The sequence below is a fragment of the Streptomyces triticagri genome, from assembly GCF_003429565.1.
Taxonomy (GTDB): domain Bacteria; phylum Actinomycetota; class Actinomycetes; order Streptomycetales; family Streptomycetaceae; genus Streptomyces; species Streptomyces triticagri.
Genome location: NZ_QUAK01000005.1, coordinates 1 through 56,117, shown reverse-complemented (window position 1 = coordinate 56,117; position 56,117 = coordinate 1). Strand labels below are relative to the sequence as shown.

Sequence of the window (56,117 nt, the reverse complement as noted above, 5' to 3'; positions counted from 1 at the left end):
CTTCGCCATGTCGCAGGCGCAGCAGTTCGCCTGGATCAAGGAGCACCGGCCGGAGGTCTACGCGAAGGTCAAGAAGGCCGTCGCCGAGGGGCGGTTCGTACCGGCCGGTGGGATGTGGGTCGAGTCCGACACCAACATGCCCGGATCCGAGGCGATGGCGCGGCAGTTCGTGCACGGGAAGCGGTTCTTCCTGGACGAGTTCGGCATCGAGAACGACGAGGCCTGGCTGCCGGACACCTTCGGCTTCGCGGCGGGTCTTCCGCAGATCATCAAGGCCGCCGGCTCCAAGTGGCTGCTCACCCAGAAGATCTCGTGGTCGCAGACGAACAAGTTCCCGCACCACACCTTCCAGTGGGAGGGCATCGACGGCACCCGGATCTTCACGCACTTCCCGCCCGTCGACACCTACAACTGCTCGATGAAGGGCAGCGAGATCGCCCACGCGGCGAAGAACTTCAAGGACAAGGGCGTCGCCCGGCACTCGCTCGCGCCGACCGGCTGGGGCGACGGCGGTGGCGGCACGACGCGCGAGATGGTCGCCAAGTCCGCCCGGATGCGGGACCTCGAAGGCTCGGCGACCGTCCGGTGGGAGACGCCCGAGGAGTTCTTCACCAAAGCGGAGGCCGAGTACGCCAACCCGCCGGTCTGGGTGGGGGAGCTGTACCTGGAGCTGCACCGGGCCACCCTCACCAGCCAGGCGAAGACCAAGCAGGGCAACCGGCGCAGCGAGCACCTGCTCCGGGAGGCCGAGCTGTGGGCCGCCACCGCTGCCGTGCGGGCCGGATTCCCGTACCCGTACGAGCAGTTGGACCGGATCTGGAAGACCGTCCTGCTGCACCAGTTCCACGACATCCTGCCCGGCTCCTCCATCGCCTGGGTGCACCGCGAGGCGGCTGCGACATACGCCGCCGTCGCCGAGGAGCTGAACGGCATCGTGGACGCGGCGCAGCGGGCGCTCGCGGGCGAGGGCAGCCGGACGATCACCTTCAACTCCGCCCCGCACACCCGCTCCGGAGTCCCGGCGGGCGGCGCCGCACCGGCGGCCGTCACCGGCGAGACCCGGATCACCGACCGCCCGGGCGGCGGGCACGTCCTGGACAACGGTCTCCTGCGCGTCGAGATCGACGCCCGCGGCCTGGTGATCTCCGCCTACGACCTGGAGCAGGAGCGGGAGGCCGTCGCACCCGGCGACGCGGCGAACCTGCTGCAGATCCACCCCGACTTCCCGAACATGTGGGACGCCTGGGACGTGGACGAGTTCTACCGCAACACGGTCACCGACCTCGTCGATCTCGACGAACTCGGTGTGGTGGACGCCGACGGCGCGCCCGCGGTCCGCATCGTGCGCTCCTTCGGCGACTCGCGGGTCACCCAGGTGCTGCAACTGCCGCCCGGCGTCAAGCGGTTGGACATCGACACCGAGGTCGACTGGCACGAGACGGAGAAGTTCCTCAAGGCGGCCTTCCCGCTCGACCTGCACGCCGAACGGTACGCCTCCGAGACCCAGTTCGGTCACTTCTACCGGGCCACCCACACCAACACCAGCTGGGAGGCCGCCAAGTTCGAGGCCTGCAACCACCGCTTCGTCCACCTGGAGGAGCCCGGCTGGGGCGTGGCGCTCGCCAACGACTCGACGTACGGCCACGATGTGACCCGCACCGTGCGGGCCGCCGACCCGGCCGCCGGGGTGCGGCGCGGGACGACCACCACCGTCCGGGTCTCGCTGCTGCGCGCGCCCCGCTTCCCCGACCCGGAGACTGACCAGGGGCTGCACCGCTTCCGGCACGCCCTGGTGCCGGGCGCGACGATCGGGGACGCCGTCCGCGAGGGCTTCCGCACCAATCTGCCCGAGCGGCGGGTCACCGGCGACGCCGCCGTGGCGCCGCTGGTCACCGTCGACGACGACGCGGTGGTGGTCAGTGCGGTGAAGCTCGCGGACGATGCGAGCGGCGACCTCGTGGTGCGGCTCTACGAGTCGGCCGGTGGCCGCGCCCGGGCACGCCTCACCACCGGATTCACGGCCGGCGGTGTGGTGGCGACCGACCTGCTCGAGCGGCCGCTCGCCGATGCCGCGGCGCTCGAACTCGCCGACGGTGTCGTGTCGTTGGACCTGCGCCCGTTCGAGCTGGTGACGCTGCGGCTGACCCGCGCCGCGGACTGACCGCCGGCAGGGGGCGGGCCGCGCGGTCCGCCCCCGATCGATGGCCGACGCGACCGGCGTCGTCCGCCGGCCGCATTGGTGATCGGCAGGCGGCCCGGCGGACGACGTGGGATGGACCGCCGCACTGTACGAGGGGGAGCCGGCGGCCCCGGCCGCCTCTGACGAGGCCGGCGGGTCCGGCCCGAGGGAGCCGGACGGTGGGGGGATTTTCGGGGCATTCCAAGTGAACCGGGCCCGAGGGTGCGAGGGCAGCGCGCGAGCCGCCCGGCCGCGGGCACTCGGTTCACACCCCGTGTGAAGGCGGGGCGAGTAGGCTCCTTGGCGACCAGGCTCCTTGGCACCGAGTCACCGGAGGGCCGCATGCAGCCCAACACCCTGCTCGACGCCATCCTCGACGAGGCCGGTGTCTCGCACGCCGGTCTCGCCGCGCACGTCAACCAGGCGGGCCGGCGCCGCGGCCTGACGCTCCGCTACGAACACACCGCCGTGGCCCGCTGGTTGAAGGGCCAGCGCCCGCGCGGGCAGGTGCCGGACCTGATCTGCGAGGTGCTCGCGGCGCGACTGCACCGGCCGGTCACCCTCGACGACATCGGCCTCGGCGTGCCGGGAGGCCCCGCCGCCCAGTGGGGCGGAGTCGGTGCGAGCCTGTCCGGATTCGTCGAGCGCGCCACCGCCCTGTGGCGGTCCGACGAACAGCAGCGGCCGCACATCCTGGGCGCACCGGCCGTCACCGGCACCCCTGCGGTGATGCCGGTCTGGGAGTGGGAGAACCCGCCGGAGGACGTCGATGTGTCCCGCGGCGGACGCCAGCGGGTCAGCATGTCCGACATCGCGATGCTCCGCTCGGCGCGGGCCCACTACGAGCAGATGTACCGCAAGACCGGCGGGGTGGCGACCCGCGCCCGGATCATCCGCTTCCTGAACGCCGAGACCGCCCCGCTCCTGCGCGGCAGTTACTCGGACGACACGGGCCGGCATCTGCACAGGGCGACGGGCGGCCTGGTCGCGGTCGCCGGCATCTGCGCCTACGACTCCGATGCGCACGGCCTGGCGCAGCGCTACTTCCACCAGGCACTGCGCCTGGCCAAGGCCAGCGGGGACCGCGGCCTCGGGGCGTATGTGATCGCGCTGCTCGTCAACCAGTCCCTGTTCATGCGGGAGTTCCGGCAGGCGGTGGCCTTCGCGGAGGCAGCGCTCAGGGCCGCGGGGCACGACATCACCCCCGCGCTCGCCGCCGATCTGTACGCGATGCAGGCCAAGTCGTACGCCCATCTCGGCGACGGTTCGAGCGCCCTGGCATGCATCGGACGGGCCGAGTCGGCCGCCGAACGCATCCACCGCAGCCGCGAGCCGGACGAGACCGGGTACGTCCAGCCGGGCCTGGTCAATGTGCAGGTGGCGGAGGCGCTCTTCAGCCTCGGCGATCTGATCGCGGCCCGCGAGCACGCGGCGGCCGCCGTGGACACCCCGGCCCACGACCGTGGCCGGGTGCACCGTCTGGCGATGCTCACCCAGATCGAGCTGCGGCAGGGCGAGGCCGATCGGGCCGTGGCCACCGCGGTCGAAATGGCCGAACAGGCACGGGGGATGGAGTCCCAGCGGCTGCGCGACCGGCTGCGTTCGGTGCGTGAGCATCTCGTACGCAACGGCTGCTCGGGCACCGACCAGGCGGCCGCCCTCATCGACGGAGCGCTGCGCGTACCGCTGTGAACCGCTCTCCGGCTGGGATATTGCCCCTATCCCGGCGGAAGGTGGGCAGGACCGTGCAGTGGACGACACGAGACGAACAGACTGTGTACGGGAACCGTTGGTTCCAGGTCAATCTCGCCGATGTGGAGCTGCCCGACGGACGGCATCTCGACCACTTCGTGATACGCCTGCGCCCGGTCGCGGTGGCGACGGTGGTGAATCCGGCGAACGAGGTGCTGCTGCTCTGGCGGCACCGGTTCATCACCGACAGCTGGGGCTGGGAGCTGGCGGCCGGCGTCGTCGAGGACGGCGAGGGCATCGACGTCGCGGCGGCCCGCGAGCTGGAGGAGGAGACCGGCTGGCGACCGGGACCGCTCAGACATCTGATGAGCGTCGAACCCTCCAACGGGCTCACCGACGCACGCCACCACATCTACTGGTCGGAGGAGGGCACCTACATCGGGCACCCCGAGGACGACTTCGAGTCCTCCCGCCGCGAGTGGGTGTCGCTCAAGCTGGTGCCCGACATGATCGCCCGCGGTGAGGTCCCGGCCGCCAACATGGCGGCGGCGCTGCTGCTCCTGCACCATCTGCGGCTCGGTTAGGGGGCGTCTCCCCGAGGGCGAGTTGCCCCTCGCGTTGCCCCGCGTGGGGCCGGCGGTGTGCGGGTCGGGGTGTCAGTGGCCCACGGCCTGCCACACCGCCACCACCAGCGCGCCGAGCGCGGCGAGCACCGCAAGTGCGGGCAGCGGCCAGCGAGTTCGCTCCAGGGCGGCGACCCGGGCGCTCAGTTCCTCCAGATCCTTGGCGCTCCGGTCGTCGCGCTGAGTGAGCAGTGCGAGGTGTCCTTCGACGCGGGTGAGTCCCACATCGAGGCTCCGGCGCAACTCTGCGTGTTCTTCCGGGGCCACGGGATGCTCCGGGTCGGCGGTCACGGGCGTGCTCCTCTCCGGTCGGTGCCGGCTGCCGTGCGCACAGCCGGGTCGCTGGCGCACGCACAGTCAACTCGGCTGGTGGATGCGGCGGAAGTGTGTGCGCGGGGCATATGCGTGTACCGCGGTGCACACACCGTGCGAACCGGGGGAGCCGGGCGCGCGCCCGAGGGCCGCGAGGGCCGTCGGAGGGCGTGTTCCTGGCCGGAACGATACGGAGCGTGGCCGATTCACGCTCCGAGCCTCGCTACCCTGCGTGGCTGAAAACAGCGGGGCGCCCGAGGCTCCCGGTACGCAGAGGGGCCGTCACCCGAAGTCCGGGTGACGGCCCCTGCGTTCGACCGGAGCGAGCCGGCCGGATGCCGTTCGTGCGGGTCAGGAGTACGTGTAGAAGCCCGAGCCGGTCTTCCGGCCGAGCCGTCCGGCGTCCACCATGCGCTGCAGCAGCGGGGGAGCGGCGTACAGCGGCTCCTTGTACTCGGCGTACATCGAGTCGGCGACCGAGTGGACGGTGTCCAGACCGATGAGATCGGCCAGCTTCAGCGGGCCCATCGGGTGGGCGCAGCCCATCTCCATGCCGTTGTCGATGTCCTCGCGGCTCGCGATGCCCGACTCGAACATCCGGATCGCGGAGAGCAGATACGGGATGAGCAGCGCGTTGACCACGAAGCCCGAGCGGTCCTGGGCGCGGATCGCGTGCTTGCCGAGCACCTTCTCGACCACGGCCTCGGCCCGGCTGATGGTGCCCTCCGACGTGGTCAGCGCCGGGATCAGCTCGACGAGCTGCTGCACGGGGGCCGGGTTGAAGAAGTGGATGCCGATGACATGGTCCGGGCGCGAGGTCGCGACGGCCAGCTTCACCAGCGGGATGGACGACGTGTTGGACGCGAGAATCGCGTCCGGGCGGGTCACCACGTGGTCGAGGACCTGGAAGATCTCGGTCTTCACCGCCTCGTTCTCCACCACCGCCTCTATCACCAGATCGCGGTCGGCGAACTCGCCCAGGTCGGTGGTGAAGCTCAGCCGCGACTGCGTGGCCTCCCGCTCCTCCTCGGAGATCTTGCCGCGCTCGGCCGCCTTGGTCAGGGAGCTGAGCAGCCGGGTGCGGCCGAACTCGAGGGCCTCACCGGTGGTTTCGGCGACCTTGACGTCCAGTCCTGCGCGGGCGCAGACCTCCGCGATCCCCGCCCCCATCTGGCCGCATCCGACTACGCCGACGCGTGCAATATCCCCCATGGGGTCCGTCACCTCGTGCCTCTCGCTGGTCTTCGGGCCGACCGGTTGCTCAAGGCTGCGGCGCCCGTCCTGCGGAGCTGGTCTCCCGCCCTCGGTCCGGTCGGGACCGCTTGCTCGGGGTGCGTACGGGACGTCCCTCGCACCCTCGAGCCCACGACGGTACTCCGAGGTTCTGTGCATCCGGTGACTGGGGCGGGCATCCTGTGCGGGACCACTACTGAGCAAAAGTTGCAAGGGGGTGCATTCGGTGCGTATGACGCGCAGGGGCTTCACGGTCGCCGCGGCGGCCGCGCTGACCGGGATCGCGACGGCCGGAGACGCGGCCGCGGGGGCCCGCCGGCCGCAGGTCCCGGGCCCGGCGACCGGCCACTCGGAGTTCCGCGGGATGTGGCTGGCGAGTGTCGACAACCGGGACTGGCCGACGGCGCCGGGGCAGAGCGCCGAACAGCAGCGGGCAGAGCTCACGGGCTTCCTGGACACCGCGGTGGACCGCCGGCTCAACGCGGTGATCCTCCAGGTCCGCCCGACCGCGGACGCCCTGTGGTCCTCGCCGTACGAGCCCTGGTCCGATGTGCTCACCGGCACGCAGGGCCGCGACCCGGGCTGGGACCCGCTCGGCACCGCCGTCGAGGAGGCCCACCGGCGCGGACTCGAACTGCACGCCTGGTTCAACCCGTACCGTGTCGCCCTTCACACCGATCCGGGCAAGCTCGCACCCGACCACCCCGCCCGCGTGCACCCCGACTGGGTGCTGCCGTACGGCGGGAAGCTCTACTACGACCCGGGGATCCCGGCGGTCCGCCGCTTCGTCCAGGACGCGATGCTCGACGCGGTGCGGCGCTACCCGATCGACGCGGTGCATTGGGACGACTACTTCTACCCGTATCCCGTCGAGGGCGAGGTCTTCGACGACGACGCCACGTACCGGCGCTACGGCGCGGGCTTCCCCGACAAGGCCGCCTGGCGCCGGGACAACACGGACCGGCTGGTGTGCGAGATGTCCGAACGGATCCGGCGCGAGCGCCCGGGTGTGCGCTTCGGCATCAGCCCGTTCGGCGTCTGGCGCAACAAGGCCACCGACCCGGAGGGCTCGGACACCACCGCCGGCGTGCAGACCTACGACGACCTGCACGCCGACACCCGCCAGTGGATCCGCAACGGCTGGATCGACTACATCGCGCCCCAGCTGTACTGGAACATCGGCTTCGAGGCGGCCGACTACGCCAAGCTGCTGCCCTGGTGGGCCGAGACCGTACGGGGCACCGGCGTCCAGCTGGTCGTCGGCGAGGCGCTCTACAAGGCCGGCGATCCCGAGCAGCCCGAGCCCTGGCAGGACCCGGCCGAACTGTCCCGGCACCTCACCCTGGCCAAGGACTTCCCCGAAGTGCGCGGGCATGCGTACTTCTCCGGCACGGAGATCGCCCAGGACCCGACGGATGCGATGGCCCGGGTCGTACGGGACCACTACCTCAGGCCGGTGCGCCCGCCGCGCTGACCGGTACCGGCTCGGCCCGGCGGCCCGGACAGCGCCCGGGCCGCCGGGACCGACTGATCCGGCGGGGCTCCTGCCGGAGCTACTCGGGATGCCTGACGACGGTGTCCGGCCCCGGGGACATCACCGATTCATGGCCGTCCTCGAAGCGGACCCGGTACGGGGGAGTGCCGTCGTCGCCGAGCACTTCGACGACCTCGGCGATCCGGTCGTGCTGTCCGACGGTGCGGCCGTGCACCAGGAGCCGGTCGCCCACTGCTGCTTCCATGGGACGTGACCTCCTCGTTCGAACGGGGAGCGGTACGTGCCGCAATTCTACGGCCGGGACGCCCACCGGGACCCGGCGGAACAGGCCCCGAACGGCTCCCCGTACGCCTCCGTCATACCCCTTCGGCGACCCTCAACCGCGCGACCGCTGCGTCACCGCGATGCACACCAGGACGGCGAGTGCGGTCAGCGGAGCCGCGGCGCCCAGGTCCTCACCGAGCAGCAGCACCGACCAGACCAGCGTGAGCAGCGGCTGCGCCAGCTGCAGCTGGCTGGCCCGTGGCACCCCGATCGTCGCCATCCCCCGGTACCAGACGACCAGGCCGAGGAACTGGGAGCCGGCGGCGACCCAGAGCAGCCCGGTCACACTGTGCGCGGTCAGCTGCACCGGCTCGAAGGCGAGTGCCACCACCGCCCCGGGCACCACCAGCGGCAGACAGCCGACCAGCGCCCAGCCGATGACCTGCCACCCCGGCATCACACGCGCCAGGCGCCCGCCCTCCGTGTACCCGGCCGCGCAGATCAGCAGTGCCGCGAACAGATACAGATCCGCCGTGGTGAGTGCACCGCCGCTCTGCCCGACCGTGAAGGCGATCACCACGGCCGCGCCGGCCAGCGCGGCGCCCCAGAAGACCCGCGAGGGCCGGGCGCCGGTCCGCAGCGAGGAGAACACCGCGGTGGTCAGCGGCAGCAGCCCCACCACGACCGCGGCATGGGAGGTCGTCGAGGTCTCCAGGGCCAGGGTGGTCAGCATGGGGAAGCCGAGTACGACGCCGGCCGCGACCACCGCGAGGCCGCCCCAGTGGGCCCGCGAGGGCAGCGGGACGCGCAGGGCGAGCAGACAGGCACCCGCGATCACAGCGGCGAGCACACTGCGCACGGTCACCAGGGACCAGGGACCGAAGCCTTCGAGGCCCCAGGCCGTGGCGGGGAAGGTCAGCGAGAAGGCGGTGACACCGAGTGCGGCCTGGACGGTGGCCGCCCGTGGGGTCGGTCGGCGGGGGTCGGGGCTCAGGGCGGCCGCCACGGGGGGATCGTCCGTCACCGCTATCGACCTGGTCTGGATAGCGCTATCCTCTGCTGTCATGCACGAGAGTAGCAGTGTGGCCCAACTGGCGCAGATCCTGCGGACGGAGGTGAACCGCTACTCACCGGGTGGGAAGCTGCCGTCCAGCAGGGCCCTCGTGGAGACGTATCGGGTCAGTCCGGTCACCGTGTCGCGTGCCCTCGCGCAGCTGGTCGCCGAGGGGCTCGTCGTCACCCGGCCCGGCGCCGGCGCCTTCCGCGCCGAGCCGCGAGCCGCCGCGGATCCGGCCGGGGACACCTCCTGGCAGGAGCTGGCGCTGAGCGCCGACTCCAGCAACGACCTGATGCCGCGGTCCGTCGACGCCACCGGAGTCATGGTCAATCTGGCCGCGCAGCCCGCCGGGGTCATCGAGTTCAACGGCGGCTATCTGCATCCCGTGCTGCAGCCCGAGCGCGCCATGGCCACCGCGCTGGCCCGCGCCGGCCGCCGGCCCGGCGCCTGGGGGCGCCCGCCCACCGACGGTGTCCCGGAGCTGCGCGAATGGTTCGCGCGCGGCTGCGGAGGGGCCGTCACCGCGGCCGAGGTGCTGATCACGGCGGGCGGCCAGTCGGCCCTCACCACCGCGCTGCGCGCCCTCGCTCCGCCCGGTGCCCATGTGCTCGTCGAATCGCCGACGTACCCCGGGATGCTGGCGATCGCGCGGGCCGCCGGGCTGCGGCCGGTGCCCGTGCCGGTGGACACCGACGGCGTACGCCCCGAACTGCTCGAATCCGCCTTCCGGGCCACCGGGGCGCGGGTTTTCGTCTGCCAGCCGCTGTTCCAGAACCCGACCGGCGCCGTGCTCGCGGCCGACCGGCGCCGTGCGGTCGTCCGGATCGCGCGGGCGGCCGGCGCCTTCGTGATCGAGGACGACTTCGTACGGCGGCTCGCCCATGACGACGCGGGCGAGCTGCCGCCACCGCTCATCTCGGAGGACCCCGACGGAGTGGTGGTGCACGTCTGCTCCCTCACCAAGGCCACCTCGCCCAGTTTCCGGGTGTGCGCCCTGGTGGCCCGCGGGCCCGTGCTGGAACGTCTTCGCGCGATCCACATCGTCGAGCAGTTCTTCGTGCCGCGGCCGCTGCAGGAGGCGGCGGTGGAGCTCGTCGGATCCCCCGCCTGGGACCGGCATCTGCGCACGGTGGCGGGAGAGCTGCGGCAGCGGCGGGACACCATGGTCACCGCGCTGCTCAGGGATCTGCCGGCGCTCGCCCCCACCCATGTGCCGTCCGGCGGCTTTCATCTCTGGGCACGGCTGCCGGACGGCGCGGACGAGGCCGCTCTGGTCTCCGCAGCACTCCGCGCCGGTGTCGCGATCACACCGGGGCGCCCGTATTTCTGCGCGGAACCGACGGCCGGGCATGTGCGCCTGAGCTTCGCCTTCCTCGGCTCGGTGGCGGAGATCGGCGAAGGCGTACGGCGGCTCGCGGCGGCCTGCGAACAGACGCTGCGGTGACGCTCGTGGGGTGGCCCACGGTGCGGAACCCAGTGGCGCGCGCGGATCGTGGCCTGCAAGCCTTCGCCGCATGAGCGAGTACGAGATCTCCACCGACCCGGCCCGCCTCGATGCGGCGCGCATCCACCACTGGCTCTCCACCGACGCCTACTGGGCACTCGGCCGGAGCCGTGCGAAGCAGGACAGCGCCATCGCGAGTTCCCTGAACTTCGGCGCGTACGACAGGGCCACCGGCGAGCAGCTCGGCTACGCGCGCGTGGTCACCGACCGCGCGACCTTCGCCTGGCTCTGCGATGTGTACGTGGCCCCCGCCACCCGCGGCACCGGGCTCGGCACGGCCCTGGCCACGGCGGTCCGCGAGGAGCTGCGGCCGCACGGGATACGCCGGATCCTGCTCGCCACCGAGGACGCGCACGGGGTGTACGCGAAGGTCGGCTTCGAGCCGCTGGCCAGGCCGGACAACTGGATGGCGCTCTTCTTCGAGTGACCACCGCGCAGGACTGATCCGATATGCCCGGACCTCGGCACCCCGTGCCGGCGGCGGCCTCTTGACCACCGGAGCGTGTGCCTCCACGATCACCGCATGCACGTTCGGGTCACGCTCATAGCCGCCGCCCGCAGCTCCTCGCTGCTTGCGGAGCGCTTCGACGACGACCGGCCGCTCGATCAGGCCGGCTGGCACGAAGTGCAGCTCGCCGCGCATGCCCTCGTCCCGCTCGGGGCCGCCGAGCTGCGCTACTGCTCGCCGTCCGCGCGCAGCAGGGCCACCGGCGACGCCCTCGGCTTTGCGCCGCTGGCCCAGCCCGCGCTGCGCGACTGCGACATGGGGCACTGGCGCGGCTACACCCTGGCCGACGTGACCGCTCGCGACCCGGCCTCGGTCGACGCCTGGCTGAGCAACCCGCGATCCGCGCCGCACGGCGGCGAGTCGCTGCTCGCGTTCATCTCGCGCGTCGGCCGGTGGCTGGACACCCGCCCCATGGACGACGGCAGCCGTATCGTCGCGGTCGCCGAACCGGGCGTGGTCCGCGCGGCCCTGGTCTACGCCCTGAAGGCACCGCCCGCGACGTACTGGAACATCGACGTCCGCCCTCTCTCCACCGTGAGCCTCACGGGCCAGGCGGGCCGCTGGAGCCTACGACTCGACGCGGGCTGACCTGCGAGCGCCGGCACGGCCTGCCCCGGAACTTCGCCCTCCGGCCCGGTCCGGCTCATCAGCACCCCGCTCGGGGGCCGGCCCCAACCTCGCCGGCGTCCGACCGAGTCGGCTGGGCGCGTCCCGCCGGCCTTGCTGCCTGGCCGGATCGGGCTTGGGGACGGGCGGGTGCCAGGGGTGTTCCGGTCGCCTGGATGATGGGCGGTGTCGGCCGGGGTGGTGTCCGGTCGAGTGGTTCTGGCACGTTGCACCAGCCGTGCTGCCTGGCCGGATCGGGCTCCGGGCGGTCCCTGAGGTGGGCGGGTGACAGGGTGCTCCGGTCGGCTGGATCCGCGTACAGCCCCGGCCCGAGCCCGAGGGTCGGGCTGAGTCGTCCCGGTGCCTGAGGCCGGGCCTGAGCAGGGCTGAATCCGGGCTGTCCCCGGAGCGGGCGCGGTGTAGGTGCCGGGCCCGCGCATCATGCTGCCTGTCCCGCAGGGACATGCGCCCCTACCCCCCGCCGCCCCCGGCGGCGCGGCGGCGGTGGGCCGCGACGCGCTCGCGGGTGGCGCAGCGGCGGGAGCAGTAGCGGCGGTCCGGTCCGCTGCCCCGGGTGATGAAGACGTGCCGGCAGCTCGGTGAGGCGCACACACCACCCGGCGGCTCCTGCCGGTCCCAGAGCAGCACCGTCAGCGCGAGACACGACGAGGCGAGCAGCCACTCGCCCCATGGCGCTTCGTCGTCGCTGTCCAGATGCGGGTGCCAGGGACTCTCGCCGTGATGGGAACTCAGCCGCAGCGAACCCGTGCCACGGGCCAGCAGCCGGTTGAGGCGGGATGCGGCGAGATCCACATCGGTGGCCTCGAACACCGCACGCAGCTCCTCGGCGGCGGCCCGCAGATCGGCCACGTCCGCCTCGGTGAGCCGGACCGGTCCCGGTTCGCCGTACTCCAGGAGTACGGCCGCCACGGCCTCGGGCTCCGGCGGCTCGGGACTGAGCGCGTTCAGCAGGGCGACCGTGCGGCGGGCCAGGGTGAGGACGGAATGCCTGGTGGACCACTCATGAGTCGCCGCCGGGCCTGATGCGGAAGATGCTGATCCGGACGGGGGCATGGCGCCCACTGTAACGCTTGTGGCGGAACTTACCGTTGCACTCGTAACGTCTCCTGGATGATCCTGCGTTACCCGTGGCCGCGCTACGTCGCCGGCGCCACGCTCGCTCGCGTCGGAGACGAGATGTCGGGCCCGGCCCTGCTCCTCGCCGGACTCGCGGTCACCGGATCCGCGCCGGCCGCGGGCACGCTGCTCGCGGGAGCCACAGCCGCGGCCGCGGTCGGCGGGCCGGTGCTCGGCACGCTCCTCGACCGCTCGCCCGCGCCAGGACGCCTCCTCGGCCTGGCGGTGCTCGGCCACGGCGCGGCCCTCGCCGTGGTGGCCCCCGTGCTCGGTGCCACGTACGCGGGCGCGCTGCTCATGGCCGTCGCTGCCGGGCTGCTCGGCCCCGCCCTCTCCGGCGGCTGGACCTCGCAACTGCCCCTGGTCGTACCGTCAGGACGCCTGGATCGGGCCGCGACCGTGGACGCGATGACATTCCACGTGGCGAGCCTGGCCGGCCCCGCTCTCGCCGGACTCGTCGCCGCCCGGTTCGGCGCGGTGGCCGGCCTCACCTCGGCCGCCCTCCTCATCTGCGCCGCCTCATCGGCGACTTGGGGGACGGGAGGCGGGCGACCGCGAGCCGACGCGCAGCCCGGCGTCGTCCCGCGGCAACGGACGCGCGGGTTCGTACGCGACCTCGCGGCAGGGTTCGCGGCCCTGCGGCGGAGCAGGGCGCTGGCAGGGGCCGCCCTGTCCTCCACGCTGAGCTGCGCCGCGGAAGGGCTGTTCGTCGCCTGCCTTCCACTGCTCGGCGTGCGGGTCTTCGGCGCGGCGCCGCACGGCGTGCTGCTCATCGCCGCCACGGCCGTGCCCGCGCTGGCCGCCAATGCGCTGCTCGCCCGCCGGCCCCGACTGCTGCGCCCGCCCCGCATCCTGGTGGGCGCCCCGCTGGTGCTCGCGGCGGCCATGAGCCTGGCCGCCGTACTCGACCCGGTCGCCGTGATCGTGGCCGCGCTGCTCGCCGGAGCGGCCGAAGGGCCGCAGCTCGCGGCCCTGTTCGCGATCCGGCACCGATGCGCACCGGCCGGACTGCGCGCGCAGATCTTCACCACGGGAGCAAGTCTGAAACTCGCCGGATACTCCTGCGGCGCCGCCGCGGCCGGCGCCCTGGCGGCCCTCTCCCTGCCCGCCGCACTCCTCGTCGCGGCCGGCGTCCACGCACTCGCCGCACTGAGCGCCGCAGCGCTGCTGCCGCGCGGGCGAAACTCGTGAGGCCCGCGCGAAAGCGGCCGGAAGCGGTCCTACTTACTTCCTATGGTGCGCATACGGCAACCACCCGCGGCACCCCTGAAAGGGCGACCCACCATGAGCGTCATCGACGTGAACCAGCCCGACGGCACCCCCACCTGGATCGATCTCGACCTGTCCGGCGACGAGACCGAGCGGGCACAGGACTTCTACGGTTCGCTGTTCGGCTGGGAGTTCCGCGCGAGTCCCGAACGGGGGCCCGGACATGTCACGTGTCTGCTCCGCGGCGGTGCCGTCGCCGGATTCAGGCCGACGGCCGGCGCCACCGGTGGGAGCCCCGGCCAGGGACAGCTCAACAGCCCGCCAAATCCCCGCCGTTGGCGTATGTACTTTGCGGCGGACGACTGCGACGCCGCGTCCGCGCGCGCCGTCGCGGCCGGCGGAAGCCTCACCGAGGGCCCGCACGAGGTCGACGACCTGGGCCGCCTCGCCCTCGTAGTCGACCCGCAGGGCGCCGAGTTCGGACTGTGGCAGGGACGCCGGTCCCCGGGCTGCGAGCTGGTGAACGAACCGGACTCGCTGGTCCGCCAGGACCTCGTCACCCCCGACGCCGGCCCCGCCCGGGCGTTCTACCCGGAGGTCTTCACGTACACCCTGGACCGCAACGACGATCTGCCGGACTTCGACTTCACGTTTCTGCGCCGCCCGGACGGACACGAGATCGGCGGCATCTTCGGGAACCCGGGTGCCGAACAGGCCGCCTGGCACACCGTGTTCGAGGTGGCGGACGCGGACCGCTCGGCGGCGCTCGCGCGTGCCGCGGGCGGCGAGGCCGGTGCGGTCATCGATTCGCCGTACGGGCGCACGGCCGAGATCGTCGATCCGCTCGGCACCGCGTTCGGCATCATCGCCCGGCCACCCGCCGGCTGACCGGAGGTAGGGTCGCCGGTGACCGGTACGGTGCGACGGAGGGGGCTTCGGGCATGGACGGGACAGTCACCGCGGTCAGCAGCAACGGCGCGTACTCGTTCACCAAGCCGAACCGGGAGCGGATCACTCTCCTCGCCGGCCTCGGCGTGGACGGTGACGTACACGCCGGAGTCACCGTCAAGCACCGCTCGCGGGTCGCCAAGGACCCCACCCAGCCGAACCTCCGGCAGGTCCACCTCCTTCACGAGGAACTCTTCGCCGAGGTCGCGGCCGCCGGATTCGACGTGGCGCCCGGCGCCCTCGGCGAGAACATCACCACCCGCGGGATCGACCTGCTCGGCCTGCCGGCCGGCACCCTGCTGCGCATCGGCCCGGAGGCGGTCGTGGCGGTGACGGGGCTGCGCAACCCCTGTCGGCAGATCGACGCCTTCCAGGACGGACTGCTCAAGCAGGTCGTGGGGCGGGACGGCAGCGGTGGTGTCGTACGCAAGGCCGGCATCATGAGCGTCGTCGTGGACGGGGGAGTGGTGCACCCGGGCGACGCCGTGGTGGCGGAGCTTCCGGCCGGCCCGCACCGGCCGCTCGACCGGGTCTGACCTGGCGTCGACGTCCCCTCCGGGCGAGTGCGTCACGCTTTCCGTGAGCCCGGTCGACCGTCCGGGGCCGAGCCCGCCGGCGGCCAGTCCGGCGCCGGATCCTCGTCCAGGAGCGGCCGGATCGCGCCGAGCACCGCGCCGATGCAGACGTCGCGCAGCTCGGTCCGGCTGCAGCTCTCCTCGGTCAGCCAGTCGACGCAGAGCACCTGGACGAAGACGAGCCAGCCGTTCAGCACTCCCGACACGGCACGGCGGACGGCGTCGTCCGTGACCGGCAGTACGGCGAGCAGGCGCTCGCGGAGCGCGCCCAGTTCGTCCGTCATGATCGTCTGGATGACACGGTCGCCGGCCAGCACGCGGTTCGCGGCGAGGACCGTGTTGCGGTTCTCCGCGAAGTACTCGATGTGTGCGTCGAGGCCCTGGGTCAGCTGCTCGACGAGGGTGTCCGCGGGGTCGAGCCGGGTCCGCTCGAGGAGCTGCTCGGCCGCCTGCCGGTAGAGCGTGGCGAACAGCTCGCGTTTGCCCGGGAAGTGGCGGTAGAGCAGCGCTCGCGAGATCCCCGCCCGGGTCGCCACCTCCTCCATCAGCACCTCGTCGTACGGCCGCTCGGCGAAGAGTCGGGCGGCGACCGCGAGGATCTGGTCGCGTCGGGCATCGGGCGTCAGTCGCCGGCGAGGAGGCACGAAGCCATGCTACTTGACACGTGTCTATCAGTGACGCCTATGCTGGTAGACACGTGTCAACCAGCTGCAAGGTGATCAGCTGGAGGCAACCGGCTAGCGGCAACCAGCTAGGAGTGTGGCGGTCATGTCTCAGGTCAAGGCATTGCGACTGCTCGCGTCGGTGATGGGCTGGGCCGGTGTGGCGATCGGCCTCTTCCATGTACTGGCAGGAAATCTGGCGATCCCGGGCGCCACGTCGGCGGGGCCCACGGTCGACAGTCTGGGTCGCTTCCTGGGTGCGACCTTCGCGGGGTACGGGCTCGCCTGGCTCTGGGTGGCGCGTCAGTCGCCGATCCCGGCCCTGGCGGTGCGGTGGCTGACGGCGGTGTTCTTCCTCGGCGCGCTCGGCCGGATCCTCTCGCTGGCGGTGGAGGGGCGGCCGCACTGGTTCCAACTCGCCCTCGGTGGCGTCGAACTGGTGGTGTCGCCGATCCTGTTCTGGCTCTCGGGGGCGGACGAGGCCGCGAGCCGGGCCGGGGCGGATCGCCGGCCTGCAGGGTCACTCTGAGGTTCCTGAGTCACCGAAAAGTGCGTTCTTCCACGTCGCGCCACGCTCTCCTACGGTTCTTGAGTAACCAGCAGAGAGCGTGCGGGTGGTGATCCCGCGCCGATTCCGGGCGTGGGAGCTCGGACGTCCGCCCGCGCGCTCTGCCCCGAGGAAGGCGGACGCCATGGCCATCACCCTGATCGATCCCGAGGGGCTGCCCGAAGTCCCGGTGTACCGGCAGGTCTCGGTCGCGACCGGCTCGAGGCTGGTCTTCGTCGCCGGTCAGGTCGCCTGGGACACCGATGGCCGGACCGTCGGTGCGGGCGACCTCGCCGTGCAGGTCGAGCAGGCCTATGTCAATGTCGGCACCGCGCTCGCCGCGGCCGGCGCGAGCTTCGCCGATGTGGCGAAGCTGAACGTCCACGTCGTCGACTGGACGCCCGACCTGATGCCCCGGCTGCTGGCCGGAATCGACCGCGCGGCCGAACGTCTCGGCAGCAGGCCGATGGCGCCCGCCACACTGCTCGGCGTGGCCGCGCTCGATGTGCCCGAGCATCTGGTCGAGGTGGAGGCCGTCGCCGTGCTCGACCGCTGAGGCTCACCGGACTCGGGAGGGTGCCGCTCCGGTGGGTGCGGGGGCGGTGGCGCGGGAGGCGCTGCGTTCCCTGCGCAGGAGGACGACCGCCGCGAGCCCCGCAAGGCAGGGGAGCAGGCCGAGCAGTCCGTAGGAGAGCGGCAGCACCCGGTCGTACGGCGCGGACGCGTACGTCAGGCCGAACAGCGCCAGGCAGCTGCCCGCGGCGAACAGCGTGCCGGCGAGCGCGAGCGCATGGCGTGAGCCGCGGCGGGCCCAGCGGATCGCCCAGAGCCAGCAGGGGATGCCGAGCAGTCCGACGATGCCCAGATAGGCGGTGATCGCCGTGCGGTCCTTGGCCACTTCGGAGGCGGACCAGTGCGGATAGGCGTCGCGGACGTGGCTTGCGATGCTGTCGGCGGTGGCCAGATCGGCGAGTGGAACCACCGCGACTGCGGCGGTGAGCGCAAGGCCCAGATGCATCGCTGTGCGGGAGGTCATGGTCGTCACCCCTTCGGTTCGGTGCGATCGGTTCGGTGTGATTCTTACGTCGTAAATTTCACTGCCAGGCTATATTTACGCCGTAAGAATCGTCAACCGGGATCTCCGGACGCCGACCGGGATCTCCGGACATCGGGACGTGCCGGGATCCGGCAGCGAAGGAGGCGGTGGCATGGCGGCCAGAAGGGCGCGCGGTCACAGTGCAGGGCTGACACGGCAGGTCGTACTCGAAGCGGCCCTGGGTCTCTCCGACCGGGACGGGCTGAAGGCGCTGTCGATGCGCCGGCTCGGCGAGGAGCTGGGCGTGGAGGCGATGGCGCTCTATCACCACGTGCCGAACAAGGACGCACTCCTGGACGGCATGGTCGAGCAGGTGGTGGCCGAGGCCGTGCCCGAGGAGTTCGGGCCCGCCAACTGGCAGGAGGGGCTGCGTACTTACGCGGCGGCGCTGGACGCCGCGCTGGCCGCGCATCCGCAGGTGGTGCCGCTGCTGATGTCCCGGCCGGCGGTCACGCCGCGCAATCTGCAGTTGATGGAGACCGTGGTCGGTGCGCTGCACGGGGCGGGCTTCCCGCTGCGCCGGGCCCTCGATGTGGTGTACGCGGTGACCAGTTTCGTGATCGGCCATGCGGCGGCGCAGGGCGGCGCCGTGGGGGAGGCCGACGGCGAGAGCGCCGACCTCGCTGCAATGGATCCGGAGGCCTATCCGCTCCTGGTGCGTGCGGCGGAGGAGTCGGGTGCGGCACCTGCCGCGGAACGCTTCGACTTCGCCCTGGGCGCCCTGCTGTCCGGGTTCGAGGCGGAGGCGGGACGCCCGGAGCGGGCGGCGGCCGAGGGCTGAGGCGGCCGGGCCTTGCGCCCGACCCCGCGCCCAACTCCGTTGTCAGTGCCTCCGCATAGAGTGAATTCATCACTTCAGCACTCCGGAGGGGGAGCACAGGCGTGTCCGTGAAGAAGATTCAGCACAAGGTGAATCACGTAGCCCTTGTCGTGGACTGTTCGGGTTCCATGCACCCGCATCAGGACCAACTCGTCCGCGTCGTCGACGAATTCGTGGCGGGCCTCAAAGCCGAATCGGACAGCCTCGGTCACGAGACCAGGATCAGCCTCTATTCCTTCGACCACAGAGTGGAAAACCTGGTCTGGGACATGGACGTCAAACACCTCCCGTCCATGCGCGGGTTGTACCGCGTGGAGAACGGCGCGACGGCACTCATCCAGGCATCCCTGAAGTCCCTTGACGACCTCGGCCACATCTGGGAGGAGTACGGCGAGCACAGCTTCCTCCAGATCGTGGTCACGGACGGCGAGGAGAACGCCTCGGGAGGCGACCGCCGGCACGACGGCGACATGACGATCCTCGGCCCCTGGCTCGACCGGATCACGGCCAAGATGGGCGCGCTCCCGGGCCACTGGACCTCGGCGATCCTCGTGCCGAATTCGCTGGCCAAGCGCACGGCCCAGAACTACGGCTTCCCCGCGGGGAACATCGCGATCTGGGACGCAGAGTCCAAGGAGGGCGTCGAGGAGGCGATCGGCACCGTGCGTGCCGCCGCCACCAGCTTCCTGCGCGGCCGCGAGCAGGGCGTGCGCGGCACCAAGAACCTGTTCGCGGTCGGCCAGGACATATCGGTGGACGAGGTGCGGGCCAGCCTCGAGCCGATCCCGGCCGACCGGTACCGCCTCCTGAAGGTCGACAAGGAGGCCGAGATCCGCCCCTTCGTCGACTCGCACCCGGGCGTCACCTACGAACGCGGCGCGTGCTACTACCAATTGGGCGCCCGAGCCCAGGTCCAGGCGAACAAGGAAGTGATAGTCGTCGAGAAGAGCACCGACCGCGCCTATACGGGCGACGCGGCACGCAGCCTTCTTTTCGGTACGGGAATTCAGGGCACGGTCTCGGTGAAGGCGGGGAACAATCCGGACCTCGAGGTCTACGTCCAGAGCCGCTCGGTGAACAGAAAGCTGAAGCCGAACACGCGCCTGCTCATCATGCTCTGAGCGTCGTCCCGGCCGCGGGGCGCGGCGTCGGTGCTCAGGCCCGACGCCGTGCCCGCGGTCATCAGCGCGTCCGGAGTGAGCCGGTCAGCGTGCCACCCGGTAGCGGACGTAGGCGACCCCTGCGCCGATCGTGCGGTTCTCGACGAGTTCGAGATCCACCCGGCGCTCGCTGCGAGGGAAGAACGGGACACCGCCGCCGAGCAGTATCGGATATACCCGGGCCCGGTACTCGTCGATCAGTCCCGCCGCGGCCGCCTGGGACGCGAGAGCCGCGCCGCCGATCGCGATGTCGCCCGTGCCCGGTTCGGCGCGGAGCCGTTCGATCTCCTCGGCGAGGCTGCCGGTCGCGAGGCGGGCATTGCCCTGCACCGCCGACAGCGTTGTGGAGAACACCACCTTCGGGAGCGCCTGCCAGAGAGCGGCGAACTCGCGCGTCGAGAAGTCGAGCGACGGATTCTGCTCGGCGGTCTCCCAGTACAGCATCGTCTCGTACAGCCGCCGGCCGAGGAGATGGACGCCCGCACCGCGCACCTCGTCGGTGGCCAGGCGGAAGACCTCCTCGTCGGGTGCCGCCCAGTCGAAGGAGCCGTCCGGTGCGACGATGCAGCCGTCGGCCGACATGGTCATGGAGTAGGTCACGCTGCGCATCGGGGTCCTCCTCGGTCGGCGGGCGGGCACCGTCAGGCGGGATCGCCGAGTGGCGGGTGCTCGAGCACCCGGGGCCTGTACTCGACGAGTTGGATACCGCCGTCGAAGGTACGGTGCTCGGTCATCTCGAGGGCGACGTCCGGATAGCCGTCGTAGATGCGTTCTGCACCCGTGGCCCCGGTGATCACGGGGAACATCACGACGCGGAACCGGTCGACGAGCCCGGCTCGCAGCAGGGTCCGGCACAGGCTGAGGCTGCCGATCGTGCTGAGCAGCCCCGAACCGTTCGACTTCATGGCGCGGACCGCCTCGACTGCGTCGTCGTGGACAAGGGTGGCGTTGGCCCATGTCAGCGGATCCTCGAGCGAGGAGGAGAACACCACCTTGGAGGCCTGCGTGAGCTCGTCGACGGACGCCTCCTCGTCGGGCCTGAACTCGTCCTGACCGGTCGGGACCTCGCCGGCGGCGAACCCCGACATCAGGCGGTAGGTGTTCGCCCCCATCAGGTACGTGGCCTCGGGCTGATCGGCGAGCCATGCGAGGTACTCCGGGCCCTCGAGGCCCCAGAACCCGGGCCATCCCTCTCCCGATGCGTAGCCGTCGAGGGACGTGATGAAGTCGACGAGAAGCTCAGACATGGCGGTTTCCTCTCAGAGGTGTCAGGAGCTTGGACCGCCCGGAGCCCGCAAACTCATCGGAGAACGCTCGGAGTCCCTCAGAGTTTGCCCGCCATGAGAACCGTGCGATGACCCCCGAGCGCGCGGGCGAGACCTTCGAGGAACTCCGGGTCGAAGTCGGGCCAGTCCCAGAACTCGAAACCGAGATACCCGAAGGCGAAGAAGTGATCCGACCAGGTCCACGCGGTCAGGTCACCGGAGCGTCGGCACAGCGGGCAGACGACTGCCGCGCTGCCTGTGTCGCTCCAGTCGTTGATGGCTGCACCGAAGGGTTCCCATACCCCCTCGATCTCCTCCAGCCGGTCGGTGAAGAAGACCGCCCGCCCGGCACAGTGCGGGCACACCGCGAACCTGGCTTCTCCCTGACCGCAGTTGAACACGGTGCGGTCGGTCTCGATCCTGAGCCCGCCGCCGGGCTCCCAGTCCTTCTGCTCGACCGCCTTGGCCCAGGAGGGACCGGGTGGATGCCCCGACGGCGCCCCGAGAACACAGTCGCTGAGCTCGGCCCGAACCATCCCCTCCTTGACCAGCCAGTCGAGTCCCCCGGCTGCCAGGGTGTGGGCGTCCGCATGCGTGGCGTCGAGGTCGACGACAGTCTGGAAATAGTTCCCCATGGGCAAAGAGTAGAAGCAGCCACCGACAGGCCGGGAGACGCCGGCGGACGAGACTGCCGGCTGATCGGCTCAGTGTGAAGCCGCGAAGCCGTCGGACTGGTCGAGGTGTGACTGAGTGCGTGAGTTGGCCCGACTCACCGAGTACGGCGCTCAGTTGGCAGAGCGGCGTCGGGCCCGCAGGTGTGGCCACGATCTCGACGAGGTCCTCCTGCGCGTCGGGAAGGCCACCGAGAAGCTGGCTACGGATCACCAGGCAGCTGATCGTGCCGTGGATGAGTCCCAGATGGTGCCGGATCTCCCGCCACTTCGGCGGGCAGCTGACCGCCGGTTCAGCTCGTCGTCGCCGCACCGACATCGAACTCCGTGCCGAACGGGTCCGTGATGTTCGCGACCCGCCCGTAGATCATGTCGTAGGGCTCGGCCGAGGTCCCACCCGCGTCGACCGCTCGCCGCGCCGCCGCATCGGCGTCGTCCACCTGGAACAAGGTCCCCCAACGGGACTTGGTGGCCTTTGGGTCACCGGCGATGCCGCCGATCTCGTGGCCATCCGGTCTGCGCAGGAACGTGAAGTCGAGCTCGGGCATGTCCGGGTTGGCATCCAACGTGTAGCCGAAGACCGCGACGTAGAAGTCGCGTGCGGGCCCGGGTTCCGCGGTGACCAGGTCGTTGCGGAGCAGGGCGTTCGGCTCGTTGACGATCTGGCAGCCGATGTGGGTACCGGCCTGCCACAGTCCACACTGTGCACCGGTGGGGTCCCTGATGATCGCCGTCCGGCCCTGGTCCAGCACGTCCATCGGACCGGTGATGATCGAGCCGCCCGCGTCCCGCGCTCGGGCGGCCGCGGCGTCACAGTCATCCGTCGCGAAGTAGACGTTCCACCAGAATTCCGTGGCGTCGGGATCGGGGTTCGGCCTGATGGCGGCGACGGGTCTGCCCCGTAGCAAGCACTGGGTGTAGTGGCCGAACTCCGCCGGTCCCACATCGAACTCCCAACCGAACAACGCGCCGTAGAAGGCCATTGCGCGGTCGAGATCCGGGATGCCAAGGTCGATCCAGGTCGGTGTGCCGGCCGGCTGCTTGGTGGTCAGCTCGCTCATCGTCTCTCCTTGCCGTGTCCCCAGGCCGCGTACCACGGTCGCCAGGTGGGTGATCGGGTCGACCTCGACGACCGCCTGGCGGGATACGCCGGCCTACGGTTCAGACTCCGCGGGCTCGCGGAACTCATCGCCGAGACGACGACGCACCACTTGGACAGCGACCCGCAGCTCAACGCCTGGCCTGGTCCACGACCGAGCATGATCGACTTGTTGCAGTAGCTCACAGCCACACGAGGGCGAACGGCTGTCCCGGCGTCGCGTTGTATAAAACTGCGATGCTGCGTATAGTCATGCCATCGACGAGGAGGAGCCGATGGCAGTACGTGCAGCAGTGGCGGGAGCGAGTGGATACGCGGGTGGGGAACTCCTGCGTCTGCTCCTCGGGCACCCGGATGTCGAGATCGGCACCCTGACCGGCCACTCCAACGCAGGGCAGCGCCTGGGCGCACTGCAGCCCCATCTCGTGCCGCTCGCCGACCGAGTCCTCGAGCCGACCGCGGCCGAGGCGCTCGCCGGACACGACGTCGTCTTCCTCGCGCTGCCGCACGGGCAGTCCGCCGCCGTCGCCGAAGAGCTCGGTCCCGACGTCCTCGTCGTCGACATGGGAGCCGACTTCCGGCTGCAGGACGCGGCCGACTGGGAGAAGTTCTACGGTACGCCGCACGCCGGCACCTGGCCCTACGGGCTTCCCGAACTGCCGGGCGCCCGCGCCGCCCTTGAGGGGTCCAAGCGCATCGCGGTGCCCGGCTGCTACCCGACGGCCGTCTCGCTCGCGCTCGCCCCGGCCTACGCGGCGGGCCTCGCCGAGCCCGAGGCCGTGATCGTCGCGGCCACCGGCACCTCGGGCGCCGGCAAGGCGCTCAAGCCGCATCTGCTCGGCTCCGAGGTGATGGGCTCGGTGTCCCCGTACGGCGTGGGCGGCGTGCACCGGCACACCCCGGAGATGAGCCAGAACCTGAGCGCCGCCGCGGGCGAGCCGGTCACCGTGTCCTTCACCCCGACCCTGGCCCCGATGCCCCGCGGCATCCTCGCCACCTGCAGCGCGAAGGCGGCGCAGGGTGCCACGGCCGAGTCCGTGCGGGCGGCCTACGAGAAGGCCTGCGCCGACGAGCCGTTCGTCCACCTGCTGCCCGAGGGCCAGTGGCCCGCGACCGCATCGGTGTACGGATCCAACGCCGTCCAGATCCAGGTCGTACTGGACGAGACCGCAGGCCGCGTCATCGCCATCAGCGCCATCGACAACCTGACCAAGGGCACCGCCGGCGGGGCCGTCCAGAGCATGAACATCGCCCTCGGCCTGCCCGAGGAGACCGCCCTGCCCGCGACCGGAGTGGCACCGTGAACGCCCCCGGCCACCCGAGCACCACCCCGGCGCGGTACGCCGGAGCGAACGCGGAAGTGAACGAGGAGACACAGTGAGCGTGACGGCAGCAGGAGGCTTCACCGCCTCCGGCATCGCAGCAGGAATCAAGCAGAGCGGGGACGCGGACCTGGCCCTCGTGGTCAACAACGGCCCCCGCCTGGAGGCCGCCGGAGTCTTCACGTCCAACCGCGTCAAGGCGGCGCCGGTCCTGTGGTCGGAGCAGGTCGTCAAGGGCGGTCGTATCTCCGCGGTGATCCTCAACTCCGGTGGCGCCAACGCCTGTACGGGCCCGCAGGGCTTCCAGGACACCCATGCCACGGCCGAGAAAACCGCCGAGGTGCTTCCGGGCCACAGCGCCGGCGAGGTGGCCGTCGCGTCGACGGGGCTCATCGGCGAACTCCTGCCGATGGACAAGCTCCTGCCGGGCGTCGAGAAGGCGGCCGAGGCCCTGTCCGAGCACGGTGGCGAGAAGGCCGCCATCGCGATCAAGACCACCGACACCGTGCACAAGACGGCGGTGGCCGGCGGCGACGGCTGGACCGTCGGAGGCATGGCCAAGGGCGCCGGCATGCTCGCCCCCGGCCTCGCCACCATGCTCGTCGTCCTGACCACCGACGCCGACGTGGACGCGTCCGCACTGGACCGCGCCCTGCGCGACGCCACCCGGACCACCTTCGACCGGGTCGACTCCGACGGCTGCATGTCGACCAACGACACGGTGCTGCTCCTCGCCTCCGGAGCGTCCCGAGTCGCTCCGGAGTACGAGGAGTTCGCCGAGGCGGTACGGACGGTCTGCGCCGACCTCGCACGTCAGCTGATCGGGGACGCCGAAGGGGCGAGCAAGGACATCCGCATCGAGGTGATCAACGCCGCGAGCGAGGACGACGCCGTCGAGGTGGGCCGCTCCATCGCCCGCAACAACCTCCTCAAGTGCGCGATCCACGGCGAGGACCCCAACTGGGGCCGCGTCCTCTCGGCGATCGGCACCACCTCCGCCGCCTTCGACCCGGATCGGCTCAACGTGGCCATCAACGACGTGTGGGTCTGCAAGAACGGCTCGGTCGGCGAGGACCGCACCGGCGTCGACATGCGCTTCCGTGAGGTCAGGATCACCGCCGACCTGGCCGCAGGAGACACCGAACCGGTGGTCGTCTGGGCCAACGACCTCACCGCCGACTACGTCCACGAGAACAGCGCGTACAGCTCATGAGCACCCGTAAGCACACCGCACTGCCCAAGGCGCAGACCCTCATCGAGGCACTGCCCTGGCTGACCCGGCACCACGGCAGGACGGTCGTCATCAAGTTCGGCGGCAACGCCATGATCGACGAGGACCTCAAGGCCGCCTTCGCCCAGGACGTCGTCTTCCTCAGGCATGCCGGCCTGAAGCCGGTCGTGGTGCACGGCGGTGGGCCGCAGATCAGCGCCCAGCTCGACCGGCACGGCCTGGTCAGCGAGTTCAAGGCGGGCCTCAGGGTCACCACGCCCGAGGCCATGGACGTGGTCCGTATGGTGCTCGCCGGCCAGGTGCAGCGCGAGCTGGTCGGCCTGCTCAACGAGCACGGCCCGCTCGCCGTCGGCCTCACCGGCGAGGACGCCCACACCATCACCGCGACCAAGCACCAGCCGCGTATCGAGGGAGAGTTGGTCGACATCGGCCGGGTCGGTGAGATCACTGCCATCGACACCGGCGCCATCGAGGCCCTGCTCGCCGACGGCCGTATCCCGGTCGTCTCCTCCATCGCCCGCTCCGAGGACGACGGACATGTCTACAACGTCAATGCTGATACGGCGGCTGCGGCACTCGCTGCGGCACTTGATGCCGAGACCCTGATGGTCCTCACCGATGTCGAGGGCCTTTACGAGGACTGGCCGAACAGCGACGAGGTGATCAGCCGCCTCACCGCGAAGGAACTCGAGAAACTGCTCCCGGAGCTGGCGAGCGGCATGGTCCCGAAGATGGAGGGCTGCCTGCACGCCGTACGCAACGGAGTGCACACGGCCCGCGTGATCGACGGACGGGTGCAGCACTCGATCCTCCTCGAGATCTTCACCGACGAAGGCATCGGCACCATGGTCGTGCCCGACGCCGACCCCACGAGCAAAGGTGTGGACGCATGACGACCACCGGGAACGCCACCTACGCGAAGCGGTGGCAGGACTCCCTGATGAACACCTACGGGACTCCGCAGCTCACTCTGGAGCGCGGCGAGGGCACCAAGGTCTGGGACGCCGACGGCACCGAATACACCGACTTCGTCGGCGGCATCGCGGTGAACGCACTCGGGCACGCCCACCCCGCGGTCGTCCGCGCGGTCAGTGACCAGATCGCGACCCTGGGCCAGATCTCCAACTACTTCGCCGCCGAGCCGACCGTCGCGCTCGCCGAGCGGCTGCTGCAGCACTTCGGGCGCCCGGGCAGGGTCTTCTTCTGCAACTCCGGCACCGAGGCGATGGAGGCGGCCTTCAAGATCGGCCGCCTGACCGGGCGTTCGCACCTGGTGGCGGCGCAGGGCGGCTTCCACGGCCGGACGATGGGCGCCCTGTCGCTCACCGGCCAGGACGACAAGCGGACGCCCTTCGTCCCGCTGCCGGGCGATGTGACGCATGTGCCGTACGGGGACGTGGAGGCGCTGCGCGCCGCGGTGACCGAGGACACCGCGCTCGTGGTGCTCGAGCCGATCCAGGGCGAGATCGGTGTGCTGCCGCCGCCGCCCGGCTATCTGCGGGCGGCCCGGGAGATCACCGAGGCGACCGGCACCCTCCTGGTCCTCGACGAGGTGCAGACCGGCATCGGCAGGACGGGCCAGTGGTTCGAGCACCAGGCCCACGACGGGGTGCTCCCCGATGTCGTCACGCTGGCCAAGGGCCTCGGCGGCGGGCTGCCGATCGGTGCCACGGTGGCCTTCGGCGCGGCTGCCGATCTGCTGAAGCCCGGCAATCACGGCACGACGTTCGGCGGCAATCCGGTCGCCTGCGCGGCGGGCCTCGCCGTACTCGACACCATCGCCGAGGAAGGGCTGCTCGACCACGTCAAGCGGGCCGGCGAGCGGCTGCGCGGCGGAATCGAGGGCATCGGCCACCCGCTCGTCGCCCAAGTCCGCGGCGCCGGACTGCTGCTGGGTATGGTGCTCACCGAACCGCTGGCCCCGCAGGTGCGGGCGGCGGCTCAGGACGCGGGGTTCCTGGTGAATGTGGCGGCGCCCGACGTCGTCCGGCTGATGCCGGCGCTGACGATCGGCGACGACGACGTGGACGCGCTGCTGCGGGCCCTGCCCGGCGTCCTCGACCAGGCCCAGGACGCCGCGGCGGCCGAGCGGGCCGCGCAGGCCGGACAGGCCGACGGGGAAGGATGATCCGGAGAATGGGACGACGATGAGCCTGCAGGAGAACGAGCAAGCCGGGCCGGCGGTGCCGCAGACGCGCACCGCCCGCCACCGCCGGATCGTGGACATCCTCAACCGGCAGGCGGTGCGCTCCCAGAGCCAGTTGGCGAAGCTGCTCGCCGACGACGGCCTGACCGTCACCCAGGCCACGCTCTCGCGCGACCTGGACGAACTCAACGCGGTCAAGATCCGCAACAACGACGGCGACCTGATCTACGCGGTGCCGAGCGAGGGCGGATTCCGCACCCCGCGGGCCCCGCTCGGCGAGTCGGCGAAGGAGGAGCGGATGCGGCGCCTCTCCGCTGAGCTGCTGATCTCCGCGGAGGCCTCGGCGAATCTCGTGGTGCTGCGTACGCCGCCGGGGGCTGCGCAGTTCCTGGCCTCGGCCATCGATCAGGCCGAGCTGCACGACATCCTCGGCACCATCGCGGGCGACGACACCCTCATGCTCATCAGCCGGGAGCCGGACGGCGGCCAGGCGCTCGCCGACCACATGCTGCATCTGGCGCAGGACACGCGCTGACCTGCATGGAAGGGCCCGTTCCGGACACCTCGTGAGGGGGTGCGGGACGGGCCCTGCGCGCGTCGTGGGGAGGATGGACGACAGCGGCAGATTGACGATTCATGCGGAGTAATGCATAATCATGCATGCATGGAGCGTCAAGATCGCGAGGAGCACGAGTTGAGCAGCAACACCGGTGATGTCCGGCTCTGGGGCGGCCGTTTCGCGGACGGCCCCGCCGAAGCCCTGGCGAAACTGTCCGCGTCCGTCCACTTCGACTGGCGTCTCGCCCCGTACGACATCGCGGGTTCCCGTGCCCACGCGCGCGTGCTCAACGCAGCAGGTCTGCTGACCGCCGAGGAGCTGGATGCCATGCTCGCCGGGCTCGACCGGCTCGAGCGGGATGTCGAGGACGGCTCGTTCACCGGCACCATCGCCGACGAGGACGTGCACACCGCCCTCGAGCGGGGCCTGCTCGAGCGGCTGGGCCCCGACCTCGGCGGCAAGCTGCGCGCCGGCCGCTCGCGCAACGACCAGGTCGCCACGCTGTTCAAGATGTATCTGCGCGACCACGCCCGGATCATCGGCGGACTGCTCGCCGAACTGCAGGGCGCCCTCGTGGGTCTCGCCGAGGCCCACCCGGATGTGGCGATGCCGGGGCGTACGCATCTGCAGCACGCCCAGCCCGTACTCTTCGCGCACCATGTGCTCGCGCACGTCCAGTCGCTGTCCCGGGACGCCGAGCGGCTGCGGCAGTGGGACGAGCGGACCGCCGTCTCGCCGTACGGCTCCGGGGCGCTCGCCGGCTCCTCGCTCGGCCTCGACCCGCAGGCCGTGGCGGCGGACCTCGGCTTCGAGCACGGCTCGGCGGGCAACTCGATCGACGGCACGGCCGCGCGCGACTTCGTCGCCGAATTCGCCTTCATCACCGCCATGATCGGCGTGAACCTCTCCCGGATCGCCGAAGAGGTGATCATCTGGAACACGAAGGAGTTCTCCTTCGTGACCCTGCACGACGCCTTCTCGACCGGCTCCTCGATCATGCCGCAGAAGAAGAACCCCGACATCGCCGAGCTGGCGCGGGGCAAGTCCGGCCGGCTGATCGGCAATCTGACCGGCCTGCTGGCCACGCTGAAGGCGCTGCCGCTCGCGTACAACCGCGATCTGCAGGAGGACAAGGAGCCGGTCTTCGACTCCTGCGACCAACTCGAGGTCCTGCTGCCCGCGTTCACCGGGATGATGGCGACGCTGACGGTCCACCGCGAGCGGATGGAGGAGCTGGCGCCCGCGGGCTTCTCGCTCGCCACGGACATCGCGGAGTGGCTGGTCAAGCAAGGCGTGCCGTTCCGCGTCGCGCACGAGGTCGCGGGGGAGTGCGTCAAGGAGTGCGAGGCGAACGGGATCGAGCTGGACGAGCTCACCGACGCCCAGTTCGCCAAGATCTCGCCGCATCTCACGCCGGAGGTCCGCAGCGTGCTCGATGTCCCGGGTGCGCTCGCCTCCCGCAGCGGCCGCGGCGGCACTGCGCCCTCGGCGGTCGCGGCCCAACTGGCCGAGGTCAAGCAGGACTTGGATCTGCAGAAGGCCTGGGCGGAGGCCAAGAAGTAGCCCCCTCGACGGCACGGTTCACCCGCTGAGCCGCAACGGCCCGGTCACCGCTGAGGTGGCCGGGCCGTCGTCAGTTCGGCGACGATCCCGGCGATCCGCCGCTCGCGGGTGTCCGCGCGCTTGGCCGAGGTGACGGCTTCCGCGCGTTCGCGCCGTCTGCTGTAGGAGAGCGCGGCGAACGCCTCGGTCGCGCCCGGGTGCTGCCCCAGGGCCCGGGCGAGGTCCTCGGGGACCTCGACGGTGCGCTCCGCGAGATCCAGGGCGATGGTCACCTCGCAGGTGTCGCCGGCCCGGACGCCGGCGGCCTCGCGATTGACCGCGCTGAGCGGCAGCATGTACTCGCCGCCGTACACGGCCACCGTGCTGCGGTACGTATGGGGTCCGACGGTCACCAGGACTCGTGGGCGCTTGCCCTGGCCGAGCGCTTCGACGGCCTCCGCGGGCACCCGGAACCCGGTGGCGGTCTTGTCGCCCAGCTCGATACGCGTCGTGAAGGTCTCCGGCGCCATGGCTGCCTCCCGCTTCCCCCGCTTCGGTGGAGTTCCCACGCGTGTGCAGGGCCGACCCTAGCCGCATATTGGATGAGACATCTATGTCTCATTCGGGTTATGGTCGTCTCATGACGACCGATCGAGAGCAGGTGCTCGAGTCCGCGGCCGCCCTCCTCACCCGGAAGGCCACCGCGACGATGGACGAGGTGGCGCGGGCCGCCGGCATCAGCCGGGCCACCCTGCACCGTCTCTTCGCCGGGCGCGACACCTTGGTGCGGGCGATCGAGGACATGAGCCTGCGGCGCTTCGAGGAGGCGCTGGACGCCGCCCGGCTGGACGAGGACGAGGCGTCCGACGCGCTGCGCCGGCTGGTCGCCGAGGCCGAGCCCGTCGCGGGCGTACTCGCCTTCCTGATCACCGAGAACCAGCTCTTCGAGGCCGAGGGCATGAACGAGGGCTGGGACCGGATCGACGACCGCGTCTCGGCGCTGTTCCGCCGAGGCCAGGAGTCGGGCGAGTTCCGGATCGACCTCACGCCTGCTTGGCTCACCGACGCCCTGTACGGGCTGATCAGTTCGGGCGCCTGGTCGGTGCAGGACGGGCGGCTCGCCGCCAAGGACTTCCAGTACATGATCGTCGAGCTGCTGCTCGGCGGCGCACGACGGAGCGTGAAGCGATGACCGGCATCAAGGAGCGTACGACCGCGGACGAGGGGGCTCTGCACCGCCCCGGACGCTGGATCGCGCTGGCCGTTCTGGTGCTCGCCGTCCTCCTGGTCGCCGTGGACGCGACCGTGCTGGCGCTCGCCACCCCGTACATCAGCGAGGACTTGAAGCCCTCGGGCACCCAGCTGCTGTGGATCGGTGACGTCTACTCGTTCGTCATCGCCGGACTCCTGGTCTCCATGGGCAGCCTGGGCGACCGCATCGGGCGCAAGAAGCTGCTGCTCACCGGCGCCGCCGCCTTCGGCGCGGTGTCACTTCTGAACGCGTACGCCACCACGCCCGAGCTGATGATCCTCGCGCGGGCGCTGCTCGGCGTGGCCGGCGCGACCCTGATGCCGTCCACGCTCGCGCTGATCCGGAACATCTTCCACGACCCGCGGGAGCGCTCGGTCGCCATCGGGATCTGGGGCGCTGCCGCGTCGGCCGGTGCGGCGGTCGGCCCGGTCGTCGGCGGATTCCTGCTTGAGCACTTCTGGTGGGGCAGCGTCTTCCTGATCAACCTGCCCGTGATGGCGGTCCTCGTGGTCGTCGGCGTCAAGCTGCTGCCCGAGTCGAAGAACCCGTCGCCCGGCCCCTGGGATCTGCCCAGCGTCGGCCTGTCCCTGATCGGCATGGTCGCGGTGGTCTACGCGATCAAGGAGGCCGCCGCGCACGGCATGCGCTGGGACGTCGCGGCGACCGCGGTGCTCGGCGTGCTGGCCCTGGTCTGGTTCGTACGCCGGCAGCGGGCGCTCGATGCGCCGCTGCTCGATGTGCAGCTGTTCCGCAACAAGGGCTTCTCCGGCGCCGTGCTCGCCGACCTCCTGACCATCCTCGGACTCTCCGGCCTGATCTTCTTCCTGTCGCAGTTCCTGCAGCTGGTCCAGGGCCGGCAGCCGCTGGAGGCGGGGCTCGCCGAACTGCCCGCCGCGGTGGGCGCGGTGACCGCCGGTCTGCTCGCCGGCCGTGCCGCCCGACGCTTCTCGGTACGGCTCGTGGTGGCCGGCGGCCTGGCGGCGGTGGGCCTCTCGCTCGCCGTGCTGACCATGCTCAGCCGGACCACGGGCTATCCGCTGCTCGGCGCGGTGCTGCTCGTGGTCGGCATCGGAGCCGGCTTCGCCTTCACCGTGACCGCCGACGTGATCCTTTCCAGCGTGCCCAAGGAGCAGGCGGGCGCGGCATCCGCGGTCTCGGAGACGGCGTACGAACTCGGCACGGCGCTCGGTATCGCCCTGCTCGGATCCATCGTGACCGGCATCTACCGGGACTTCGGCGCCCCGGACGGAATTCCGGGCCAGGCCGTGGAGGCCGCCCGCGAGTCGCTCGGCGGGGCGGTGGAATCGGCGCGCGCACTGCCCGCCGCCCAGGCCGCCGAACTGCTCGGGACCGCCCAGAGCGCCTTCGTGGACGGACTGCGGGTGGCGGCAGGCGTGGGCGCGGCCGTGCTGCTCGCCGCCTCAGTCGCCGCCTGGTTCCTGCTGCGCGACAGCCGCCTCGAGGACGGCGTCGAGCATCTGTGAGCCGCGGGGGAGGAGACCGTCAGGCGGCCTTGGCCTTCGTGGCGTACATGTCCACGTACTCCTGACCGGACAGCGTCATGACCTCGCTCATCACCGAGTCGGTCACGGCCCGCAGCACGTAGCGGTCGCGGCCCATGCCCTCGTAGCGGGAGAACTCCATCGGCTCGCCGAAGCGGACCGTCACCCGGCCCGGCCGGGGCAGCCCGGCGCCGCCCGGCTGGAGCTTGTCCGTACCGATGATGGCGAACGGCACCACCGGGGCGCCGGTCATCAGGGTCAGCCGGGCGATGCCGGTACGGCCGCGGTAGAGGCGGCCGTCGGGCGAGCGGGTGCCCTCCGGGTAGATGCTGAACACCTTGCCCTCGTCGAGGACGCGGCGCCCCGTCATCAGGGCGGCCGCTCCGCCGCGCCCGCCGTCGCGGTCCACCGGGATCATTCCGCAGCCGGTGAAGAACCAGGCCATCAGGCGGCCCTTGATTCCCTTGCCGGTGACGTACTCGTCCTTGCCGATGAAGAAGACCTGCCGGTTGCAGAACAGCGGCATGATCATCGAGTCGATGAACGTCAGGTGGTTGCCCGCGAGGATCACGGGGCCGGTGGCCGGAATGTTCTCCACGCCCTCCACCCGTGGTCGGAACATCAGGCGCAGGACCGGTCCGAGTACTGCCTTGATGAACGCAAAGCGGGACAACTAGCCCTCCGGTGTCAAGCAGCGGGGATGAGGTATGTGCAGGTGAGGACGATACTCGCGGGCCCGCACCGATTGCACATCGGGTTCACGGAGCGGATACGCAGTGTTGACCTGTCTTTGCACTGTGTTCGTCCAAGGGTCTCCCCGTCGTCATGCGTAGCGTCCTAGCATCGGTCACCCGCTTTGACAGGTGCGGGACATGTCGCGTCCGCGGCCGCGGACGGCGATCCGGGAGGAGACCCATGACGCAGGGCACGACGAAGGAGCAGCAGCCGGGCACAGGACCGGGGCGGCGCGCACTTCTGGGGGCCGCGGTCCTCGGTGCAGGTGGCGCGGCGCTCGGGCTGCCCGGCACGGCGAGAGCCGCCGAGCGAGGGCGCGGCCACTCCCACGACGATCTGCCGGTGCCCCTGGTCGTCGCCCACCGCGGTACGAGCGGCTATCGCCCCGAGCACACGCTCGGCTCGTACCAGCTCGCGCTCGACATGGGCGCGCACGTCATCGAGCAGGATCTGGTGCCCACCAAGGACGGCCATCTCGTATGCCGTCATGAGAACGACATCACCGGCACCACCGATGTCGCCGACCACCCGGAGTTCGCCGGCCGCAAGACCACCAAGTCCGTGGACGGCGTCTCGCTGACCGGCTGGTTCACCGAGGACTTCACGCTCGCGGAGCTGCAGACGCTGCGCGCGAAGGAGCGGATCCCCGAGAACCGGCAGCGCAACACGATCTTCGACGGCCGCTGGTCCGTGCCCACCTTCGAGGAGGTCCTGCAGTGGGCCGAGAAGGAGGGCAGGAAGCGCGGCCGCCGCATCTGGCTGCACGTCGAGACCAAGCACCCCACGTACTTCCGGAAGCTCGGCCTCGGCCTCGAGGAGCCGCTGGTCAAGCTGCTGCGCAAGTACGGCCGGCACAAGAAGAACTCGCCGACGTTCCTGCAGTCCTTCGAGCCGTCCAGCATCGAGCGCCTCGGCAAGCTGGTGGACGGCCCGCTGGTCGTGCTGCTCGGCGACGCCGACACCCAGCCCTGGGACTTCGTCGAGGCGGGCGACCCGCGCACGGTCGCCGACCTGATCACCCCCGAGGGCCTTGAGTGGATCGCCTCCTTCGCGCAGGGCATCGGGCCGACCCTCGACCTGATCATCCCGAAGGACGAGGACGGCAAGCTCCTGGAGCCGACCACGCTGGTACGGGACGCACACGCCCAGAAGCTCGTGCTGCACCCGTACACCTTCCGCAACGAGAACACCTTCCTGCCCGCCGACTACCGGCGCGGCACGGACCCGAACGCCTACGGCGACGTCTTCGGCGCGCTCAAGGCCTATCTCGACACCGGGATCGACGGGATCTTCTCCGACAACCCGGACACGGCGCTGCTCGCGGCGGCCGAGATCGGGGGCCGCTGACCCCGCGCCGTCCAGGGCGGGGCGGCAGTGTGTCACCGTCCTGCCCCTCCTTCACCGTTCGGGATGAGCTTCGGGCGCTGCCGGAAACCTGCCGCCCCGCCCGCTCGTCAAGATCGGCATGACCCGAGCGAAATCCCTCCTGCCGGCCGGCCTCGCGAGCCTGCACCCACTGCTCAGGGCCGAGGCGGCCGCCGAAGCCGCCGCGGCCGGCATCGATCCCGGCGACCTCGAACAGACCGTGTGGCTGCGGCTGTTCGAGCGCGCCGGCGCGGGAGATCCGGTCACCGATGCACCGCGGTGGATGCGTGCGGCGGTACGGGCCGAGGCGCGGATCGCCCGGCGCCGGGCCCGCCGCGAGGTGCCGTACGCCGACGAGGGGCAGCCGGCGGGACCCGCCGGGGGTCACGGTCCGGAGCGTCTCGCGCTCGCCGCCGAGCAGGGCCGGGTCATCCGGGCGGCGGTACGCAGGCTCCCCGGCCGCTGCCCCCGGCTGCTCGGCGCCCTGCTGTCCCCGCAGGACCTCACCTACCGCGAAATCGCAGGGCAGTTGGGAATGTCACAGGGCAGCCTGGGGCCGGAACGTTCCCGATGCCTGGGATGCCTGCGCAGAATGCTCGCGGCGGAGGTTGCGCCGCACGGCCCATGGGGAACAGTGCGGGGTAGGCAACCGGTGGACAGGTGAGCGAGAGGCATGCACACATGGGCATCAGCGTGACCATCTCTGCGGCGACCGAGCAGGACGCCGAACAGATCCTGAAGCTGCAGTTCCTCTGCTACCAGAGCGAGGCGGAGCTGTACGGCGACTACACGATCGAGCCGCTCACCGAGCCGCTCGACTCGATCAAGGGCGAGCTGACCGCCGGCGGCGTGCTGGTCGCCCGCCTCGGCGACGAGGTGGTGGCCGCCGTCCGCGGCAGCGTCGATCCCGACGGCACCGCCCGGATCAACAAGCTGATCGTCCATCCCCGGATGCAGCGGCACGGGCTCGGCGGCCGGCTGCTCATCGCCATCGAGCAGCGGCTCGGCGGCTCGTCCACGGTCAAGCGCTTCCAGCTCTTCACCGGCCACCGCAGCGAGAACAACCTGCAGCTCTACCGCAAGCACGGCTACGCCCCGGTCTCCACCGAGGTCGTCAACGGCCGCCTCACCCTGATCACGCTCACCAAGGACGCCGCCCCCGCCGCGCCGTCCGCCTACGCGGCGAGCGCCTGAGTCCTGGCCCTCCGCAGCCAGTACATCGCGGTCACCGGCAGCAGTACGGGGATGAACACGTACCCCATCCCGTAGTCGGACCAGACCGTGGCGTCCGGGAACGCGGAGGGCTCGACCAGCGTCCAGGTGCCCACGATCAGCACACCGGCCAGCTCCGCCGCACAGCAGGCGAAGGCCGCCCTGCGGGCCTTCTCTCCGCCGCGGACCAGGGTGTACGTGATGAACGCGTAGACCAGGGCGGCGAGCGCCGACAGCGAATAGGCGAGCGGCGCCCGGTCGAGCTCCGTGGACATCTGGTAGACGGAGCGCGACAGTGCGCCCACCACCATGACCCCGTACAGCCAGAGCAGCAGTAGGCCGGGGCCGGTGATCAGGCGGGAGCGGGTGCTGCCTTTCGATGCGCCCGCGGGACCGTTCGCCTCGTCGGCCGTCCCGGACTTCTCGGATCCGTCCGTCATCTCAGCCTCCCCAGATGTCGTGCAGCCGGACTTCGAGTACGGCGAGCACCACGGCACCCGCCGCCACGGTCACCGAGCCCCACCGGGTGCGCTCCGCGAGCGACAGGAAGCCTGCCGCCGGAATGCACGCCGCCGAGCCGACGAGATACGCGACGAAAATCACGGTGCCCTGCTCCGGCTCTTCACCCCGCGCCAACTGCACGATTCCCACGATCAGTTGGACGATCGCAAGGAGCGACACCACGGCCATGCCGATGAAGTGCCAGTCCTTGGTGGGCTGATCGCGCCAGGCGGCGAAGCCGCACCACGCGGCGAGCACGAGCGCGGCCACACCGGTCGCGATCGTCAGGGCGGTAAGCATGCCGCGAGCCTATTACGGGACGAATGGCCCGATGCGCGCGGCCCCGGACGCCCCGTAGGGTCGGGGACCATGAAGATCCACGCCGAAGCCCTGCTGTTCGACAACGACGGAACCCTGATCTCCTCCATGGAGTCCGTCTATCGCTGCTGGACCCGTCTGGCGCAGGAGTACGGCGTCACCGAGGCGATGGCCTCGACCGATCTGCACGGCCGGCCCGCCGCGGAGATCCTCGCCGAGGTGCTCCCCGCCGAGCAGGTCCCCGAAGCCGTCGCCCGTATCGAGCGGCTCGAGGTGGAGGACGTGGCCGGTGGGGTCGTACTGCTGCCCGGGACCAAGGAACTTTTGCAGAAGCTGCCCGCCGACCGCTGGGCCGTCGTCACCTCCGCCACCCGACCGCTCGCCTCCGCCCGACTCCACGAGGTCGGCATCGACTTCCCCACGATGATCGCCGCGAACGACATCACGCGCGGCAAGCCCGACCCCGAGCCGTTCCTGCTCGCAGCCGAGCGCCTCGGCGTCGACCCGGCGCGCTGCGTGGTCTTCGAGGACGCCCCCGCCGGGCTCGCCTCCGGCCGTGCGGCCGGCATGCGGACCGTGGCCTTGACCACAACGCACCGGGCCGACCAGCTCACCGCCGATGTCGTCGTACCCGATCTCTCCGCGGTGTCCGTGCAGGTTACGGACGACGGGGTGGATATCACCACCGAGGGCTGAGCAAACTCGCGGGGCGTCCGGGTGCCGGGCGCCCCGCGTCCGTTATGCGGACGCCGTTGATCGGCTCGTCGTGCCGTCTGTTTTACTGGGGGACATGACCACGACGAGCAACCGCATCCCTGCGACCGAGGCGTACACCGCGCCCGGTGCTCGTTGTATGTGTCGAATGCGCGCCTTCTGAGGGCCCCCGCACCCCCGCCTCGCGCCCCGAAGCGAGACCGCGAGCCGTGTCAGGACAGCACTTCCCGTCCGACCGAGCCTGCCCCGCGTACGCGCCGATCGCCTTCCCCGCACCGATCCCGGGGAGCACTCCGCCTGCGCGCCCGAGAAGACGAACGCCCCCGTGCCCGGTGCACACCGCGCCGCGCACTCGACAGTGACGGAAACCCAGTGATCACCACTACGGGCCTGACCAAGGTCTACCGCTCCCGCGGCCGCGAGGTCACCGCCCTCGACGGCGTCGATCTGCATGTGCGGGAGGGCGAGGTGTACGGCGTCATCGGCCAGAGCGGCGCCGGCAAGTCCTCGCTCATCCGCTGCGTCAATCTCCTGGAGAAGCCCACCGCCGGCACCGTGACCGTGGACGGCGTCGACCTCACCGCACTGGCCGGCCGCGGCCAGCGGGCCGGCCGGGAACTGCGCGAGGCGCGCAGCCGTATCGGTATGGTCTTCCAGCACTTCAACCTGCTGTCCTCGCGGACCGTGCAGGACAACGTCGAGCTCCCCCTGGAGATCCTCGGCAAGTCCGGCCGCGAGCGCAGCCGCAAGGCACTCGAACTCCTCGACCTGGTCGGCCTCGCCGACAAGGCGAAGAGCTACCCGAGCCAGCTCTCCGGCGGCCAGAAGCAGCGCGTCGGCATCGCCCGCGCCCTGGCCGGCGACCCCAAGGTGCTGCTCTCCGACGAGGCCACCAGCGCCCTCGACCCGGAGACCACCCGCTCCATCCTGGAGCTCCTGCGCGACCTCAACCGCCAGCTCGGCCTCACCGTGCTGCTCATCACCCACGAGATGGACGTCGTGAAGACCATCTGCGACTCGGCCGCCCTGATGGAACACGGCAGGATCGTGGAGTCCGGGACCGTGGACGAGCTCCTCGCCACCCCCGGCTCCGAACTGGCCGCCGCCCTCTTCCCGGTCAGCGGCGAGGCGTCCGGCGACGAGCGCACCGTGGTCGACGTGACCTTCCACGGCGAGGCCGCCACCCAGCCGGTCATCTCCCAGCTCTCCCGTACGTACAACATCGACATCTCGATCCTGGGCGCCGCGATGGACACCGTCGCGGGCCGGCAGGTCGGGCGGATGCGCATCGAACTGCCCGGAGCCTTCGAGGAGAACGTCGTGCCGATCGGCTTCCTGCGCGAGCAGGGCCTGCAGGTCGAGGTGGCCGGACACGACGGCGAGGCCGCGCCCCGGCTCGCCGAATCGGCACCCCAGCTCGTCAAGGAGGGCGTCAAGTGACCTGGTCGGAGATGCAGCCGCTGCTGGAGCAGGCCTGTTGGGACACCCTCTACATGGTCGGCTGGTCCACCCTGATCGCCGTCGTCGGCGGACTGCCGCTCGGCGTGCTCCTGGTCCTCACCGACCGCGGCGGGCTGCTGCAGAACACGGTCGTCAACAAGGTGATCGGGCAGATCGTGAACATCGCGCGGTCGATGCCCTTCATCATCCTGATGGTCGCCCTGATGTCCTTCACCCGATGGATCACCGGCACCACGATCGGCGTCGAGGCCGCGATCGTGCCGCTGGCCATCGGTGCCATCCCGTTCTTCGCGCGACTCGTGGAGACCGCGGTGCGCGAGGTGGACCACGGACTCGTCGAGGCCGTACAGGCAATGGGCGGCAACACCTGGACCGTCGTACGCAAGGTCCTGATCCCCGAGTCGCTGCCCTCGCTGATCTCCAGCGCCACCACCACGATCGTGGTGCTCATCGGCTACTCCGCGATGGCCGGCACCGTGGGTGCGGGCGGTCTCGGTGACATCGCCGTCCGCTACGGCTACCAGCGCTTCGAGACCGGGATGATGTGGATCACCGTCGGCGTGCTCGCCGTGGTCATCTCCGCCATCCAGTTCGCCGGAGACCTCGCGGCCCGCTCCCTCGCGCGGCGCGGACGCGGCTCCACCGTCCCCAAGCTGCGGCTGCTGCGCACCCCCGCACCGGCCGCCGTCGAGCCCACCAAGGCTTCCTGAACCCGGCACCTCCGGGCTTCCCGATCCGCCCCGACACCCGCTTCGGGGTCGTACCACCCATGGAGAAAGGCACTTTTCGTGCGTAACACCACCAAGATCACCGCTGCTGTCCTCACCGCCGGAGCCCTCACCCTCGGGCTCAGCGCCTGCGGCTCCGACTCCGGCTCCGGCGACTCCGACGGTCCGCTGACCGTCGCCGCCAGCCCCACCCCGCACGCCAAGATCCTCAACTATGTCAAGGACAATCTGGCGAAAAAGGAAGGGCTCGAGCTCGAGGTCAAGGAGTTCACCGACTACGTCCTGCCGAACACGGCCACCCAGGACGGCTCCGTCGACGCCAACTTCTTCCAGCACAAGCCGTACCTCGAGGACTTCAACGAGAAGAACAAGACGGACATCGTCCCGCTCGTCGACGTCCACCTCGAGCCGCTCGCCGTGTACTCGCAGAAGATCAAGGACCTGGACGGCCTCAAGAAGGGCGCCACCGTCGCCCTGCCGAATGACACCACCAACGAGGCGCGCGCCCTCCAGCTCCTCGACAAGAACGGCCTGATCACCCTCAAGGACGGCGCCGGCGAGAGCGCCACCCCGAAGGACATCGCCAAGAACCCCAAGAACATCCAGTTCAAGGAGCTCGAGGCGGCCCAGGTCCCGCGCTCGCTCGGCGATGTCGACGCCGCGGTCATCAACGGCAACTACGCCGTCGAGTCCAAGCTCAGCCCGGCCGAGGACGCCCTCGTGCAGGAGGCGGCCAAGGGCAACCCGTACAACAATCTCCTCGCCGTCAAGAAGGGCAACGAGAACGACCCCCGCGTGAAGAAGCTCGCGAAGCTGCTGAACTCGCCCGAGGTCAAGAAGTACATCGAGGACGAGTTCGACGGCGCCGTCATCCCGGCGTTCTGAAGCGGGACTTGAGTCCCGGGGCCGCCGGGCGCGCCCCGCGACCCGCTCGCAACGAGCCGTCTACCACAGGGTCCGCACCGCTCAAGGTGCGGACCCTGTGGTGCAGTTATGCGCGTGCATGCTGCATGCTGGGCACTTCAGCAGCCTGTAGCGACGGAGCGGCGCGATGACGACCACCTTCCCGGACATCTCCATCAGCACCGATCGGCTGGTGCTGCGACCGTTCGAGGACGTGGACATCGACGCCTGCACCGAGATGATGAACGACGAGCTGATCACGTCCTGGACCACGGTGCCGCAGCCCTACACACGGGACGACGCCCAGGAGTGGATCACCCGTCAGGCGCCCGCCGAGCGCTCCCGGGGCCGCGGAATCGTCTTTGCCGTCACCGAGTTCCTCACCCAGCGCCTCGTCGGCGTCGTGCGCCTCAGCCACACCGACTGGCGGGTGCGGTCCGCCGAACTCTCCTACCTGATCGCCCCCTGGGCGCGCGGCGAGGGGTACGCGAGCGAGGCCGCCCTCGCCACCGTGCAGTGGCTCTTCGACGACCAGCGCTTCGAGCGCGTCGAACTGCGCACCGCCGCCGACAACACCGCGGCCCAGCAGGTCGCCCAGAAGATCGGCTGCATCAGCGAGGGAGTCCTCAGGGGCGCCTGGATAGCGCGGGCCAGGGACGGCGGCGGTGAGTGGAGCGAGTTCCGTACGGACCTCATCGTCTGGAGCCTGCTGCCCGAAGACCTCGACGGCGTCAGCGAGCAGTTCGCGGAAGCCTCCGGATACACGTCCTTCCCGGAATGGAACTGACCCGCTGTCCGGAGGCGAACCGTTCCGACTGCCCGGAGGGGCCCCGTTCCGACTGCCCCGAGGGGACCGATCCGACGCCGGCCCTGACACGATCCGTGGCCCTGGCAGGTAGGCTCCCCGGGTCGGCTGTGCGGCAGCCCCACGACCACCTGCGAGAACCCCCAGGAGACTGACGACCATGGCCGACCGGGTGACGGTGATCGGCTGGGACGGACCGCCGCTGACCGAGGCGGCACGCGCGGCGCTCGGCGCCGCCACCCTCGTCGCCGGAGCCGCACACCACCTGGATCTGCCCGAAGTCCCCGCACACGCCGAGCGCGTACGGCTCGGCAGCGTCGGGCTCGCCGCCCGCAGGATCGCCGCCCACCGCGGCACCGCCGTGGTCATCGCCGACGGCGACCCCGGCTTCTTCGGCGTCGTCCGCACCCTGCGGGCCCCCGAGCACGGTCTCGAGGTCGAGGTCGTACCCGCCGTGTCCTCCGTCGCCCAGGCCTTCGCCCGGGCCGGAATGCCGTGGGACGACGCGCAGGTCGTGTCCGCCCACCGCCGCACTCTGCGCCGCGCGGTCAACGTCTGCCGCGCCCACACCAAGGTCGCCGTCCTCACCTCACCGGGCGCCGGACCCGCCGAACTCGCCCTGCTGCTCGCCGGTGTGCACCGCACCTTCGTGGTCTGCGAAGAACTCGGCACCGAACGCGAGCAGGTCACGGTCATCACCTCCGACAGCGCCGCCGACCACACCTGGCGCGACCCCAACGTGGTCATCGTCATCGGTGGCCCGGTGGCCGCCGAGACCGGCTGGATCGCCGGCCGCGACCCCGGAGCCAAGCCGCGCGGCTGGGCGCTGCCCGCCGAGGCCTACGGCGGCGGCACCGGCGAGGGCGAGAACGAACGGCTCCGAGCCGCCCAACTGGCCCGCCTCGGCCCCCGCGTCGGCGACCTCGTCTGGGACATCGGCTGCGGCGTCGGCGCATTCGCCGTGGAGGCCGCCCGCTTCGGGGCCGCGGTGATCGCGGTCGACCGGGACGCCGACACCTGCGGCCGCACCACCGCGTCCGCCCGCCGTTTCGGCGTGCAGCTCCAGGTCGTGCACGGCAGCGCCCCGCATGTGCTCGAGGACCTGCCGGAACCCGACGTCGTACGGGTCGGCGGCGGCGGTGCACCGGTCGTCGCGGCCGTGGCCGACCGGCGCCCCGAGCGGATCGTGACGCATGCCGCCACCCGCGACGAGGCCGAGCTGATCGGCCGCGACCTCGGCGAGCACGGGTACGTCGTCGAGTGCGCCCTGCTGCAGTCCGTGGAACTGGACACCCGCGTCTGGACCGAGCGAGAGCGCTCGATCGCCTTCCTGATCTCCGCCCAACTGGACCGGCCCGCCTCCTGATCGGGCCGCGCCGCGCTCCGCCACCGCCGCGGTCCGCGCCGGATGAGGGCCCCTCGTGCGGGTGGGCCGTCGCCCCGTGACCTTGCTCGCCGGGCGCGCGCGGTAGGCTGGCCGATCGTTGTACTACTCCCGGGCGTTCGTCGTTTCGTACGTCAATGACCCGGAAAGTGCGCCCGATTTGGGGTGACTGTGGTACGGCAGCGGCCGGGGGACGCGCGACGTGGCGCAGCCCACAACGGGGTCGTGACGGATCTTCCGTTGTGATGCTGGTGCGGCCACAACAATGGCCTTGGCGTTCGGGCGTTCTGGCGCTTTGTCGTCATGGCGCTTCGGCGTCTTGGAGACGGGATGTTCGTGCCGCACGGCGCGCACGCTCGTTCTTGTCCATGGGTGGCCGCCGAGCCGCCCCGGGCGAGTCGGCCGAGAGTGGAGCACGACCAATGGGCGAGGGGTACGCATGACCGACACCGGCCAGGTCCCGGGCGAGGGACTGCCTCAGGACGCGGGCACGGTGGAGCAGCCGGGCACGGACATCCCGGGTGCGTACACCATGCGGGACGTTCCCGGTACGGGCGGCGCTCCGGCGGGCGAGGACGACGATCTGTTTCTGATGCCGGGCGCGCAGGGGGCGTGGGCCGAGACGCACCTGGCGGATCCGCAGGCGGCGGCCGCTGTTCCCGGGCCCGGGGCGCCGGTGGCCGGTGCGCACGAGGAGTCGGGGCGCGACAGCGGATCCCTCGACCTGGGCGCGGTGCGATCCGGCGGCGGAGACGCGGGGGCCCTTGGGCATCCCGGTGCGGCGTCCGGGCAGTACGACGTGGTGGGTGCGGGTGTGCACGGTTCGGGGAGTGCCCGGGGCGGCGTGCCCGCCGCGCCGGAGCCTTCGGCGGTGGGGCAGGACGGACAACGGCAGGCTCAGGGCGCGCCCGTGCGGCGGCCGTTGCACATGGGTCCGCCCGTTCCCGGTTCCACGGGCGCGGGGAGCCCGGTGCGTTCGCTGGCCGATCGGGGGCCTGCGGCGGCGCCGTCGGTGGCTTCTTCTTCGGCGCAGGCTGTGGCGGTGCCGGGTGCCGGGCAGGGGCCCGTGGGTGTCGGAGCCGGCGCTGGTGGCGTCGGCGGGCCGGTGGTGACGGGCGGACCGGTGCCTGGTGTCGCGGGCGGTGGCGTCCCGGCCGGTGATGGGTCGGCCGGTGATGCGTGGGCCGGTGACGCACCGGCCGTACCCGGTGCGGACGCGACGGCCGGTGGGCCGGAGTATCTGGACGTACCGCCGCACGAGGCGCCGATGCCCGGGCCGCAGTTGGGGACGATTCCGCCCCTGGGTGCCGCTCCCTGGGCGCCCGTGCAGAACTATCCGGTGATGTCTCCCGAGCATGCGGTCATGCCTTCCGGCGGTCCGGTGACTGCTCCCGCAGAAACGGTCGTCCCTGAGCAGAACGCTCCGCAGGATGCCGCCGAGATGGCCGCGGTGTCGCCGGGGCCGAGCGGCGTCGCGCCGTCGCGAGGCGTTTCCCTGCAGCGTGGCCGGGTGGCGGACCAGGCGGGTCCGTCCATGGAGGCGGCCGGGGGCGCGGGCTCCGAGCCGGGCGGCGCCGAGGATGCGGCGGGCCGGCAGGCGCTCGCCGCGGATGCCGCGCTGTCGGCCGTGCAGCGTGTGGTGCAGACCGGAGCGGCCGGCCCAGTCGCCCCGGGGCCTGCGGACGGTCAGGGCGGCTCCGAGGGCGCCGGACACGAGCGCACGCAGGGCGATGCGGTCGGCCAGGGCGACCCGGCAGCGAACGGGCCAGGTGCCCGGCCGCAGACGCCGAGCGGTGCCTCGGCGGCCGCGGAGGGCACGCAGTCCGCACCGGACGCGGTCCACGAGACCGCCGTGCGAGAGCCGGCGCAGGTCGCTCCGGCGCAGGCCGCTCCGGCGCAGGCCGGACCGGTGACGGCCGCCGCTCACGGGGCGGCAGGCATGAGTGACGCGCGGCAGACTGCCGCCGATGTGGCCCAGCAGCCCGGCGGGGCACCGCAAGGCCAGGTGGATGCCGGCGGTGCGGGGGACGCGGTGAGCGCCGGGCAGCCGGCCGCCGGCGCGCAGCAGAACGACACCGGTGTGGCGCGGAACGGTGGCGTCGCACAAACGGTCGCCGACCCGGCGGCCGGGGGCCAGGCGACCTCGATCGCGTCGGCGATCGAAGGGCAGGGGGCAACCGGTGGGCAGGGGACAACCGGTGGGCAGCCGCCGGCCGCCCGGCCCGCTTCGGCAGGGGCGCCCGCCACGGTGCGGGTCGGGGCGGCGGACGAGCAGCACATCCCTACCTCGTCCGAGACCCCGGCCACGGTTTCCGCGCAGCAGTCGGCGCCGGCCGGCCCCGAAGCCGTAGGCGCACAACTGCCCGAGACCGAGGGGCAGCCCGACCGGCTTCCGACCACCGACCAGGAGCAGCGGATCGCCGATCCCGCCCAGGCGCTCACGCCGACTCCGGCGCCGAAGGCCGGCACCGGGCGCCGTCGCCGGATCGTGCAGCCGCAGCCGGCGGTACGTTCTCAGGCCCCGCAGCCGCACGGACCAGCGGCCGGCGGGGCTCACCACCACCCGCACGGTGTCGTATCGCCTACGGATGCGGGCCCGCCCACCGAGGCCGCGTCGCCCGCGACCGGTGCCGCTCAGGCCGGTGCTGCGCAGAACGGTGCTTCCACGGGGGCGACAACCCGGCCCGATTCCGTCCAGCCTCAGCCGACCTCAGCCGACCCGCGACAGGCAGCCTCGGCGCCGGACACCGATCCGGGCAGCGCTGCGGCCGACACCACGACGCCGTCGGCCGCCCCGATCGACCAGGGTGGCGTCACGGCCACCGAGGCAACCGGGCCGAACGGGCCCGTGCCGGGGGATGGGGCGGCGCGTCCAGGCGTGAGCACCCCGGCCGATGCGTCGCCGCTCACGGGCGAGGCTGCTCGGCCCGGCGGGCCGGACTCGCTCGACGAGACGTCACTCACCGGTGACACCGCCCCGGTCGGCGGGTCGCCGTCCCGTCCCGGAGATGCGGCCCCGACCGGCGAGATCACGGCGACCGCAGAGGGCATGGCGCCCGCAGAGGTCATGGCGACCGGCGAGGCCGCATCGTCCGGCGAGGCCGCATCGTCCGGCGAGGCCGCATCGTCCGGCGAGGCTCCTCGGCCCGGCGGGCCCGTTCCGATCGGCGAGGCACCGCTTGCTGGTGGGGCTGCCCCGGTCGGTGAGGCGTCCCAGCCCGGCGAGGGCGTCGAGTCGGGTGCAGTATCACGGCCCGGCCAACCGGCTCCGTCCGAGGGGTCGCCCGTTCCGGGCAACTCGTACCCGCCTGCGGGGACCGTGCCGGCCGGCGGCGCCACGACTCCGGGTGTTACCACCGCGGCCGGCGAGCCGCTGCCTCCTGGCGAGACCGCTCCGGTCGACGGGGCGTCGCTCCCTGGTACTGCCGACTCGGTGGCCGCACAGCCCGGTGAGGCGCCGCCCGAGGATGGGCTTGCTCCGACCGGTGGAGCCGGAAGTTCCGGAGGACCGGCTCCGGTTGGTGAGCCGTTGCTTCCCGGCGAGCTCGCGACCGGCGAGGCGGCCCGGACCGGTGACGGTGCTACGCCTGGTGACGGGCCGTCGGCCGCTGGGGTGGCCGCATCCGGCGGGTCGGCTGCGCCCGGCGAGGCGCCGTTCGTGGGTGATTCTGCGTCGGCCGGCGTGGTCGCAGGGTCCGACGGGCTGGTTCCGGCCGGTGGGGTGTTGCTTGCCGGCGAGGCCGTAACGGGTGAGGGCTCGCGGACTGGTGAGGCGCCGCTCGCGGGTGATTCTGCGTCGGCCGGCGGCGCCGCGCCTTCCGGCGGGCAGTCTGATGGGGCGCCGCTCACCGACGGCGCCCCCGCGGAGGCCCCCAGCCAGGGTGCTGCGGCCGACGAGGCATCGCACGCCGGAGCGGCTGAATCGGCCGACGAGGCCGCACGACGCGGCGGGCCGAACAAGGCCGACGAGGCCGAACTCTTCGACGAGGCGGCACAGACCGGCGAGGCCGAGCGGTCCGGCGGACCGGTTCCGGTGGATGGGGCGTCGCCGACGAGCGAGGCCGCGACGGGCGGCGAGGACTCCCGGTCCGGCGAGGTGACTGCCTCCGGAGAGGCGCCGTCCGCGACCGATCCTGCGTCGGTCGGTGCGGTCGCGCCGACCGACGGATCGGTTCCGGTTGACGGCGCGGCGCAGCTTCCTCGTGGCGTCGGCGCCGCGGAGGCTACCCAGCCGGCCGAGGGCGCCGCTCCCGGCGAAGCCCTGCCGGCGGATGGCGTTGTCGCGCCCGGCGGGCCGGTTGCGACTGGTCAGGCCCCGCTTCCCGGCGCCGCCGCGCACGCCACTCACGTACCGCCTCCTGGCGAGGCATCCCGGCCCGCGCCGGCAGTGGCCGTACCCGACGACGGGCCGAGCCCCGTCCAGGCCACGTCCTCCGACGACGCACCCCACCCCCACGCGGCCGCGCCCGCCGCCGCGGCGCAGGGCGCACCCGCTCCCCAGGACGGAACATCGACCTCCCGCGGCCCCGCCCCGACGCCTCAAGACCCGCTGCCCATGGGCGAGTTCGCCGAGACCGACGGCCAGGTGCCGACCGACCCACACCTGGCACCCGCCCCGCCCGGTGCCCCACAGGAGGCACCGAGCCCCCGCCCCGCGGACGTACGGACCGAAACCCCGGCCGCACACGCGCCCGGGGCCCAGAGCCCGACCCCCGCACCCGCGGCCGCCCCCGCCCCAGTCCCGGACCGCCCCGCCACCTTCGGCGACGAGATCTCCGCGCAGTCGGTGCCCTTCGTCGTACCGCCCATCGAACTGCACGAGGAACCCGAGGCCGCCGTGCCCGCCCCGCGCGAGGGTGATCAGGGCGCGGCGGCCGGCAACCGAGCGACGCTGCCGAACGATTCGGCCGACGGCCCGCGAGCCGACGGGTCGCCCCCTCAGAACCCGAAGGCCGGAGAGCACGTGAACACCCCCCAGACACACGCCCCGCAGCACCCCTCCGCCGCCGCCGAGCCCGGCCGGCCGACGGGCGAGCACTCCGTGCCGCAGCCGGCCCCCGCCCAGGCAGGCGCCCCCGCCCCGGGCTACGACGAGGCCGAACGCGCCGCCGTGCAGCGCGTCATGCGCGAACGCCGCGACATCCGCAACGGCTTCCGCAGCGACCCCATCCCGCACGAGGTGCTCCTGCGCGTCCTCGAAGCAGCGCACACCGCGCCCTCCGTCGGCCACTCGCAGCCCTGGGACTTCGTCGTGATCCGGTCCGCCGAGACCCGGCGCACCATGCACGAACTCGCCATGCGTCAGCGGGACGCCTACGCCAAGTCCCTGCCCAAGGGCCGCGCCAAGCAGTTCAAGGAACTCAAGATCGAGGCCATCCTCGACACCCCCGTCAACATCGTCGTCACCGCCGACCCCACCCGCGGCGGCCGGCACACCCTCGGCCGCCACACCCAGCCGCAGATGGCGCCGTACTCCTCGGCCCTCGCCGTGGAGAACCTCTGGCTCGCCGCCCGCGCGGAGGGCCTCGGCGTCGGCTGGGTCAGCTTCTTCGACGAGCGTGAGATGGTGCGCACGCTCGGCCTGCCCGAGCACCTCGACGTGGTCGCGTACCTCTGCGTCGGCTACGTCGAGGAGTTCCCCGAGGAGCCCGAACTCCTCTCCGCCGGCTGGTCGAAGCGCCGCCCGCTGTCCTGGGTGGTGCACGAGGAGACGTACGGCAGGCGTGCGCTGCCCGGCGAGGAGCCGCACGACCTGCTCGCCGAGACCATCGGCAACATCCGCCCGCTGGACGCGAAGGCGCTCGGCGAGGCATGGGAGCGCCAGAAGCGGATGACCAAGCCGGCCGGTGCCCTCGGCATGCTGGAGATCATCTCCGCGCAGCTCAGCGGCCTGTCCCGGATGTGCCCGCCCCCGGTGCCCGAGCCCGCGGCCGTGGCGATCTTCGCGGGGGACCACGGTGTGCACGCCCAGGGCGTGACCGCCTGGCCCCAGGAGGTGACCGGCCAGATGGTGGCCAACTTCCTCGGCGGCGGCGCGGTCTGCAACGCCTTCGCCCACCAGGTCGGAGCCGAGGTCTGTGTCGTCGACGTCGGCGTGGCGGAGGAACTCCCGGCCACACCGGGCCTGTTGCCGCGCAAGATCCGGGCCGGTACGAACGACATGACCACCGGTCCCGCGCTCACCCGCGAAGAGGTGAAGGCCGCGATCGAGGTGGGCATCGACACCGCCCGCGACCTGGTGGCGGCCGGCAACAAGGCCCTGCTCACCGGCGAGATGGGCATCGCCAACACCACCGCGTCGGCGGCCCTCATCTCGGTGTACACCGGCACCGACCCGGCCGAGGTCACCGGCCGCGGCACGGGCATCAACGACGAGATGCACGCCCGCAAGGTCGATGTCGTACGCCGTGCTCTCGACCTGCACAAGCCGGACCCGGCCGACCCCGTCGGCGTGCTGGCCGCGGTGGGCGGGCTCGAGCACGCCGCGATGGTGGGCCTGCTGCTGGGCGGCGCCTCGCTGCGTACGCCGGTGATCCTGGACGGAGTCAGCGCCGGAGCCGCCGCACTGGTGGCCCGGGCGATCGCCCCCGAGGTGCTCGCCGCGTGCGTCGCCGGCCATCGCAGCGCCGAACCGGGCCATGTCGCCGCACTGACCAAGCTCGGCCTGCGTCCGCTGGTCGACCTGGACCTGCGCCTCGGCGAGGGCACCGGCGCGCTTCTCGCACTGCCGATCGTGCAGAGCGCCGCGCGCGTGATGCACGAGGTCGCCACCTTCGACTCGGCCGGCGTCACCGAGAAGTAGCGCCGTCCCGTACGGCCGCCACCGCTCGGCGAGCGAGCGAAGCGTGACGGGGGAGCGACAGCAGATCACCCCTCCACGCGCGCGTGTGAGGGGTGAGAACCGTCCGTGGTCGTGCTCCACGCGCGCGTGGAGCACGACCACGCACGGACGCGTACCGGGTAAGACCTCGCCGCCCCCGCGCCGTATCGTGGACCCGCACCCCCACACCCCGTCACCGCACGTCAAGAGCCGCTCCACCGTCGCAGCGGCAGCAGCAGCCCAGCCGCACCGGGAGCCCCACCGCCATGGCAGCACACCCCGCCTACCCCGTAGGACTCCGTCTCGCCGGCCGCCGCGTCGTGGTCGTCGGAGGCGGACAGGTGGCCCAGCGCCGCCTGCCCGCCCTGCTCGCGGCCGGCGCCGACGTGGTCCTCGTATCACCGTCCGCGACCCCCTCGGTGGAGGCGATGGCGGACGCGGGCGAACTGACCTGGCACCGCAGGCGGTACGCCGACGGCGACCTGACCGACGCCTGGTACGCCCTGATCGCCACCGGCGACCCCGAGGCGAACGCCCGCGCGTCCGCGGAGGCCGAGGCCCACCGGGTCTGGTGCGTCCGCAGCGACAACGCGGACGTCGCCACCGCCCTGACCCCCGCCACCGGCCACACCTCCGGCGTCACCGTGGCCGTGCTCACCACCGAGCTCGCGGAGCGCGACCCGCGCCACACCGCGGCCGTACGGGACGCCGTGGTGGAGGGCCTGCGCGACGGCACCCTGGTGGCTCCGCAGCACCGCACGGCACCCGAAGGACCCAGGGTCGCGCTCGTCGGCGGGGGCCCGGGGGACCCCGACCTGATCACCGTCCGCGGCCGGCGCCTGCTCGCCGAGGCCGATGTGGTGATCGCCGACCGCCTCGGCCCCCGCGACCTGCTCGCCGAACTCCCGCCGCACGTCGAGGTGATCGACGCCGCGAAGATCCCGTACGGCCGCTTCATGGCCCAGGAGGCCATCAACAACGCCCTGATCGAACACGCCAAGGCCGGCCGGGCCGTCGTACGCCTCAAGGGCGGCGACCCCTTCGTCTTCGGACGCGGCATGGAGGAGGCCCAGGCACTCGCCGAGGCCGGCATCCCCTGCACCGTGGTGCCCGGCATCTCGAGCTCCATCAGCGTGCCGAGCGCCGCCGGCATCCCGGTCACCCACCGCGGGGTGGCACACGAATTCACCGTGGTCAGCGGACATGTGGCACCGGACGACGAGCGCTCCCTGGTCGACTGGCCCGCGCTCGCCCGGCTGCGCGGCACACTCGTCGTCCTGATGGGCGTCGACAAGATCGGCGCGATCGCCGCGGCCCTGGTCGCGGGCGGGCGCGCCCCGAGCACACCGGTGGCCCTCGTCCAGGAGGGCACGACGGCCGCCCAGCGCCGGGTGGACGCCACCCTCGAAACCGTCGCCGAGACCGTCGTACGCGAAGAGGTCAGGCCGCCGGCCGTCATCGTGATCGGCGACGTCGTGGAGGTGGGCCCGGGCGCGCACGGCGATCCGCACGGAGATCCGCACGGTGATCGGTAACCGCAGGTAACCAAATCGCGCGCACCCCGTTGGCACCCTTCGCACGACAAGGCAGTATCACCCCTGTGTCCGACCTCATCACTGTCGAAGACCCCGACGACCCCCGGCTCGGCGACTACACCAACCTGACCGACGTCGAGCTGCGCCGCAGGCGCGAGCCGGCCGAGGGACTGTTCATCGCCGAGGGCGAGAAGGTGATCCGGCGCGCGAAGGACGCCGGCTACGAGATGCGCTCCATGCTGCTCTCGGCCAAGTGGATCGATGTGATGCGCGACGTCATCGACGAACTCCCGGCCCCCGTCTACGCCGTGAGCCCCGAGCTCGCCGAACGTGTCACCGGCTACCACGTGCACCGCGGCGCCCTCGCCTCGATGCAGCGCAGGCCGCTGCCCGGCCCCGCCGAACTCCTCGGTCTGCCCGGCGAGGACACCGCTGCACCCGCCGGCCCGGCCGCCGCGCCCCGCATCCGCCGGGTCGCCGTCTTCGAGGACATCGTCGACCACGCCAACCTCGGCGCCGCCTTCCGCAACGCCGCGGCCCTCGGAGTCGACGCCGTACTCCTCACACCGCGCTGCGCTGACCCTCTCTACCGGCGGGCGGTGAAGGTCTCCATGGGTGCCGTCTTCCAAGTCCCCTGGACCAGGCTCGAGTTGTGGCCGAAGGACGCCGAGCTGCTGCGACGCGCCGGCTTCACCTCGGCGGCGCTCTGCCTGAGCGAACAGGCCATCAGCCTCGACGAGCTCGCCGCACGGAACCCGGAGAAACTGGCACTGATCTTCGGCACCGAGGGCGACGGCCTGACCCAGGACGCCCTGATGGCCGCCGACGAACACGTCCGCATCCCGATGCACTCCGGCGTCGACTCCCTGAACGTCGCCGCCGCCTCCGCAGTGGCCTTCTACGCGACCCGCTTCAGGACCGAGCGCACGGCCTGACGAGGGCCGGAGCCCCGGTCGGGTCCGGTCCCGAACTCCTGGGCGCCTGCACGGTTGTCAGTACCGGGGCTTAACGTGACCGCATGGCAGTAGTCGCAGAGCTGATCACCTACCCCGTCAAGGGATGCGCCGGCACGCCGCTGCAGCATGCCCGCCTCACCACCGCAGGTCTCGAGCACGACCGCAGCTTCATGGTCGTCGACGGGCAGGGCGTCTACCGCAGCCAGCGCGGCCACCCACGGCTCGCGGTGATCCGGCCCGAGCCGAGCCCCGACGGGACCAGCCTGACGCTGAGCGCACCTGACATCGAGCCCCTCACCATCGACATCGACCTCGAATCACCGCGCTGCGACGTGGAGTTGTTCGGCGAGCGGTACCGCGGCATCGCCCAGCACAAGGACGCGTCCGGCTGGCTCTCCGAGGTGCTCGGCGCCGAGAGCGGCCTCGTCCGCGTACCACCCGAGCACGACCGGGTGACCGACGGCCTCACCCCCGGCACCTGCGCCTGGGCCGACAGCGGCGCGGTCAACATGGTCTCCCGAGCCGCCCTGGACACCCTGAACGACCGCATCGTACGAGCAGGCCGCGCTCCCCTGCCGATGAGCCGTTTCCGGCCCAATGTCGTCCTGGACGACTGGGCGGCGCACCGCGAGGACGACGTCCGCCGGATCGAACTCGGCGACACCGAGCTGGCCTTCGCCAAACAGGTCGTACGCTGCGCCGTCACCCTCGTCGACCAGGAGTCGGGCACCAAGGCGGGCCCGGAGCCGCTGCGGAGCCTGGCCGGCTATCGGCGCTCGGCCGGGGGAGGGGTCGTCTTCAGCGCCAACTTCTCCGTGCTGCGCCCCGGCCGGGTGGCCGTCGGCGACGAACCGGCCGTCACCGCCTGGGACTTGACCGCGGCCACCGCCCCACCGACCTCGGCGCTCCGCGGCGAGCCGGCTCCGCCGAACCCTTGGGCGGGCCCCTGACAGCCCTGCGCGGCAGCAATACCGAGCGCCACCAGGAGGGTCACCACGACGAAGACCACCAGCCGCTGCCGCAGCAGCCGCGGATTGGCCGGCACCCGCCGTCCGGTCCCGGTGGTACGGGAGGCGGGGCGGCCGGCTCCACTGCGCGGCGCGGGACGGCGGCCCGGACGGGTCGTGTTCCGCTGCGCCGGCGGACGCTGCCCCACGCGCGCCCCCGAGGCTCGCTGCGCGCCGGTCGTACCGCTGCCCGATGCGCGCCGATGGGCCTGCGATTCGGTGCGCTCCTCGGCGGACCTGCCCACCGAAGGGCGGTCGCTCTCCCGCCGCGGTGCGGGAGCCCGGGTGTCGGTCAGGCCGTGCGCCTCGCGAGCGGCGATCTCCTTCAGCCGCAGGGACAGTTGAAGCGTGCTGGGCCGTTCCTCGGGGTCCTTGGCCAGACACGCGCTCAGCAGCGGCGCCAGAGCGTCCGGCACCCCCCGCAGCTGTGCGGTCTCGTGCACCACCCGGTAGAGCATGACCTCCGAACTGCCGTGCCCGAAGGGCGAGTCACCCATGGCCGCGTACGCCAGCGTCGCGCCCAGCGAGAACACATCGGTGGCCGGTGTGACGGCCGCACCGCGCACCTGCTCGGGCGCCAGAAACCCGGGAGAGCCGACCGCCGTGCCCACATGCGTCAGAGTCGAGGCGCCGGTCGCCCAGGCGATACCGAAGTCGATGATCCTCGGCCCCTTGGGGGACAGCAGGATGTTGGACGGCTTCAGGTCCCGGTGCACCACTCCGGCCTCGTGCACCGCGACCAGGCCCTCCGACAGCGCCGAGCCGACCGCGGCGACCTCGGCCGCGGACAGCGGGCCTTCCTCGGCGACCTTGTCGTGCAGCGAGGGGCCGGGGACGTACTGCGTGGCGAACCAGGGGCGTTCGGCCTCCAGATCCGCGGCGACCAGGCGCGCGGTACAGCCGCCCCGGATCCGCCGGGCCGCCGACACCTCACGGGCGAACCGGGAGCGGAACTCCTGATCCTCCGCCAGATCGGGCCGGATCACCTTGAGAGCGACCCGCTGCCCCCGGCGGTCGGAGCCCAGATACACGACGCCCATGCCGCCCGCACCGAGCCTGCGGTGCAGCCTGAACGAGCCGACGACACGCGGATCCTCGCGCCGGAGCCGCATCATCGCCATGCTGAATCCCTGTCGCCCTTGGTGCCCGGTTGTCCTTGCCGCCCTGACCGAATGACGAGCCACAGCTTACGTTTCCCCGGCCGGGAGCGTGCAGAGGCCGCGCCTTCGGCGACCGATTCACCGACCGATCGATTGTCAGTGCCCGGTGGGAGAATTGACCCATGGTCAGAAGAACCGGCGGGCAGGCCGGTCGTCGACCGCGACCGGAGCCCCAACACTCCGTCGCAGAAGGGGGATTGACTCCATGAAAGGTGACCGGGTGGAGATCGTCGTGGACGCGGGCGACACGACACGGACGTACGAGGTGGTGGCCGGCCGGGCGGGCCGCCGGGTGGAGACCGCAGTGCGCCGCGGCGTGGTCGAAGTGAGCGAAGTCACCCGCAGTGGATCGGTCGTACGCACAGCGCGATTCATGGCGAACAGGGTCCTGGCCCTGGTCGAACAACCGATACCGAGGGAGGACCCGGCGGAGGCGGCAGCGCGCCGACCCCTGGGGGAAGTCCCCGAGTCCTAGGTCCACGTCTCCACCCAGGGGAGTACATGACGGTGTGAGGGGTCATCCCGCAGGAGGCCCGGCATTAGGTACGAGGGCATGACGCCCGAAGGGCCCCGTCCGCCTAGATTTGTTGTCAAGCGGCGGGTGCAGCACTCGTCCCCCGAGGTCAGACACCCGCCGCTGCCAGACGACAGGAGAGGAACCATGGCCGACACCGCGACGCGGACCATGATCCGCACACGGGGACGCAAGGTGCAGGCGGCATTCGGAAGCCGCCAGTCCGGCACGCGTCACCCGCTGGTGGCCACGGCCATGGTGCTTCCCCTGGCGGCCCTGCTCGTGGTCGTCTTCGGCGGCTGGGAAGCAGTGGTCACACAAGCGTCGTCCGTGGGCGTGATGCTGGGGCGCTGAGCGGCGCCTCAGGCCCGGAAGAGCGGTCCGGGCGGGGACATCCGGCCAGTGAGCCCCGTGGGGACGGGGGTGCGGCGGACGGCACAAATGCTCGCGCAGCTGGGGAGCTGCGCGAGCATTTTTGTGTGCGCACACTCCCGGGCCGCCGTGCGGCCGGTCCCCGTAGGCTCGACGCGAAGTCCGGCCTACGGCGGGGGAGCGGTGACCAGTACCTTCCAGCGGAAGTTGACGGCCGTCGTCCGCGACCTGGTGCACCCGGCACGTGACACCTGCGCCTGCACGGTGCGCCGGGCCGTACTCGCCGACCGTGCCGACGGCACCGTCGTCCGCCACGGACCGGCGGTCGCCAAGGCGCACGCGTCCGACGGCGACCCGTCCCGGCTGGCCGTACGCATCGCAGTCGCCGCCCATCCCACGCTCGCCGGGGTGCTGCTTCCCCCACTGCCGGCCTCGCCCGCTCCACTCACCGCGGTCGACGGCCGCCCCGTGTCCTGCTGGCCCTACGGTTCCCCCGTCGATCCCGAGGCTCCCCACCAGGCCCCCTGGTCCGCCGCCGGCACGCTCCTCGCCCGCCTGCACCGCACCGACCCCGCCGGTCTCCCGGGCCCGCTGCCGCCGATGCGCGGCCCCGAGAAGGCGGCCGCGTCCCTCGACCGGATGCGCCGCACCGCCACCCGTCCGGCGGCCCGAGCCGTGGAAGAGGCCTGGCAGACTCTGCCCGCCTGGGCCCGTGCGGCAGCGCCGATGCCGGCCCCGGCCGCCCTCTGCCACGGCGACTGGCATCTCGGCCAGCTCGTACGGACCACGGACGACGCCCACGGCTGGCTGCTCATCGACGTCGACGACCTGGGCCTCGGCGTACCGGCTTGGGACCTCGCGCGCCCCGCCGCCTGGTACGCCTCGGACCTGCTGCCCGCGGAGGACTTCGCCCGCTTCCTGGACGCTTATCGAGCGGCCCGCGGCCCTGCCGTGCCACCGGCCGGCGACCCCTGGCCGGCACTCGACGTACCCGCACGCGCCCTCACGGTCCAGACCGCTGCCACGGCCGTCGCCAAGGCGGCCGCCGCGGGCCGTGCGCTGGATGAGGTGGAGCAGGCGATGGTCGACTCGTGTGTCCGAATGGCCGCTCTCCCACCGGAGTTGGACACCGCATTTCCCAAGTAGGGTTCCGGAGAAGGAAGCCGGACTCCGTACCGGTGAAGCTGTTCCGAGCGGCGAGGAGTTGAGCCCGAAATGCAGTGTCCGAAGTGCCGAGCACCGATGCAGACGTACAACCGCAACGGCGTCCAGATCGAGCAGTGCAGCGGCTGCCGGGGGATATTCCTGGACTACGGCGAACTCGAGGCGCTCACCCGGCTCGAATCGCAGTGGGCCCAGCAGGCTCCACCACCCGCCCCTCCCGCCCCGGCGGCCCCCGGCCACCAGGCCG

General features: G+C 71.8%; 55 protein-coding genes and 1 pseudogene (1 of these 56 running past the window's edge). 40 read left to right on the top strand and 16 right to left on the bottom strand.

Annotated elements, in window-relative coordinates:
* The 3 genes from DY218_RS00750 to DY218_RS00740 form a co-directional block, all read left to right on the top strand.
* On the top strand, nt 1-2,161 hold the 3' portion of the coding sequence (locus DY218_RS00750) for an alpha-mannosidase (protein WP_128553946.1). It extends 887 nt beyond the left edge of the window; 2,161 of the gene's 3,048 nt are visible here — the last part of the coding sequence; its start codon lies off the left edge, out of view; the stop codon is at nt 2,159-2,161.
* Between the two features lie 360 nt (nt 2,162-2,521).
* A complete protein-coding gene (locus DY218_RS00745; protein WP_128553945.1) occupies nt 2,522-3,871 on the top strand; it encodes a transcriptional regulator in 1,350 nt (449 codons plus the stop codon).
* Nucleotides 3,872-3,924: 53 nt separating this feature from the next.
* Nucleotides 3,925-4,455 (top strand): NUDIX hydrolase, encoded by a 531-nt coding sequence (locus DY218_RS00740; protein ID WP_128553944.1) that lies wholly within the window; start codon nt 3,925-3,927, stop codon nt 4,453-4,455.
* 72 nt (nt 4,456-4,527) lie between these two features.
* Here the strand turns inward: DY218_RS00740 and DY218_RS00735 are convergent, their stop codons facing one another.
* Together DY218_RS00735 and DY218_RS00730 are read right to left on the bottom strand one after the other, a co-directional pair.
* Nucleotides 4,528-4,785: a hypothetical protein gene (locus DY218_RS00735; RefSeq protein ID WP_128553943.1), complete on the bottom strand. Its 258-nt coding sequence runs from the start codon at nt 4,783-4,785 to the stop codon at nt 4,528-4,530.
* Between the two features lie 372 nt (nt 4,786-5,157).
* Entirely contained in the window at nt 5,158-6,018 is an 861-nt protein-coding gene (locus DY218_RS00730; protein WP_128553942.1) for a 3-hydroxybutyryl-CoA dehydrogenase, read from the bottom strand.
* Nucleotides 6,019-6,271: 253 nt separating this feature from the next.
* Between DY218_RS00730 and DY218_RS00725 the strand changes: the two genes are divergently transcribed.
* Nucleotides 6,272-7,513 carry a glycoside hydrolase family 10 protein gene (locus tag DY218_RS00725; protein WP_128553941.1) on the top strand — a complete coding sequence of 414 codons (1,242 nt, stop codon included), beginning with the start codon at nt 6,272-6,274 and terminating at the stop codon, nt 7,511-7,513.
* 79 nt (nt 7,514-7,592) lie between these two features.
* Here DY218_RS00725 and DY218_RS00720 read toward each other — a convergent pair whose 3' ends face one another.
* Complete coding sequence (locus tag DY218_RS00720; protein ID WP_128553940.1) at nt 7,593-7,778, bottom strand: DUF1918 domain-containing protein; 186 nt, start codon at nt 7,776-7,778, stop codon at nt 7,593-7,595.
* A gap of 132 nt (nt 7,779-7,910) precedes the next feature.
* The gene (locus DY218_RS00715) at nt 7,911-8,822 is read right to left on the bottom strand and encodes a DMT family transporter (protein ID WP_407703531.1); all 912 of its coding nucleotides are present in this window, start codon (nt 8,820-8,822) and stop codon (nt 7,911-7,913) included.
* On the opposite strand from DY218_RS00715, the gene DY218_RS00710 reads away from it, so the two are divergent.
* From DY218_RS00710 to DY218_RS00700, 3 genes are all read left to right on the top strand, one after another.
* Nucleotides 8,728-10,299: an aminotransferase-like domain-containing protein gene (locus DY218_RS00710; protein WP_407703530.1), complete on the top strand. Its 1,572-nt coding sequence runs from the start codon at nt 8,728-8,730 to the stop codon at nt 10,297-10,299. The genes DY218_RS00715 and DY218_RS00710 overlap by 95 nt on opposite strands.
* Before the next feature lie 70 nt (nt 10,300-10,369).
* Nucleotides 10,370-10,786: a GNAT family N-acetyltransferase gene (locus DY218_RS00705; RefSeq protein WP_128553937.1), complete on the top strand. Its 417-nt coding sequence runs from the start codon at nt 10,370-10,372 to the stop codon at nt 10,784-10,786.
* Nucleotides 10,787-10,882: 96 nt separating this feature from the next.
* Nucleotides 10,883-11,455, top strand: coding sequence for a histidine phosphatase family protein (locus tag DY218_RS00700; RefSeq protein ID WP_128553936.1), 573 nt, complete (start codon nt 10,883-10,885; stop codon nt 11,453-11,455).
* 489 nt (nt 11,456-11,944) lie between these two features.
* Here the strand turns inward: DY218_RS00700 and DY218_RS00695 are convergent, their stop codons facing one another.
* Entirely contained in the window at nt 11,945-12,547 is a 603-nt protein-coding gene (locus DY218_RS00695) for a CGNR zinc finger domain-containing protein (protein ID WP_128553935.1), read from the bottom strand.
* 57 nt (nt 12,548-12,604) lie between these two features.
* On the opposite strand from DY218_RS00695, the gene DY218_RS00690 reads away from it, so the two are divergent.
* From DY218_RS00690 to DY218_RS00680, 3 genes are all read left to right on the top strand, one after another.
* A complete protein-coding gene (locus DY218_RS00690) occupies nt 12,605-13,801 on the top strand; it encodes an MFS transporter (protein WP_128553934.1) in 1,197 nt (398 codons plus the stop codon).
* A 93-nt stretch (nt 13,802-13,894) separates the two neighbouring features.
* Nucleotides 13,895-14,707, top strand: coding sequence for a VOC family protein (locus DY218_RS00685; protein ID WP_128553933.1), 813 nt, complete (start codon nt 13,895-13,897; stop codon nt 14,705-14,707).
* 53 nt (nt 14,708-14,760) lie between these two features.
* Nucleotides 14,761-15,303: an MOSC domain-containing protein gene (locus tag DY218_RS00680; protein WP_128553932.1), complete on the top strand. Its 543-nt coding sequence runs from the start codon at nt 14,761-14,763 to the stop codon at nt 15,301-15,303.
* Nucleotides 15,304-15,335: 32 nt separating this feature from the next.
* On the opposite strand, the gene DY218_RS00675 is transcribed toward DY218_RS00680, so the two are convergent.
* Nucleotides 15,336-15,986 (bottom strand): TetR/AcrR family transcriptional regulator, encoded by a 651-nt coding sequence (locus tag DY218_RS00675; protein WP_128553931.1) that lies wholly within the window; start codon nt 15,984-15,986, stop codon nt 15,336-15,338.
* 124 nt (nt 15,987-16,110) lie between these two features.
* Here DY218_RS00675 and DY218_RS00670 point away from each other — a divergent pair, with 124 nt between their 5' ends.
* Nucleotides 16,111-16,533: a DUF4345 domain-containing protein gene (locus tag DY218_RS00670; RefSeq protein ID WP_128553930.1), complete on the top strand. Its 423-nt coding sequence runs from the start codon at nt 16,111-16,113 to the stop codon at nt 16,531-16,533.
* Nucleotides 16,534-16,696: 163 nt separating this feature from the next.
* Nucleotides 16,697-17,107, top strand: a complete 411-nt coding sequence (locus DY218_RS00665; RefSeq protein WP_128553929.1) for a RidA family protein — start codon at nt 16,697-16,699, stop codon at nt 17,105-17,107.
* A gap of 3 nt (nt 17,108-17,110) precedes the next feature.
* Here the strand turns inward: DY218_RS00665 and DY218_RS00660 are convergent, their stop codons facing one another.
* Nucleotides 17,111-17,587: a hypothetical protein gene (locus tag DY218_RS00660; protein WP_128553928.1), complete on the bottom strand. Its 477-nt coding sequence runs from the start codon at nt 17,585-17,587 to the stop codon at nt 17,111-17,113.
* A 172-nt stretch (nt 17,588-17,759) separates the two neighbouring features.
* Between DY218_RS00660 and DY218_RS00655 the strand changes: the two genes are divergently transcribed.
* Together DY218_RS00655 and DY218_RS00650 are read left to right on the top strand one after the other, a co-directional pair.
* A complete protein-coding gene (locus DY218_RS00655; protein ID WP_128553927.1) occupies nt 17,760-18,428 on the top strand; it encodes a TetR/AcrR family transcriptional regulator C-terminal domain-containing protein in 669 nt (222 codons plus the stop codon).
* Nucleotides 18,429-18,529: 101 nt separating this feature from the next.
* On the top strand, nt 18,530-19,588 hold the full coding sequence (locus DY218_RS00650) for a vWA domain-containing protein (RefSeq protein WP_128553926.1): 1,059 nt from the start codon (nt 18,530-18,532) through the stop codon (nt 19,586-19,588).
* A gap of 84 nt (nt 19,589-19,672) precedes the next feature.
* Here the strand turns inward: DY218_RS00650 and DY218_RS00645 are convergent, their stop codons facing one another.
* From DY218_RS00645 to DY218_RS00630, 4 genes are all read right to left on the bottom strand, one after another.
* A complete protein-coding gene (locus tag DY218_RS00645; protein ID WP_128553925.1) occupies nt 19,673-20,236 on the bottom strand; it encodes a dihydrofolate reductase family protein in 564 nt (187 codons plus the stop codon).
* A 32-nt stretch (nt 20,237-20,268) separates the two neighbouring features.
* Complete coding sequence (locus DY218_RS00640; protein WP_128553924.1) at nt 20,269-20,874, bottom strand: dihydrofolate reductase family protein; 606 nt, start codon at nt 20,872-20,874, stop codon at nt 20,269-20,271.
* A gap of 77 nt (nt 20,875-20,951) precedes the next feature.
* Nucleotides 20,952-21,527, bottom strand: a complete 576-nt coding sequence (locus tag DY218_RS00635) for a hypothetical protein (RefSeq protein ID WP_128553923.1) — start codon at nt 21,525-21,527, stop codon at nt 20,952-20,954.
* A gap of 329 nt (nt 21,528-21,856) precedes the next feature.
* Nucleotides 21,857-22,624 carry a VOC family protein gene (locus tag DY218_RS00630; RefSeq protein WP_128553922.1) on the bottom strand — a complete coding sequence of 256 codons (768 nt, stop codon included), beginning with the start codon at nt 22,622-22,624 and terminating at the stop codon, nt 21,857-21,859.
* Nucleotides 22,625-22,669: 45 nt separating this feature from the next.
* Between DY218_RS00630 and DY218_RS34090 the strand changes: the two genes are divergently transcribed.
* From DY218_RS34090 to argH, 7 genes are all read left to right on the top strand, one after another.
* Entirely contained in the window at nt 22,670-22,843 is a 174-nt protein-coding gene (locus DY218_RS34090) for a hypothetical protein (RefSeq protein ID WP_158573946.1), read from the top strand.
* A 94-nt stretch (nt 22,844-22,937) separates the two neighbouring features.
* Nucleotides 22,938-23,966, top strand: a complete 1,029-nt coding sequence (gene argC, locus DY218_RS00625; RefSeq protein ID WP_128553921.1) for an N-acetyl-gamma-glutamyl-phosphate reductase — start codon at nt 22,938-22,940, stop codon at nt 23,964-23,966.
* A gap of 73 nt (nt 23,967-24,039) precedes the next feature.
* A complete protein-coding gene (gene argJ, locus DY218_RS00620) occupies nt 24,040-25,197 on the top strand; it encodes a bifunctional glutamate N-acetyltransferase/amino-acid acetyltransferase ArgJ (RefSeq protein WP_128553920.1) in 1,158 nt (385 codons plus the stop codon).
* Nucleotides 25,194-26,108, top strand: coding sequence for an acetylglutamate kinase (gene argB, locus DY218_RS00615; protein WP_128553919.1), 915 nt, complete (start codon nt 25,194-25,196; stop codon nt 26,106-26,108). Before argJ ends, argB begins: the two co-directional genes overlap by 4 nt.
* Nucleotides 26,105-27,343 (top strand): acetylornithine transaminase, encoded by a 1,239-nt coding sequence (locus tag DY218_RS00610; protein ID WP_128553918.1) that lies wholly within the window; start codon nt 26,105-26,107, stop codon nt 27,341-27,343. The genes argB and DY218_RS00610 overlap by 4 nt, the downstream gene beginning before the upstream one ends.
* 19 nt (nt 27,344-27,362) lie before the next feature.
* The gene (locus DY218_RS00605) at nt 27,363-27,896 is read left to right on the top strand and encodes an arginine repressor (RefSeq protein ID WP_128553917.1); all 534 of its coding nucleotides are present in this window, start codon (nt 27,363-27,365) and stop codon (nt 27,894-27,896) included.
* A gap of 159 nt (nt 27,897-28,055) precedes the next feature.
* Nucleotides 28,056-29,483: an argininosuccinate lyase gene (gene argH / locus DY218_RS00600; protein WP_128553955.1), complete on the top strand. Its 1,428-nt coding sequence runs from the start codon at nt 28,056-28,058 to the stop codon at nt 29,481-29,483.
* 44 nt (nt 29,484-29,527) lie between these two features.
* Here the strand turns inward: argH and DY218_RS00595 are convergent, their stop codons facing one another.
* Nucleotides 29,528-29,992 (bottom strand): YdeI/OmpD-associated family protein, encoded by a 465-nt coding sequence (locus DY218_RS00595; RefSeq protein WP_128553916.1) that lies wholly within the window; start codon nt 29,990-29,992, stop codon nt 29,528-29,530.
* A 110-nt stretch (nt 29,993-30,102) separates the two neighbouring features.
* Between DY218_RS00595 and DY218_RS00590 the strand changes: the two genes are divergently transcribed.
* Together DY218_RS00590 and DY218_RS00585 are read left to right on the top strand one after the other, a co-directional pair.
* Nucleotides 30,103-30,654, top strand: coding sequence for a TetR/AcrR family transcriptional regulator (locus DY218_RS00590; protein WP_128553915.1), 552 nt, complete (start codon nt 30,103-30,105; stop codon nt 30,652-30,654).
* Nucleotides 30,651-32,198, top strand: coding sequence for an MFS transporter (locus DY218_RS00585; RefSeq protein WP_128553914.1), 1,548 nt, complete (start codon nt 30,651-30,653; stop codon nt 32,196-32,198). Before DY218_RS00590 ends, DY218_RS00585 begins: the two co-directional genes overlap by 4 nt.
* A 19-nt stretch (nt 32,199-32,217) precedes the next feature.
* On the opposite strand, the gene DY218_RS00580 is transcribed toward DY218_RS00585, so the two are convergent.
* A complete protein-coding gene (locus tag DY218_RS00580; RefSeq protein WP_128553913.1) occupies nt 32,218-32,889 on the bottom strand; it encodes a lysophospholipid acyltransferase family protein in 672 nt (223 codons plus the stop codon).
* A gap of 242 nt (nt 32,890-33,131) precedes the next feature.
* On the opposite strand from DY218_RS00580, the gene DY218_RS00575 reads away from it, so the two are divergent.
* From DY218_RS00575 to DY218_RS00565, 3 genes are all read left to right on the top strand, one after another.
* Nucleotides 33,132-34,298, top strand: a complete 1,167-nt coding sequence (locus DY218_RS00575; protein WP_128553912.1) for a glycerophosphodiester phosphodiesterase — start codon at nt 33,132-33,134, stop codon at nt 34,296-34,298.
* Nucleotides 34,299-34,416: 118 nt separating this feature from the next.
* Nucleotides 34,417-34,980 carry an RNA polymerase sigma factor gene (locus DY218_RS00570; RefSeq protein ID WP_128553911.1) on the top strand — a complete coding sequence of 188 codons (564 nt, stop codon included), beginning with the start codon at nt 34,417-34,419 and terminating at the stop codon, nt 34,978-34,980.
* A gap of 17 nt (nt 34,981-34,997) precedes the next feature.
* Nucleotides 34,998-35,510, top strand: a complete 513-nt coding sequence (locus tag DY218_RS00565; RefSeq protein WP_128553953.1) for a GNAT family N-acetyltransferase — start codon at nt 34,998-35,000, stop codon at nt 35,508-35,510.
* On the opposite strand, the gene DY218_RS00560 is transcribed toward DY218_RS00565, so the two are convergent.
* Both DY218_RS00560 and DY218_RS00555 read right to left on the bottom strand, forming a co-directional pair.
* Nucleotides 35,492-35,968, bottom strand: a complete 477-nt coding sequence (locus DY218_RS00560; protein WP_233521282.1) for a hypothetical protein — start codon at nt 35,966-35,968, stop codon at nt 35,492-35,494. The two genes, DY218_RS00565 and DY218_RS00560, sit on opposite strands and share 19 nt — an antisense overlap.
* 1 nt (nt 35,969) lies before the next feature.
* Nucleotides 35,970-36,329, bottom strand: coding sequence for a hypothetical protein (locus DY218_RS00555; RefSeq protein ID WP_128553910.1), 360 nt, complete (start codon nt 36,327-36,329; stop codon nt 35,970-35,972).
* Nucleotides 36,330-36,398: 69 nt separating this feature from the next.
* On the opposite strand from DY218_RS00555, the gene DY218_RS00550 reads away from it, so the two are divergent.
* From DY218_RS00550 to DY218_RS00505, 10 genes and pseudogenes are all read left to right on the top strand, one after another.
* Nucleotides 36,399-37,043: an HAD family hydrolase gene (locus tag DY218_RS00550; protein ID WP_128553909.1), complete on the top strand. Its 645-nt coding sequence runs from the start codon at nt 36,399-36,401 to the stop codon at nt 37,041-37,043.
* Between the two features lie 390 nt (nt 37,044-37,433).
* Nucleotides 37,434-38,501, top strand: coding sequence for a methionine ABC transporter ATP-binding protein (locus tag DY218_RS00545; protein WP_233521281.1), 1,068 nt, complete (start codon nt 37,434-37,436; stop codon nt 38,499-38,501).
* Complete coding sequence (locus tag DY218_RS00540; RefSeq protein ID WP_128553908.1) at nt 38,498-39,232, top strand: methionine ABC transporter permease; 735 nt, start codon at nt 38,498-38,500, stop codon at nt 39,230-39,232. Before DY218_RS00545 ends, DY218_RS00540 begins: the two co-directional genes overlap by 4 nt.
* Before the next feature lie 78 nt (nt 39,233-39,310).
* Entirely contained in the window at nt 39,311-40,135 is an 825-nt protein-coding gene (locus DY218_RS00535; protein ID WP_128553907.1) for a MetQ/NlpA family ABC transporter substrate-binding protein, read from the top strand.
* A 166-nt stretch (nt 40,136-40,301) separates the two neighbouring features.
* The gene (locus tag DY218_RS00530; RefSeq protein WP_128553906.1) at nt 40,302-40,940 is read left to right on the top strand and encodes a GNAT family N-acetyltransferase; all 639 of its coding nucleotides are present in this window, start codon (nt 40,302-40,304) and stop codon (nt 40,938-40,940) included.
* A gap of 178 nt (nt 40,941-41,118) precedes the next feature.
* Nucleotides 41,119-42,324, top strand: a complete 1,206-nt coding sequence (gene cbiE, locus DY218_RS00525; protein ID WP_128553905.1) for a precorrin-6y C5,15-methyltransferase (decarboxylating) subunit CbiE — start codon at nt 41,119-41,121, stop codon at nt 42,322-42,324.
* A 457-nt stretch (nt 42,325-42,781) separates the two neighbouring features.
* On the top strand, nt 42,782-49,144 hold the full coding sequence (gene cobT / locus DY218_RS35760; RefSeq protein ID WP_407703529.1) for a nicotinate-nucleotide--dimethylbenzimidazole phosphoribosyltransferase: 6,363 nt from the start codon (nt 42,782-42,784) through the stop codon (nt 49,142-49,144).
* A 284-nt stretch (nt 49,145-49,428) separates the two neighbouring features.
* Nucleotides 49,429-50,697 (top strand): uroporphyrinogen-III C-methyltransferase, encoded by a 1,269-nt coding sequence (cobA, locus tag DY218_RS00515; protein WP_128553904.1) that lies wholly within the window; start codon nt 49,429-49,431, stop codon nt 50,695-50,697.
* A gap of 65 nt (nt 50,698-50,762) precedes the next feature.
* On the top strand, nt 50,763-51,632 hold the full coding sequence (locus tag DY218_RS00510) for a TrmH family RNA methyltransferase (RefSeq protein WP_128553903.1): 870 nt from the start codon (nt 50,763-50,765) through the stop codon (nt 51,630-51,632).
* An 83-nt stretch (nt 51,633-51,715) separates the two neighbouring features.
* A pseudogene (locus DY218_RS00505) lies at nt 51,716-52,522 on the top strand (MOSC domain-containing protein); the annotation flags it as partial.
* On the opposite strand, the gene DY218_RS00500 reads toward DY218_RS00505, so the two are convergent.
* Complete coding sequence (locus DY218_RS00500; RefSeq protein WP_128553902.1) at nt 52,420-53,781, bottom strand: serine/threonine-protein kinase; 1,362 nt, start codon at nt 53,779-53,781, stop codon at nt 52,420-52,422. The pseudogene DY218_RS00505 and the gene DY218_RS00500 sit on opposite strands and share 103 nt — an antisense overlap.
* 244 nt (nt 53,782-54,025) lie before the next feature.
* On the opposite strand from DY218_RS00500, the gene DY218_RS00495 reads away from it, so the two are divergent.
* From DY218_RS00495 to DY218_RS00480, 4 genes are all read left to right on the top strand, one after another.
* On the top strand, nt 54,026-54,295 hold the full coding sequence (locus DY218_RS00495) for a hypothetical protein (protein ID WP_128553901.1): 270 nt from the start codon (nt 54,026-54,028) through the stop codon (nt 54,293-54,295).
* A 186-nt stretch (nt 54,296-54,481) separates the two neighbouring features.
* Entirely contained in the window at nt 54,482-54,688 is a 207-nt protein-coding gene (locus DY218_RS00490) for a hypothetical protein (RefSeq protein ID WP_128553900.1), read from the top strand.
* 201 nt (nt 54,689-54,889) lie between these two features.
* Complete coding sequence (locus DY218_RS00485) at nt 54,890-55,852, top strand: phosphotransferase family protein (protein WP_233521280.1); 963 nt, start codon at nt 54,890-54,892, stop codon at nt 55,850-55,852.
* A gap of 69 nt (nt 55,853-55,921) precedes the next feature.
* A partial coding sequence (locus tag DY218_RS00480; RefSeq protein WP_199566576.1) for a TFIIB-type zinc ribbon-containing protein occupies nt 55,922-56,117 on the top strand: 196 nt, incomplete at its 3' end.

What these genes read in the sequence shown, in the direction of transcription:
- DY218_RS00745 (WP_128553945.1), top strand. Translation starts at nt 2,522, where the DNA reads ATGCAGCCCAACACCCTGCTCGACGCCATCCTCGACGAGGCCGGTGTC.
- DY218_RS00730 (WP_128553942.1), bottom strand. Translation starts at nt 6,018, where the DNA reads ATGGGGGATATTGCACGCGTCGGCGTAGTCGGATGCGGCCAGATGGGG.
- DY218_RS00725 (WP_128553941.1), top strand. Translation starts at nt 6,272, where the DNA reads ATGACGCGCAGGGGCTTCACGGTCGCCGCGGCGGCCGCGCTGACCGGG.
- DY218_RS00720 (WP_128553940.1), bottom strand. Translation starts at nt 7,778, where the DNA reads ATGGAAGCAGCAGTGGGCGACCGGCTCCTGGTGCACGGCCGCACCGTC.
- DY218_RS00705 (WP_128553937.1), top strand. Translation starts at nt 10,370, where the DNA reads ATGAGCGAGTACGAGATCTCCACCGACCCGGCCCGCCTCGATGCGGCG.
- DY218_RS00700 (WP_128553936.1), top strand. Translation starts at nt 10,883, where the DNA reads ATGCACGTTCGGGTCACGCTCATAGCCGCCGCCCGCAGCTCCTCGCTG.
- DY218_RS00695 (WP_128553935.1), bottom strand. Translation starts at nt 12,547, where the DNA reads ATGCCCCCGTCCGGATCAGCATCTTCCGCATCAGGCCCGGCGGCGACT.
- DY218_RS00690 (WP_128553934.1), top strand. Translation starts at nt 12,605, where the DNA reads ATGATCCTGCGTTACCCGTGGCCGCGCTACGTCGCCGGCGCCACGCTC.
- DY218_RS00685 (WP_128553933.1), top strand. Translation starts at nt 13,895, where the DNA reads ATGAGCGTCATCGACGTGAACCAGCCCGACGGCACCCCCACCTGGATC.
- DY218_RS00680 (WP_128553932.1), top strand. Translation starts at nt 14,761, where the DNA reads ATGGACGGGACAGTCACCGCGGTCAGCAGCAACGGCGCGTACTCGTTC.
- DY218_RS00670 (WP_128553930.1), top strand. Translation starts at nt 16,111, where the DNA reads ATGTCTCAGGTCAAGGCATTGCGACTGCTCGCGTCGGTGATGGGCTGG.
- DY218_RS00665 (WP_128553929.1), top strand. Translation starts at nt 16,697, where the DNA reads ATGGCCATCACCCTGATCGATCCCGAGGGGCTGCCCGAAGTCCCGGTG.
- DY218_RS00660 (WP_128553928.1), bottom strand. Translation starts at nt 17,587, where the DNA reads ATGACCTCCCGCACAGCGATGCATCTGGGCCTTGCGCTCACCGCCGCA.
- DY218_RS00655 (WP_128553927.1), top strand. Translation starts at nt 17,760, where the DNA reads ATGGCGGCCAGAAGGGCGCGCGGTCACAGTGCAGGGCTGACACGGCAG.
- DY218_RS00645 (WP_128553925.1), bottom strand. Translation starts at nt 20,236, where the DNA reads ATGCGCAGCGTGACCTACTCCATGACCATGTCGGCCGACGGCTGCATC.
- DY218_RS00640 (WP_128553924.1), bottom strand. Translation starts at nt 20,874, where the DNA reads ATGTCTGAGCTTCTCGTCGACTTCATCACGTCCCTCGACGGCTACGCA.
- DY218_RS00635 (WP_128553923.1), bottom strand. Translation starts at nt 21,527, where the DNA reads ATGGGGAACTATTTCCAGACTGTCGTCGACCTCGACGCCACGCATGCG.
- DY218_RS00630 (WP_128553922.1), bottom strand. Translation starts at nt 22,624, where the DNA reads ATGAGCGAGCTGACCACCAAGCAGCCGGCCGGCACACCGACCTGGATC.
- argC (WP_128553921.1), top strand. Translation starts at nt 22,938, where the DNA reads ATGGCAGTACGTGCAGCAGTGGCGGGAGCGAGTGGATACGCGGGTGGG.
- argB (WP_128553919.1), top strand. Translation starts at nt 25,194, where the DNA reads ATGAGCACCCGTAAGCACACCGCACTGCCCAAGGCGCAGACCCTCATC.
- DY218_RS00610 (WP_128553918.1), top strand. Translation starts at nt 26,105, where the DNA reads ATGACGACCACCGGGAACGCCACCTACGCGAAGCGGTGGCAGGACTCC.
- DY218_RS00605 (WP_128553917.1), top strand. Translation starts at nt 27,363, where the DNA reads ATGAGCCTGCAGGAGAACGAGCAAGCCGGGCCGGCGGTGCCGCAGACG.
- DY218_RS00595 (WP_128553916.1), bottom strand. Translation starts at nt 29,992, where the DNA reads ATGGCGCCGGAGACCTTCACGACGCGTATCGAGCTGGGCGACAAGACC.
- DY218_RS00590 (WP_128553915.1), top strand. Translation starts at nt 30,103, where the DNA reads ATGACGACCGATCGAGAGCAGGTGCTCGAGTCCGCGGCCGCCCTCCTC.
- DY218_RS00585 (WP_128553914.1), top strand. Translation starts at nt 30,651, where the DNA reads ATGACCGGCATCAAGGAGCGTACGACCGCGGACGAGGGGGCTCTGCAC.
- DY218_RS00575 (WP_128553912.1), top strand. Translation starts at nt 33,132, where the DNA reads ATGACGCAGGGCACGACGAAGGAGCAGCAGCCGGGCACAGGACCGGGG.
- DY218_RS00570 (WP_128553911.1), top strand. Translation starts at nt 34,417, where the DNA reads ATGACCCGAGCGAAATCCCTCCTGCCGGCCGGCCTCGCGAGCCTGCAC.
- DY218_RS00565 (WP_128553953.1), top strand. Translation starts at nt 34,998, where the DNA reads ATGGGCATCAGCGTGACCATCTCTGCGGCGACCGAGCAGGACGCCGAA.
- DY218_RS00560 (WP_233521282.1), bottom strand. Translation starts at nt 35,968, where the DNA reads ATGACGGACGGATCCGAGAAGTCCGGGACGGCCGACGAGGCGAACGGT.
- DY218_RS00555 (WP_128553910.1), bottom strand. Translation starts at nt 36,329, where the DNA reads ATGCTTACCGCCCTGACGATCGCGACCGGTGTGGCCGCGCTCGTGCTC.
- DY218_RS00550 (WP_128553909.1), top strand. Translation starts at nt 36,399, where the DNA reads ATGAAGATCCACGCCGAAGCCCTGCTGTTCGACAACGACGGAACCCTG.
- DY218_RS00530 (WP_128553906.1), top strand. Translation starts at nt 40,302, where the DNA reads ATGACGACCACCTTCCCGGACATCTCCATCAGCACCGATCGGCTGGTG.
- cbiE (WP_128553905.1), top strand. Translation starts at nt 41,119, where the DNA reads ATGGCCGACCGGGTGACGGTGATCGGCTGGGACGGACCGCCGCTGACC.
- cobT (WP_407703529.1), top strand. Translation starts at nt 42,782, where the DNA reads ATGACCGACACCGGCCAGGTCCCGGGCGAGGGACTGCCTCAGGACGCG.
- cobA (WP_128553904.1), top strand. Translation starts at nt 49,429, where the DNA reads ATGGCAGCACACCCCGCCTACCCCGTAGGACTCCGTCTCGCCGGCCGC.
- DY218_RS00500 (WP_128553902.1), bottom strand. Translation starts at nt 53,781, where the DNA reads ATGGCGATGATGCGGCTCCGGCGCGAGGATCCGCGTGTCGTCGGCTCG.
- DY218_RS00495 (WP_128553901.1), top strand. Translation starts at nt 54,026, where the DNA reads ATGAAAGGTGACCGGGTGGAGATCGTCGTGGACGCGGGCGACACGACA.
- DY218_RS00490 (WP_128553900.1), top strand. Translation starts at nt 54,482, where the DNA reads ATGGCCGACACCGCGACGCGGACCATGATCCGCACACGGGGACGCAAG.